The organism is Marinobacter sp. NFXS9 (genome assembly GCF_040148665.1).
Lineage (GTDB): Bacteria > Pseudomonadota > Gammaproteobacteria > Pseudomonadales > Oleiphilaceae > Marinobacter_A > Marinobacter_A mangrovi.
Genome location: NZ_JAGDDW010000003.1, coordinates 282,205 through 338,540, shown reverse-complemented (window position 1 = coordinate 338,540; position 56,336 = coordinate 282,205). Strand labels below are relative to the sequence as shown.

At 61.7% G+C, this 56,336-nt stretch carries 53 protein-coding genes (2 of these 53 only partly in view); 24 read left to right on the top strand and 29 right to left on the bottom strand.

The window, feature by feature from the left end; all coding sequences use genetic code 11:
• From J3364_RS07555 to J3364_RS07530, 6 genes are all read right to left on the bottom strand, one after another.
• Window positions 1–271, bottom strand: the beginning of a protein-coding gene (locus J3364_RS07555; protein WP_349557750.1) for a glycoside hydrolase family 15 protein. The gene continues 1,979 nt to the left of window position 1, outside the view; only the first 271 of its 2,250 coding nucleotides appear in the window; it begins with the start codon at window positions 269–271; its stop codon lies beyond the left edge, outside the window.
• Complete coding sequence (locus J3364_RS07550; RefSeq protein WP_349557748.1) at window positions 268–1,020, bottom strand: TVP38/TMEM64 family protein; 753 nt, start codon at window positions 1,018–1,020, stop codon at window positions 268–270. Before J3364_RS07550 ends, J3364_RS07555 begins: the two co-directional genes overlap by 4 nt.
• A gap of 46 nt (window positions 1,021–1,066) precedes the next feature.
• Entirely contained in the window at window positions 1,067–1,411 is a 345-nt protein-coding gene (locus J3364_RS07545; RefSeq protein WP_349557747.1) for an EF-hand domain-containing protein, read from the bottom strand.
• A 170-nt stretch (window positions 1,412–1,581) separates the two neighbouring features.
• Window positions 1,582–2,565, bottom strand: coding sequence for an L-histidine N(alpha)-methyltransferase (gene egtD / locus J3364_RS07540; RefSeq protein WP_349557746.1), 984 nt, complete (start codon window positions 2,563–2,565; stop codon window positions 1,582–1,584).
• A gap of 3 nt (window positions 2,566–2,568) precedes the next feature.
• Window positions 2,569–3,864: an ergothioneine biosynthesis protein EgtB gene (egtB, locus tag J3364_RS07535; protein WP_349557745.1), complete on the bottom strand. Its 1,296-nt coding sequence runs from the start codon at window positions 3,862–3,864 to the stop codon at window positions 2,569–2,571.
• A gap of 413 nt (window positions 3,865–4,277) precedes the next feature.
• Window positions 4,278–5,369, bottom strand: a complete 1,092-nt coding sequence (locus tag J3364_RS07530; RefSeq protein WP_349557744.1) for a DUF2156 domain-containing protein — start codon at window positions 5,367–5,369, stop codon at window positions 4,278–4,280.
• 300 nt (window positions 5,370–5,669) lie between these two features.
• On the opposite strand from J3364_RS07530, the gene J3364_RS07525 reads away from it, so the two are divergent.
• Entirely contained in the window at window positions 5,670–7,325 is a 1,656-nt protein-coding gene (locus J3364_RS07525) for a L,D-transpeptidase family protein (protein WP_349557743.1), read from the top strand.
• Between the two features lie 12 nt (window positions 7,326–7,337).
• Here the strand turns inward: J3364_RS07525 and J3364_RS07520 are convergent, their stop codons facing one another.
• Complete coding sequence (locus J3364_RS07520; RefSeq protein ID WP_349557742.1) at window positions 7,338–8,543, bottom strand: MFS transporter; 1,206 nt, start codon at window positions 8,541–8,543, stop codon at window positions 7,338–7,340.
• 263 nt (window positions 8,544–8,806) lie between these two features.
• Between J3364_RS07520 and ypfJ the strand changes: the two genes are divergently transcribed.
• Window positions 8,807–9,712 (top strand): KPN_02809 family neutral zinc metallopeptidase, encoded by a 906-nt coding sequence (gene ypfJ, locus J3364_RS07515; protein ID WP_349557740.1) that lies wholly within the window; start codon window positions 8,807–8,809, stop codon window positions 9,710–9,712.
• Between the two features lie 12 nt (window positions 9,713–9,724).
• Here ypfJ and J3364_RS07510 read toward each other — a convergent pair whose 3' ends face one another.
• Both J3364_RS07510 and J3364_RS07505 read right to left on the bottom strand, forming a co-directional pair.
• Window positions 9,725–12,583 carry a mechanosensitive ion channel domain-containing protein gene (locus tag J3364_RS07510; RefSeq protein WP_349557739.1) on the bottom strand — a complete coding sequence of 953 codons (2,859 nt, stop codon included), beginning with the start codon at window positions 12,581–12,583 and terminating at the stop codon, window positions 9,725–9,727.
• Between the two features lie 134 nt (window positions 12,584–12,717).
• Window positions 12,718–13,410 (bottom strand): pseudouridine synthase, encoded by a 693-nt coding sequence (locus J3364_RS07505; protein WP_349557838.1) that lies wholly within the window; start codon window positions 13,408–13,410, stop codon window positions 12,718–12,720.
• Between the two features lie 169 nt (window positions 13,411–13,579).
• Between J3364_RS07505 and J3364_RS07500 the strand changes: the two genes are divergently transcribed.
• Window positions 13,580–14,785, top strand: a complete 1,206-nt coding sequence (locus J3364_RS07500) for a M48 family metalloprotease (RefSeq protein ID WP_349557738.1) — start codon at window positions 13,580–13,582, stop codon at window positions 14,783–14,785.
• A 39-nt stretch (window positions 14,786–14,824) separates the two neighbouring features.
• Here J3364_RS07500 and J3364_RS07495 read toward each other — a convergent pair whose 3' ends face one another.
• Genes J3364_RS07495 through J3364_RS07485 form a run of 3 tightly spaced genes read right to left on the bottom strand, consistent with a single transcriptional unit; the run spans window position 14,825 to window position 16,688 of the window.
• Window positions 14,825–15,262, bottom strand: coding sequence for a RidA family protein (locus J3364_RS07495; protein ID WP_349557737.1), 438 nt, complete (start codon window positions 15,260–15,262; stop codon window positions 14,825–14,827).
• Entirely contained in the window at window positions 15,246–16,184 is a 939-nt protein-coding gene (locus J3364_RS07490; RefSeq protein WP_349557736.1) for a sigma-70 family RNA polymerase sigma factor, read from the bottom strand. Before J3364_RS07490 ends, J3364_RS07495 begins: the two co-directional genes overlap by 17 nt.
• Window positions 16,185–16,199: 15 nt before the next feature.
• Window positions 16,200–16,688 carry a carboxymuconolactone decarboxylase family protein gene (locus J3364_RS07485; protein ID WP_349557735.1) on the bottom strand — a complete coding sequence of 163 codons (489 nt, stop codon included), beginning with the start codon at window positions 16,686–16,688 and terminating at the stop codon, window positions 16,200–16,202.
• A gap of 160 nt (window positions 16,689–16,848) precedes the next feature.
• On the opposite strand from J3364_RS07485, the gene J3364_RS07480 reads away from it, so the two are divergent.
• Both J3364_RS07480 and J3364_RS07475 read left to right on the top strand, forming a co-directional pair.
• The gene (locus J3364_RS07480; RefSeq protein ID WP_349557734.1) at window positions 16,849–17,340 is read left to right on the top strand and encodes a GFA family protein; all 492 of its coding nucleotides are present in this window, start codon (window positions 16,849–16,851) and stop codon (window positions 17,338–17,340) included.
• A gap of 149 nt (window positions 17,341–17,489) precedes the next feature.
• A complete protein-coding gene (locus tag J3364_RS07475) occupies window positions 17,490–18,512 on the top strand; it encodes a class I fructose-bisphosphate aldolase (protein WP_349557733.1) in 1,023 nt (340 codons plus the stop codon).
• A gap of 9 nt (window positions 18,513–18,521) precedes the next feature.
• Here the strand turns inward: J3364_RS07475 and J3364_RS07470 are convergent, their stop codons facing one another.
• The 3 genes from J3364_RS07470 to J3364_RS07460 all read right to left on the bottom strand — a co-directional run bounded on the left by J3364_RS07470 (window position 18,522) and on the right by J3364_RS07460 (window position 22,432).
• Window positions 18,522–19,097: a GNAT family N-acetyltransferase gene (locus J3364_RS07470; RefSeq protein WP_349557732.1), complete on the bottom strand. Its 576-nt coding sequence runs from the start codon at window positions 19,095–19,097 to the stop codon at window positions 18,522–18,524.
• An 89-nt stretch (window positions 19,098–19,186) separates the two neighbouring features.
• Complete coding sequence (locus J3364_RS07465; RefSeq protein WP_349557731.1) at window positions 19,187–19,816, bottom strand: HPP family protein; 630 nt, start codon at window positions 19,814–19,816, stop codon at window positions 19,187–19,189.
• Window positions 19,817–19,996: 180 nt separating this feature from the next.
• Window positions 19,997–22,432 carry a putative bifunctional diguanylate cyclase/phosphodiesterase gene (locus J3364_RS07460; protein WP_349557730.1) on the bottom strand — a complete coding sequence of 812 codons (2,436 nt, stop codon included), beginning with the start codon at window positions 22,430–22,432 and terminating at the stop codon, window positions 19,997–19,999.
• Between the two features lie 177 nt (window positions 22,433–22,609).
• Here J3364_RS07460 and J3364_RS07455 point away from each other — a divergent pair, with 177 nt between their 5' ends.
• Entirely contained in the window at window positions 22,610–22,876 is a 267-nt protein-coding gene (locus tag J3364_RS07455) for a DksA/TraR family C4-type zinc finger protein (RefSeq protein WP_349557729.1), read from the top strand.
• Here J3364_RS07455 and J3364_RS07450 read toward each other — a convergent pair.
• Window positions 22,873–23,763 carry a patatin-like phospholipase family protein gene (locus J3364_RS07450; RefSeq protein ID WP_349557728.1) on the bottom strand — a complete coding sequence of 297 codons (891 nt, stop codon included), beginning with the start codon at window positions 23,761–23,763 and terminating at the stop codon, window positions 22,873–22,875. The two genes, J3364_RS07455 and J3364_RS07450, sit on opposite strands and share 4 nt — an antisense overlap.
• Before the next feature lie 290 nt (window positions 23,764–24,053).
• Here J3364_RS07450 and J3364_RS07445 point away from each other — a divergent pair, with 290 nt between their 5' ends.
• Window positions 24,054–24,335, top strand: a complete 282-nt coding sequence (locus J3364_RS07445) for a hypothetical protein (RefSeq protein WP_349557727.1) — start codon at window positions 24,054–24,056, stop codon at window positions 24,333–24,335.
• A 57-nt stretch (window positions 24,336–24,392) separates the two neighbouring features.
• Here J3364_RS07445 and J3364_RS07440 read toward each other — a convergent pair whose 3' ends face one another.
• Complete coding sequence (locus tag J3364_RS07440) at window positions 24,393–24,992, bottom strand: CBS domain-containing protein (RefSeq protein WP_349557726.1); 600 nt, start codon at window positions 24,990–24,992, stop codon at window positions 24,393–24,395.
• 85 nt (window positions 24,993–25,077) lie between these two features.
• Window positions 25,078–25,389, bottom strand: a complete 312-nt coding sequence (locus J3364_RS07435) for a hypothetical protein (protein WP_349557725.1) — start codon at window positions 25,387–25,389, stop codon at window positions 25,078–25,080.
• A 411-nt stretch (window positions 25,390–25,800) separates the two neighbouring features.
• Here J3364_RS07435 and codA point away from each other — a divergent pair, with 411 nt between their 5' ends.
• From codA to J3364_RS07410, 5 genes are all read left to right on the top strand, one after another.
• Window positions 25,801–27,060 carry a cytosine deaminase gene (codA, locus tag J3364_RS07430; protein WP_349557724.1) on the top strand — a complete coding sequence of 420 codons (1,260 nt, stop codon included), beginning with the start codon at window positions 25,801–25,803 and terminating at the stop codon, window positions 27,058–27,060.
• A gap of 240 nt (window positions 27,061–27,300) precedes the next feature.
• On the top strand, window positions 27,301–28,320 hold the full coding sequence (locus J3364_RS07425; protein WP_349557723.1) for an AraC family transcriptional regulator: 1,020 nt from the start codon (window positions 27,301–27,303) through the stop codon (window positions 28,318–28,320).
• Between the two features lie 329 nt (window positions 28,321–28,649).
• The gene (locus tag J3364_RS07420; RefSeq protein WP_349557722.1) at window positions 28,650–30,464 is read left to right on the top strand and encodes a choice-of-anchor D domain-containing protein; all 1,815 of its coding nucleotides are present in this window, start codon (window positions 28,650–28,652) and stop codon (window positions 30,462–30,464) included.
• 91 nt (window positions 30,465–30,555) lie between these two features.
• Window positions 30,556–31,362, top strand: coding sequence for a DUF6160 family protein (locus tag J3364_RS07415; protein ID WP_349557721.1), 807 nt, complete (start codon window positions 30,556–30,558; stop codon window positions 31,360–31,362).
• Window positions 31,363–31,654: 292 nt separating this feature from the next.
• Window positions 31,655–32,461, top strand: a complete 807-nt coding sequence (locus J3364_RS07410) for a substrate-binding periplasmic protein (RefSeq protein WP_349557720.1) — start codon at window positions 31,655–31,657, stop codon at window positions 32,459–32,461.
• 41 nt (window positions 32,462–32,502) lie between these two features.
• Here the strand turns inward: J3364_RS07410 and J3364_RS07405 are convergent, their stop codons facing one another.
• Window positions 32,503–32,931 carry an organic hydroperoxide resistance protein gene (locus J3364_RS07405; RefSeq protein WP_349557719.1) on the bottom strand — a complete coding sequence of 143 codons (429 nt, stop codon included), beginning with the start codon at window positions 32,929–32,931 and terminating at the stop codon, window positions 32,503–32,505.
• Between the two features lie 187 nt (window positions 32,932–33,118).
• Window positions 33,119–33,568, bottom strand: coding sequence for a MarR family winged helix-turn-helix transcriptional regulator (locus J3364_RS07400; RefSeq protein WP_349557718.1), 450 nt, complete (start codon window positions 33,566–33,568; stop codon window positions 33,119–33,121).
• 347 nt (window positions 33,569–33,915) lie between these two features.
• Between J3364_RS07400 and J3364_RS07395 the strand changes: the two genes are divergently transcribed.
• Window positions 33,916–34,785, top strand: coding sequence for an NAD-dependent protein deacetylase (locus J3364_RS07395; protein WP_349557717.1), 870 nt, complete (start codon window positions 33,916–33,918; stop codon window positions 34,783–34,785).
• Window positions 34,786–34,805: 20 nt separating this feature from the next.
• On the opposite strand, the gene J3364_RS07390 is transcribed toward J3364_RS07395, so the two are convergent.
• Both J3364_RS07390 and J3364_RS07385 read right to left on the bottom strand, forming a co-directional pair.
• Window positions 34,806–35,234, bottom strand: coding sequence for an ATP-binding protein (locus tag J3364_RS07390; RefSeq protein ID WP_349557716.1), 429 nt, complete (start codon window positions 35,232–35,234; stop codon window positions 34,806–34,808).
• A gap of 118 nt (window positions 35,235–35,352) precedes the next feature.
• Window positions 35,353–36,288 carry a succinyl-CoA synthetase subunit beta gene (locus J3364_RS07385; protein WP_349557715.1) on the bottom strand — a complete coding sequence of 312 codons (936 nt, stop codon included), beginning with the start codon at window positions 36,286–36,288 and terminating at the stop codon, window positions 35,353–35,355.
• Between the two features lie 380 nt (window positions 36,289–36,668).
• Between J3364_RS07385 and cfa the strand changes: the two genes are divergently transcribed.
• Window positions 36,669–37,817, top strand: a complete 1,149-nt coding sequence (cfa, locus tag J3364_RS07380) for a cyclopropane fatty acyl phospholipid synthase (RefSeq protein WP_349557837.1) — start codon at window positions 36,669–36,671, stop codon at window positions 37,815–37,817.
• Here the strand turns inward: cfa and J3364_RS07375 are convergent.
• Window positions 37,808–39,385, bottom strand: a complete 1,578-nt coding sequence (locus tag J3364_RS07375; RefSeq protein WP_349557714.1) for a L,D-transpeptidase family protein — start codon at window positions 39,383–39,385, stop codon at window positions 37,808–37,810. The genes cfa and J3364_RS07375 overlap by 10 nt on opposite strands.
• A 158-nt stretch (window positions 39,386–39,543) precedes the next feature.
• Between J3364_RS07375 and J3364_RS07370 the strand changes: the two genes are divergently transcribed.
• Window positions 39,544–40,275: a murein L,D-transpeptidase catalytic domain family protein gene (locus J3364_RS07370; RefSeq protein ID WP_349557713.1), complete on the top strand. Its 732-nt coding sequence runs from the start codon at window positions 39,544–39,546 to the stop codon at window positions 40,273–40,275.
• Window positions 40,276–40,499: 224 nt separating this feature from the next.
• The gene (locus J3364_RS07365) at window positions 40,500–40,973 is read left to right on the top strand and encodes a PaaI family thioesterase (protein ID WP_349557712.1); all 474 of its coding nucleotides are present in this window, start codon (window positions 40,500–40,502) and stop codon (window positions 40,971–40,973) included.
• A gap of 49 nt (window positions 40,974–41,022) precedes the next feature.
• On the opposite strand, the gene J3364_RS07360 is transcribed toward J3364_RS07365, so the two are convergent.
• Window positions 41,023–41,892: a sterol desaturase family protein gene (locus tag J3364_RS07360; protein WP_349557711.1), complete on the bottom strand. Its 870-nt coding sequence runs from the start codon at window positions 41,890–41,892 to the stop codon at window positions 41,023–41,025.
• Between the two features lie 87 nt (window positions 41,893–41,979).
• Here J3364_RS07360 and J3364_RS07355 point away from each other — a divergent pair, with 87 nt between their 5' ends.
• Window positions 41,980–42,885, top strand: coding sequence for a LysR family transcriptional regulator (locus J3364_RS07355; protein WP_349557710.1), 906 nt, complete (start codon window positions 41,980–41,982; stop codon window positions 42,883–42,885).
• A 99-nt stretch (window positions 42,886–42,984) separates the two neighbouring features.
• Window positions 42,985–43,761, top strand: coding sequence for a 3'(2'),5'-bisphosphate nucleotidase CysQ (gene cysQ, locus J3364_RS07350; RefSeq protein ID WP_349557709.1), 777 nt, complete (start codon window positions 42,985–42,987; stop codon window positions 43,759–43,761).
• A 46-nt stretch (window positions 43,762–43,807) separates the two neighbouring features.
• On the opposite strand, the gene J3364_RS07345 is transcribed toward cysQ, so the two are convergent.
• Window positions 43,808–45,157 carry an 8-oxoguanine deaminase gene (locus J3364_RS07345; RefSeq protein ID WP_349557708.1) on the bottom strand — a complete coding sequence of 450 codons (1,350 nt, stop codon included), beginning with the start codon at window positions 45,155–45,157 and terminating at the stop codon, window positions 43,808–43,810.
• A gap of 399 nt (window positions 45,158–45,556) precedes the next feature.
• Between J3364_RS07345 and J3364_RS07340 the strand changes: the two genes are divergently transcribed.
• The gene (locus J3364_RS07340) at window positions 45,557–46,948 is read left to right on the top strand and encodes a uracil-xanthine permease family protein (protein WP_349557707.1); all 1,392 of its coding nucleotides are present in this window, start codon (window positions 45,557–45,559) and stop codon (window positions 46,946–46,948) included.
• A 35-nt stretch (window positions 46,949–46,983) separates the two neighbouring features.
• On the opposite strand, the gene J3364_RS07335 is transcribed toward J3364_RS07340, so the two are convergent.
• Entirely contained in the window at window positions 46,984–47,211 is a 228-nt protein-coding gene (locus tag J3364_RS07335) for a hypothetical protein (protein WP_203141537.1), read from the bottom strand.
• 326 nt (window positions 47,212–47,537) lie between these two features.
• Here J3364_RS07335 and J3364_RS07330 point away from each other — a divergent pair, with 326 nt between their 5' ends.
• A complete protein-coding gene (locus tag J3364_RS07330; protein ID WP_349557706.1) occupies window positions 47,538–48,698 on the top strand; it encodes an AI-2E family transporter in 1,161 nt (386 codons plus the stop codon).
• Window positions 48,699–48,743: 45 nt separating this feature from the next.
• On the opposite strand, the gene J3364_RS07325 is transcribed toward J3364_RS07330, so the two are convergent.
• From J3364_RS07325 to J3364_RS07315, 3 genes are all read right to left on the bottom strand, one after another.
• A complete protein-coding gene (locus J3364_RS07325) occupies window positions 48,744–50,150 on the bottom strand; it encodes a sodium-dependent transporter (RefSeq protein WP_349557705.1) in 1,407 nt (468 codons plus the stop codon).
• A 307-nt stretch (window positions 50,151–50,457) separates the two neighbouring features.
• Window positions 50,458–51,558: a Glu/Leu/Phe/Val family dehydrogenase gene (locus J3364_RS07320; RefSeq protein WP_349557704.1), complete on the bottom strand. Its 1,101-nt coding sequence runs from the start codon at window positions 51,556–51,558 to the stop codon at window positions 50,458–50,460.
• A gap of 262 nt (window positions 51,559–51,820) precedes the next feature.
• The gene (locus J3364_RS07315) at window positions 51,821–52,015 is read right to left on the bottom strand and encodes a hypothetical protein (RefSeq protein WP_349557703.1); all 195 of its coding nucleotides are present in this window, start codon (window positions 52,013–52,015) and stop codon (window positions 51,821–51,823) included.
• A gap of 427 nt (window positions 52,016–52,442) precedes the next feature.
• Here J3364_RS07315 and J3364_RS07310 point away from each other — a divergent pair, with 427 nt between their 5' ends.
• From J3364_RS07310 to J3364_RS07295, 4 genes are all read left to right on the top strand, one after another.
• A complete protein-coding gene (locus J3364_RS07310; RefSeq protein ID WP_349557702.1) occupies window positions 52,443–53,216 on the top strand; it encodes a TSUP family transporter in 774 nt (257 codons plus the stop codon).
• Between the two features lie 366 nt (window positions 53,217–53,582).
• Window positions 53,583–54,455, top strand: a complete 873-nt coding sequence (locus J3364_RS07305; protein WP_349557701.1) for an MBL fold metallo-hydrolase — start codon at window positions 53,583–53,585, stop codon at window positions 54,453–54,455.
• 79 nt (window positions 54,456–54,534) lie between these two features.
• Entirely contained in the window at window positions 54,535–55,782 is a 1,248-nt protein-coding gene (locus J3364_RS07300) for an NAD(P)/FAD-dependent oxidoreductase (RefSeq protein WP_349557700.1), read from the top strand.
• A 4-nt stretch (window positions 55,783–55,786) separates the two neighbouring features.
• Window positions 55,787–56,336: the beginning of a SulP family inorganic anion transporter gene (locus tag J3364_RS07295; RefSeq protein ID WP_349557699.1), read on the top strand. 1,208 nt of this gene lie beyond the right edge of the window; only the first 550 of its 1,758 coding nucleotides appear in the window; it begins with the start codon at window positions 55,787–55,789; its stop codon lies off the right edge, out of view.

Sequence of the window (56,336 nt, the reverse complement as noted above, 5' to 3'; positions counted from 1 at the left end):
GTGGCACGAACGAGGCATCCAGCGGGTCGAATTGACGCTCGATCCAGTAAGGCCAGACCCAATCGAGGTTGTGTTGCACGACGCGGCTGTTGATCAGCCCCCGGGCGTGGAAGACCACGCCGGCGCGCAGCAGCTCGATCGGTTCGCCCACTTCGGAAGGTTGCGCGAATTTGTGCAGGCGCGCCAGCAGGCCAATCGGGTCCAGGAAACCATGCTTGCGGGCCACATAGCGCACCACGAAGCGCCAGGGAAGCCATTTAAGCCAACTCACGGGGTGTCCTCCACGATCTCTTCCTGTTCGGTATAGCGGGCCAGGGCGCGGCGGGCCAGCCGATTGAGGTAGATGACGGCGATCACCGTGCCGACGAAGCCGGCGCCGTAGATCGACCATTCCAGCGGGGTGCGCCCGGTCTCCCGGACGCCCAGCGTCGTCAGGTCAGCGGCCAGCGAGCCGAGATACACGTTATGCAGTGAGAAGGGGATGTAGCCCAGCAGGCAACCGAAGAAGAAACCGCGGAACGAGAAGTGGGTCAGCCCGAAAAAGAAGTTGGACAGCTTGCTGGGGAAGAACGGAATCAGCCGCGTCAGCAGGACGATCTTCCAGCCGTTGGGTGTCATTTCGTCGCTCATCACCCGCAGATGTGCCCGTGTCATGACAAATTGACGCGCCCGTTCACCAAACAGGTAGCGTGCGATCAGGAACGCCAGGCAGGCGCCCAGCACTGTGCCGGCGACCACATAGACCGTGCCCTTGAAAACGCCGAACACAAAACCGGCGCCGGTGGTGAACAGGACCCCGGGCAACAGCAGGACCATCACCGCGGTCATGATCAGGATGAACAACAGCGGTGCCCAGGCACCCTGGGCGTCGAACCATTGCAGCAGATCCACCATCCGTTCATGGATACCCAGGGCGTACAGGATCGCCAGCAGGATCGCGACAAACACGATGCTCGCCGCAATCCCCAGCAACGGGGACTTCTTCCAACCGGCCCGTCGTTCCAGTTCAGCCTGTTCCATGTGTGTGGGCACCTCCCGGCAAACTCTGCTCTAGGTCGCTCTGCGGTTAGTTGTCGCCATTGAACTCTTCGCGGGTGACCACCCCGTCGTCGTTGCTGTCGTGTTTCTCCAGCAGCGAGGAGGGGGCATCGTCGGCAGACGTCTGCGCTCCGCCGGCGGCGCTCTCGCCGTAAGGGGTCAGTTCGTCGCCGCTGAGCACGCCGTCGTTATTGGTATCCAGCTGTTCGAAGGTGGTCTGGTCCAGGGCGCCGCGATCCATGCCCAGTCCCCAGATATGGGAATTGCTTCGCTGCGCCGGCTCGCCGGTGGCGGCGTCACCAGCGCCCAGGGCCGGCATCGTCAGCAGGCTTGTTGTAAATGCCAGGGCAAGGGTCGTTAATGAGATCTTCATAAGCACCCCCTTCGTGAGATCGTCGAAGCAAGGACGCGACAACGTCCTCTGGAAAAAGACTCTCTGACTATCACTGTGGTGCAGGATCGGGCTTGTCTCAACCCGTCTTACGGAATGGCAATGGCCTACGCGGATCTCAGCCGGCATCCGCGTAGGTCATCCTGTCCTTCTCAGAGCGGCGTTGCCCGGCAGAAGTAGACCGAGAACAGGGACTGGGCATCGCTCCATTCGGACTCCACCTGGAATCCGGTGGATTGCGCCAGTCGGTCGAACTGGTCGTGGGTGTATTTGTAGGAGTTTTCCGAGTGAATGGTTTCCCCCTCGCGAAAGGCGATGGCCTCGCCGGCGCAATGGACCATCTGGTCGCACTCGCTGCGCAGATGCATCTCGATCCGTCGCGCGTCGGTGTTGTAGAACGCCCGGTGACTGAACCGGTTCGTGTCAAAGTCGGCGGGCAGGATGCGGTTCAGATGGGTCAGGGCGTTGAGGTTGAACGCCGCGGTGACGCCGGCCTGGTCGTTGTAGGCAGCATCCAGTATGCGGGTGTCCTTGTGCCGGTCCACCCCGATCAGCAGGCCGCCGTCGTCGCCCACCAGATGCCGCACGGCAGACAAAAAGCGTTGTGCCATGGCGGGACTGAAATTGCCCAGCGTCGATCCCGGGAAGAAGACCACCCGGCGACCTGAGCTGTCGGGCACAGGCAACTGGTCCAGCTGCGAAAAGTCGGCGCACACGGCCTGGATATCCAGATCCGGAAAGGCCTGGGCGACCGCGCCGGCCGAGTTCAGCAGGAAGTCGGCGGAAATATCCATGGCCAGGTAGTGGGCCGGTTGCAGGGCATCCAGTAACAGGCGGACTTTCTCGCAGCTGCCGCAGCCGGGCTCGATCAGGGTCGCATCCGGCCCCAGGTGATCGGCAATCTCTCCGGCCTTGTTGCGCAGCACCATGCGCTCGCTGCGGGTGGGGTAATACTCCGGCTGCTCCGTAATGGCCTCGAACAGCTGTGAGCCCTGCTCGTCGTAGAAGAACTTCGGGCTCAGGGTTTTCTGGGACTGGCTGAAGCCGCCCAGTACCTCGGCTACCAGATCGTGCCGGGGTGGGTGCATGTTGGTGTAGGTGATGCGCGGGTCGATAGCGGTGGCGGTATTGGGCACGGTTCAGCCTCCATTCCGGGCCAGACGCAAACCGCTGAACTGCCAGCGATCCGGTGGGTAGAAGAAGTTTCGATAGCTGGAGCGCACCTGGCGCCGATCGGTGACACAGGAGCCGCCGCGAAGCACCAGTTGGTTGCACATGAACTTGCCGTTGTACTCGCCGATGGCCCCGGGAGCCGGCTGGTAGCCGGGATAGGGACCGTAGGCGCTGCTGGTCCACTGCCAGATGCTCCCGAACAGGGTGTGATCGTCGGCCCGGCCCGGGTGATAGCGGCCCCGCTCGACGAAGTGGGCCGTGTCGCGGGCGGCGTCGGCTTCTTCCTGTGCCGCACACTCCCATTCGAACTCCGTGGGCAGGCGGGCCCCGAACCAGCGGGCAATCGCATCCGCCTCGTAACCGCTCAGGTGGCAGGCGATGCCGTCCGGGTCGAGCGGTTGCAGGCCATGCAGTGTGAATTCGAACCAGGCGTCGTCCTGGCGGACCCAGTAGAGCGGCTGCGTGGTGCCGGTGGTCTGGATGTGGGCCCAGCCGTCGGCCAGCCAGAGAGACGACTGGTGATAACCGCCGTCGCGCATAAAGGCCAGCACGTCGGCGTTGGTCACGGGTCGACTGGCCAGTTGGAAGGGCTCGAGGAAGACCCGGTGACGCGGCGTCTCATTGTCGAAGCAGAAGTCATCCTGTGGCGTGGTCCCAATCTGGCGAATACCGCCGGAATACGAATGCCAGGCGAGTTCCGCTGCCGGAGAGGCATCCTCAACGGCCGGCGCCTCGGTATACGTCGGAAACAGCGGATTACGGGCGAGGTTGTACTTGAGATCGGTGAAGAACAGCTCCTGATGCTGCATCTCATGTTGCAGGCCCAGTTCCGTGCGCGCTGCAATGGTTGCACTGTCCGGGAGGTCGCGGCTCAGGAGCTCGTGCATCGCGGTATCGACGGCATGCCGGTAGTCATAGACTTCCTTCACCGTGGGCCGCGACAGCAAGCCGCGCTGCGGTCGGGGAAACGGATCGCCCACGCCGTTGTAATAGGAGTTGAACAGATACTCGAAGCGCGGATGGAACGGCGTGTAGTTGGGGAGGAAGGGCTTTAGCAGGAAGGTTTCGAAGAACCAGGTGGTGTGGGCCAAGTGCCATTTAGCGGGGCTGGTTTCCGGCACGGCCTGCAGGCCGTAGTCTTCGATCTCGAGTGGCTTGCAGTAGGACTCGAAGCGACCGCGAACATCATCGTATTCGGCGTGCAAGGCATTCTGGAGCCGGGTGGAGATCTCCCGATCAGCAAACTCGCTGTGTGTCGGCATGGTGCACTCCTTTGCAGGGGCATCGTGGGGTAAATGAGGTTATGTCATTAACCATTGCCGACATGGCATACGCATGACAGGCCAGGCCGGCGAGTCTTCCCGACTGCCGTGTTGCAGGAAATAACTTGAGGACATCTACCCAGCATAGCCGGGCTGGCGGCGTTCAGCCGTTCCGACCAGTCTACTCATGTCCCCGGTTCTTTAAAGTTACGCAGCCGTCAGGTCATGGATCTTTTTCGGGATGGGACGGTTAGAGGCGGGGAGAGCCGGGATGCCCGGAGCGGCCGGGTGCGCGGCGATGCCGGGCTCAGCGACACCATGCGGGCCTGGTTTCTGCTGGCTACGTTTTCGAACATCGCACCGGCCCGGCCCGGCCCGGCCCGGCCCGGGGCGAGGCCCGGACCGGCTACCCGTCAGAGTCGCAGTGCGGTGTCGCTGGCCCATTGGGTGGACAGGGAAAGCACCCCGGTGCCCTGCAGAATCGACCAGGCGATACCCAGCACCGAGCTGCTGTCGGTCGCGATGTACCACTTGGATTCGCGAGCCCGGTAACGGCTCTTGTGGTAACCCAGTGCGCGGAAGGCGTAAAGCCGGTTGCCGCGGTTGTAGAGGAACTGGGCGACCCGGCGGATCATGGGGCGGTCTTGGCTCATTGCCTCGATGTTGTAGAGCGGGGCAATGCCCAGTGAGACTTCGTTGACGCCTTCCTCACGGAAACGCTCCATAGCCTGCAGGATGATGTAGTCGAGCAGGCCGGTCGGGGCCCGTTCCAGATCCTGGCGCAGAATGTTGGCGGTGTAGCCGGCCACACGGCCATCGCGGAAATAGGGGTCAAAGAACACATAGCCCGCCAGTTTACCGTCCAGGTAACCGTAGAACTTGCGGACCCCCCATTCCTCGCTCATCACCGGCGGGCGTGTCAGCAGGCTCAGTTCACGGGTACCGACGGCCTTGGTGCTGCGCCACTGGCTGGAAATGGTCGCAACCTGGTAGGCGTCCACCTCGTCCCAGGCCTGTTCCTGAACCGTCACCGGACTGCGCTTATGAAGATTGGCGGCATGGCGCAACTGCTTTTTGTGCTTGCCGGCCAGTGAGAATTCGGTCAGGTCGATGCTGAATTCGGTGCCGAACTCGTTGATGCGGAACCCCAGCGCGGCAAGATCCCGGCTGACCGCGGCATCGATCCCCACGAACAGGTGGCGGCCGGGCACCTGTTTCAGGAAACGGCCGAGCAGCCAGGAGCGTGCTTTGGGATCGCAGACCGGGTTGGCGAAAACGATATTGAACCGGAACCCGGGAATGCGCACGACCCGGTAGGCAATGAATCCGATGCTGCGTGCGCCGAAGCGCGGCGTGTCCTGTTGCAGTGTGAAATAGGCGCTGGACTGGCTGCCGTAGCGGGCCAGCAGGGCCTGACAGTCCGCCAGGGTCAGGTTGCCGTCGCAATCTTCGTTTGGCGAAAAGGCATCATGCAGTACCGTCGAAGAAGAAGGTAGCGAGGTCATGGACTTGAACTTCCTGTTTCGTGTTGGTCGTTTTTTGATCTTTTTCTTTGTTTTTTACACCGGCCTGTTTCAGGCGTATACCTCCAATCCGTTCCGATTGCCGGATTCATGACCAGCCGCACACTATTGGATCAAATCACTGAAATATTAAGATTATTGATTGTTGGACAATAGGATTTAATCGATTGGCGAGCTTTAAGGGTCCCGCTATGCTGTAACGCAATGGCAAGATCCGGGCGGATGCCCGGTCAGGGACGACAGACAACGGTAACCATGGGGGCCGGTAAACGGAGTTGTTGGATGTACAAAGGATTAACGGCAAGTGTTGTGGTGGTGCTGCTCATCGTGGGGCTGGTTCCCCCGGCCGGGGCAGACGAGATGTTACGGCAGCGGCTGGAAGCGATTCAGGCGGGCTATACGGTGGCCGCCGGTGGAGAGCCCCTGGTTGCGACCGCCGCACTGAGCGATTTCTACGAATCCCGCGGTTACACCCCTGCCTGGACCCGGCCCGAGCTGCGAGACGACTGGATGAGCGTGCTGGCCGGTATCGCCGGCGACGGTCTGATGCCCGACGACTACCACGCCAGCGCACTGGCCGAGCTGCAACAGGACAGCGAGACAGAATACTCGCAGGAGGCCCTGGCGGATCGGGATCTGTTGCTTTCCGACAGTTTCCTGTTGCTGGCGTCGCACCTGCTCGATGGCAAAGTCGATCCGGAAACGACCGACCCCGAATGGCAGGCCGAAAGGCATCAGCGCGAGCTCTACCAGATGCTGTCCCAGGCTTTGGATAGCGGCAACCTGGTGGCCACCGTCGACGCCTTGCGACCGACCCAGACGGGCTACCAGGCCTTACGCAGTGCCCACGGCCGGTTGGCGGCCATGGCCAACATGGAGTGGCCGCCGATTCCCGCCGGACCATCCATTGAGGTAGGGGATCGCGATGACCGTTTGCCCGTCATCCGGCAACGCCTGCGCCTGCTGGGGGATCTCAGGGGCGCGGAGGCGGGTGACCCGGTTGCGGATGTGTTTGACGACCGGCTTGAACCGGTGATCCGCGCCTTCCAGCGCCGACACGGCTTGACGGACGACGGCATCATCGGGCGCAAGACCCTGGCGATGATTAACCTGAGTCCTGCACAGCGGCTTGACCGGGTGGACCTTAACCTGGAGCGGTGGCGCTGGCTGCCAGACAGCCTGGGGCTGCGTTACGTCCTGGTGAACATCGCTGCGTTTGAGATGGAAGTGGTACAGGGCAATCAGGTCGTCATGGAAAAGCCGGTGATTGTCGGGCAGCCCTACCGGCGCACGCCGGTGTTCAGTGACCAGATCCGTTACCTGGTCCTGAACCCCACCTGGACCGTGCCCACCAAACTGATCCTGCAGGACAAGCTCCCGCAGATCCTGAAGGACCCGGGTTATCTGGAGCGTCTGGGTTTCGAAGTCTACGAAGGCTGGGGGACCGACCGGCGCCGTGTGGATGCGGCAACCGTGGACTGGAGCCGGGTGTCCGCCCGGAACCTGCCGTATCAATTGGTGCAGGCGCCGGGGCCACAGAATGCGTTGGGGCAGGTTAAGTTCATGTTCCCCAACAAATACGACGTTTACCTGCACGACACGCCGTCGCGGGACCTGTTCCAGAAAAGCGCGCGGACCTTCAGTTCCGGTTGCATCCGGCTCAAGGATCCGCTGGAACTGGCCGCCTACCTGCTGAAGGGAAAACCCGGCTGGGATGAGGATCGCCTCAATGCCGTGGTGGCGTCCCGGAAAACCACCACCGTCCTGCTGGATGATCCGATACCGATCCACCTGCAATACTGGACGGTTTGGGTCGACCGTACCGGAACGCTGCAGTTCCGGCCGGACATCTACGATCGCGACCCGGCGGTGCTGGCCGCGCTGCACGAGTCACCGTCGGCGGGCACGGCCGCCCAGGCCCGACTGACCAGAGACTGAGACGGAGACCGACTAGTCGGGCTCTGGGACCAGCTGCCCGCCGTTCTCATGGCGCCAGGCCATCATGAAGATGCCCAGCCCCGCAACGGCCATCACCGCACCGACGTATCCGGTGGACTGCCAGCCCAGGCCGGCAGTAATCGCCATGCCGCCGAGCCAGGGGCCAAGAGCGTTGGCCACGTTGAATGCGGCGTGGTGGGACGCGGCAGCCAGCGTCTGGGCCTCGTTTGCCACATCCATCAGGCGAGTTTGCAGCGCCGGCCCGAGGGCGGACATCTGGGCGACCAGGAAGCAGATCAGCAGCAGACTCCACACCGATCCCGTGGCGAGCGGGAACAGCATCAGCATGCCGATGGCCCAGATCAGCAGCAGGCCAACGCAGCGGAACTGCAGGCGGTCGAACAGCCAGCCGCCGAGGATGTTGCCGACAAAACCGCCCAAGCCAAACACCGCCAGGGCGATGGGGATCCAGAACGGCTCCACATTCGTCACGTTCAACAGGGTGGGCGCCAGGTAGCTGAACACGCAGAACATACCGGCAAAGCCGATCGCGCCGATGGCGAGGGCGTACCAGAGCTGAGCGCCGCGGAAGGCCCGGACTTCATGCAGCGGGCTGTTGCGCGGTTCGTCCCGGTTGAGGGGCAGGAAGAAAAACACCAGCACCGCGGTCAGGGCGGCGATGCCGCCGACAAACATGTAGGCGTAGCGCCAGTTCAGGGATTGGCCCAGCACCGTGGCCAGCGGGTTGCCGATCAACAACGCCAGCGTCAACCCCATCATCACCCGGCTGACCGCTTTGGCGCGCTGGTTGACCGGCACCAGCGAGGCCGCCACCAGCGCGGCCACCCCGAAATAGGCCCCGTGGGGCAGACCGGCAATAAAGCGGAAGACCATCAGGGAGTCATAACCTGGCGCCAGGGCGCTGGCGACGTTCCCCAGCGCGTAAAACGCCATCAGCAGGATCAGCAGGTGCCGCCGGAAAAGTCGTGCGCCCAGGATGGCGAGCAGCGGCGCGCCCACCACAACGCCCAGTGCATAGGCGCTGATCAGATGGCCGACTTCCGGTTCGCTGACGCCCAGGTCATTGGACAGGTTGGGCATCAGCCCCATGATGGCGAATTCACCGGTACCGATCCCGAAACCGCCCATGGCGAGCGCCAGTTCGATCAGCAATACCTTGAATTTTGAAAATTCATGCAATGGCGCCTGGGCCGACATGGTATCCCTATTGTGTCTGGAGACCCCGCAGTGATCGCGCGAGTGGGATCGGGGGCAAACATGGAAGTGATTAGGATACGTATTATCCGTGTGGGTGGGCGTGAAAGGTATAAGCGATTCCGCGAATGCAGGATGATCCGGTAGCGGTTGGTTTTTATACCCATTTGGTCGTTGGTGGGCGCCCGCGCTCGGCTATAGTCAAGAGACACCCGGTTTTGTGCCGTCGGGCGATCCTTTCGGATGTGACAGGGGAGGCGATGGCCATGCGCTGGCGGGGTCGACAGCAGAGCAGTCATGTAGAGGACCGGCGTGGCGACACCGCCGGGTACTCGGCGGCCGGCGCGGGCGGCATGATGCTATTGCGCTTCCTGCCGGCCCTGTTGCGCAGCAAGGTCGGGCGTACCGTGCTGATACTGGCGGTTGTCGTGGTTGTCGGCGCCCGCTTCATGGGCATCGATCTTCTGCCCATGCTGCTCGGCACCAGTGTGTCCACCACCCAGTCGCCCCGGGAACTGAGTGCCGCCGATCAGGAACTGGTGGCGTTTGTGTCCGTCGTCCTGGCGGATACCGAGCAAACATGGAACGAGCAGTTCGCCGCTCTGGGCGGGCGTTATCGTGAGCCGACACTGGTGCTGTTCTCGGGACGGGTCAATTCCGCCTGCGGTCTGGCCAGTGCGGCGGTCGGGCCGTTCTACTGCCCTGCCGACCAACAAGTATATCTGGATCTCTCCTTTTTCCACGATCTGAAAACGCGCTTTGCCGCGCCGGGTGATTTTGCCCAGGCCTACGTGATTGCCCACGAAGTCGGCCATCACGTGCAGACGCTGATGGGCATCAGCGACAAGGTGCGCCAGGCGGGGCAGGGACGCAGTCAGGCGACCGTGAACGCCTTGTCGGTTCGCCAGGAATTACAGGCCGACTGCTTTGCCGGCGTGTGGGGGCATGCCGCTCATACCGAGCGGCAGATGCTGGAAGCGGGTGACCTGGACGAGGCGCTGAACGCGGCCAGCGCCATTGGTGACGACCGCCTGCAACGCCAGGCCGGCGGGTCAGTCGTGCCGGACAGCTTCACTCATGGCACATCGGAGCAACGGGTGCGATGGTTCCGGCGCGGCTTCGACAGCGGCGAGATCCGCGCCTGCAATACCTTTGATGCGAATCCCCTTTGAAGCCCGGGCCGATCACTGGCTTTCCAAGTCCTGGCGGGCAGCGTTGTCCATGGGCGGCACCGGCGCGGCGGTGCGAATGTGAATATCCCGCTGCGGGAATGGAATGTTCACGCCGGCTTCGCGCAGGGCCCGGGTGATCGAGGAATGCAATTCGTGGGACAGGGGCATGAAGTCCATCAGGTCCCGGACGAACGCCCGAATCTCGAAATCGATGCTGCTGTCGCCCAACCCGACACAGAACACTGCCGGTGCCGGATCCTCCACCACCCGCTCGTTATCGAGGGTCACGCGGTAGAGGACGTCACGGACTTTATCGACGTCCGAACCATAGGCCACGCCCACCCGGATGATCACCCGGGTAATCGGATCGGACAGGGTCCAGTTGGTCAGATCCTGGGTGACGAAGGTCTTGTTGGGAATGATCTGTTCCTTGCGGTCCCAGTCCATCAGCGTCGTCGCGCGGATACGGATACGGGTCACGGTGCCGGTAATGCCGTCGATCGTGACCGTATCGCCGACCCGGATGGGGCGCTCGAACAAAAGGATGATGCCGGAGACGAAGTTGGCGACAATTTCCTGAAGACCAAAACCGAGCCCCACACCCAGGGCGGCCACCAGCCATTGCAGTTTGGACCATTGCAGCCCCAGCACGGCCAGGGAAATACTCGCTCCCAGGAAAACGATGACGTACTTGGCGAGCGTCGTGATGGCGTAGCCGGAACCCGGTTCCAGATTCAGCCGGCTGAGGATCATCACTTCCAGGGTACCCGGCAGGTTCCTGGCCGCGACCACGGTGCCGGCCACAAACAACAGGGCCACCAGCAGGTCCCCCAGGGTGATCGGCATCAGATCCTCTTTACCGCTGCCGGTGCTGATGTTCCAGAGCGTGACGCTGTCGAACAGCTGCAGGGCCGGTATGACATCCTTCCACATGAACCACAAACCGGTTACCGCGATGGCCAGTGCCAGGATTCTCAGCAGTGACGTACTCTGTTGGCTGATGTCCTTGAGGTTCATCTCCGGCATGTCGAGGGCCGGCGGCACGCCTTCACCCGTGGATTCGGCCGCCTCCCGTGCTTCGGCCATCTTGCGCTCATTGGCTCGCTGTTCCAGCAAGCGCTCCAGGGTCAAACGCCGCTCACGCACCGACAGGGCGCGCAGGCCAAGGAAGTAAAGGAGGATGACAAAGGCCAGCCAGCAGATGGAAATAAACAGACTGCCTTCCAATTGGACGGCCGTGTAGTGGTAGCCCATCAGGGACGCCAGGGCCAGCAGCATGGGGGTGGCGACGGCGAACCAATGCAGGATGCGCAGCGTCCGGTTGTTTTGCCGGCGGTGACGAACCGCCGCCATGGTGCGATGTGCAAAGGTGGCCAGGGCTGCTGACGCCACCAGGAACAGGATGCGCCCCAGGCTATCCCGATAGACTGCCCCGTCCGGGGTTTCCAGCGTCGGCATGACAATGGTGATGGGAATCAACACGGCCATCAGGATGGGGATTTCCCGACGGATGCCCTGGAGGGTCTTCGGATTCCACTTGAAGTGACGTTCCCCGAGGCCAGCCTGACGGGCCACCTTATGCACGAGGTTCAGCAGCAGCATGATGAAGGCGGCGGCGCCGAATCCTTTGGATATGGCGCTGAAGAATTCGTTGCCCTCCTTGACCAGCAGCGTTCCCAGTGACAGCAACAGCACCCCCGGAAGGGACAGCAGCAGGCTGTAAAGCAGGGCCATCAGTGTCATGGGGAAGGCATCGCGCCCCACGTTGCCGACGTATTCGCCGGTGTCGATCAGGGCCTTGCGGATCGTCCGGCGCTTGACCAACAGTGCCGCCAGTACCAGCACCAGCAAGGCCATGCGGAACCCCCGCTCGCTGATGGAGGCGCTGATCGCCGATTTCACTGCGGACCATTTGAACGAAGACGCGAACCAGGCCAGACCTTGGTAGAGCTGGTTAAAGGTGTCCTTGCTGACCACATCGGCGCTTGGCAGCCAGAACAGACGCTGTTGCAGCAGCTCTTGGTAGGCGTCGACCCGATCCCGCAGCTGGGTCACCGTGCTGTAGTACTCGTTGAGCACTTCGATGTGATCGGTTACGGCCTTGTGGAGCTGGCGCAGCAGGTCGGCCCGCTTCTGTCGCATTTGCCCCTGGGCGTTGTTGTCCGGATTCATGACGGCTTCGTATTCTTCCAGCCGCAGTTGTTCTTCCCGGGCAGCGGAAAGCTGGTCACGAATGCCTTCGGTGAGCCCTTCGGCAATGGTCTGGCGGCGCAGGCGGTCAAGCCGCTGGCGCAGCAGGCGGGCGTAGTCGTCCGTCAGGTTCAGGCCCGCTTTTTCCAACCGCAGCTCGAAGCTCTTGTATTCGTCATCCAGGCGCTTGAGCAGGCTATCGGCATAGGCCAGTCGCTCGCGGCTGTTCTCCAGCGCAACCAGGCGCTCATCCAGGGAGTTGCGCAGGGACTGGATCTGCTGACGGATATCCGCGGTATTGGCCGAGGGCAGCTGGCTCTGAAGCGGTTTGCCGACGTTGTCGTCGATCGCCGGCTGCACCGGGTTGGGAGACGGCTTCGGCGGTGGCTGCTTGTCCTTGTCCTGACGCTCTCCGGCCTTGTTCTCGCCGTCTTTGGCTTGGCCTGACTCGGACTGGCCGTTCTGTTTGTCAGCAGACTGTTTGTCAGTACCGCCGTCCTGCTGATCCTGGTTTTCTGCGGCCGCTTTCTTTTCCTGCCCGGGATGGGGCAGCAGATCCATCAGCGACGATTGTGCGTGGGCCGCCGTACCCCACAGGCACCCCATCAGGAGCAGACAACGCAGTACCCATACGGCTGGCGAAATCGGTCGGCGAGAGAGTCGGGGGTGTCTTAACGTCATGAATTGGAAGCGTCCTGTGCCCGGTTAGCCCCCATTAGTGTAACCACAAAGGCTGAGAGATGAGAGCCGTTCGTCATGAACAGGTTGTCAGGGATGATGTTCTCGCGGTCGGTGTGGCGAGTGCAGGGCCGGCGTTATCCGACGGATGCAATTTCATGATGGCGCAGCCGGCGGCATTCACCGGGAGCCAGGGACGGGTCCAGTTGTATCTCACCCATGCGTTCCCGGTGCAGGGCAACCACCCGGTTGCCGACCGCCACAAACATCCGCTTCACCTGATGGTAGCGCCCTTCATAGATCGTCAGGCGCGCTTCGCAACGGCCCAGCTGTTCGAGCTGGGCGGGCGAGGTGGTCAGGCCTTCGTAGGGGAAGTAGATGCCTTCGGCAAAACGGACCGCCGTCTCCGGCGTGATCGGCTGCAGCGTGCGCACGTGATAGACCTTGGGATGCTTTTCCCGGGGTTCCGTGAGCCGTCGTGACCAGCGACCGTCGTTGGTCAGGATCAGCAGGCCGGATGTGGCCCGATCGAGCCGGCCGCCGATATGCAGCTGTGGCCGCAGCGCCGGATCAACGAGGTCAAGTACCGTCGGGTGCGTTGGATCGCGGGTGGCGCTGAGGTAGCCGGCGGGCTTGTGCAGCATCAGGTAATGCGACTCACGGGACTGCAGTACCGATTCATCCAGCGTGACCGTATGGAAACGTCCGACGGTGACGGTCGGGTTGCGCTCCGCAGCGCCATCGATGTGGACGCGGCCACTGGCAATGGCCTGGCGTGCGGCTTTCTGGCTGCTGCGGGTGTGTTTGCTGATGAACCGGTCGAGTCTCATGGCGGCCATTATGCCACGGACCGGCGCCGGCCTCGCTGTCGTTGCATGAGTGATACATCTTTTCACAAAAACAAGGACTGTATTGGACTAGTATTCAACGCGATGCGCCGACCCAGAGTCCGCGCTGTGCTGGATTAAAAAGAAAACAAAGCATTCGAGGGATCGTTCAATGGATTTGGTTTACAAGCATGAAAAGCCGCTGTTCGTGATAGCGGCTGTCCTGTCCGGCCTGTTCTGGCTGGCGTTGGTCGTAGGCACGCTGGGCATCGCGCTGCTCTACCTGTTGCTGGGTTACCTGGTGTTCCTGTTCGCCCATTCGGCGTTTATTTCCCACCTCAAGGGTTCGGGCGTTCGCATCAGCGAGGAGCAGTACCCGGACCTGCACCGCAAGCTGGTGGCCAGCTGCGAGAAAGTCGGGCTCAAGAAGGTGCCCGAGGCCTATCTGCTGCGTGCGGATTTCTTCAACGCATTGGCAACGAAGTTCCTGGGACGGCACTTCGTGGTGCTGTTTACTGACGTGGTGGACGCGCTGGACAGTCAGCCCGGTGCCATCGACTTCTACATAGGCCACGAACTGGGCCATATCCATCGCAAGCACCTGTCCTGGCGTTCCTTCGTCATGCCGGCGTCGATCCTGCCGGTGCTGGGGCCAGCCCTGCGGCGTGCCGAGGAATACACCTGCGATCGCTACGGTGTGGCCTGCTGCGAATCCGAGGACGACATCAAGGCGGCGATTGCGGCCATAGCTGCCGGCGATACCCGATGGAAAACCCTGAATGTGGACGCCTACCTGAACCAGGTACAGGCCACCAACGGGTTCTGGATGTCCTTCAACGAGCTGACCGGCGATTATCCCTGGCTGAGCAAGCGTATGGCGGCCGCCATTGCCCTGCATCGTGGTGAAACCGTGCGTCAGCCGCGCCGCCATGGGTTTGCCTGGTTCCTGTCGCTGTTCGTGCCCCGGGTGGGCGGCGGTGCCGGCGGCTTTGCTTCACTGCTTATCACCGTGGCGATCGTTGGTGTGCTGGCGGCCGTGGCCATTCCCGCCTACCAGGACTACGTGGAACGGGCGCGGTACCAGGACGCCTACAGCCAGATGCAGCAGATCCAGGGGGACGTGAACCGCTACGTCCAGGCCAACAACCAGTGGCCGGCATCGCTGCAGGCGGTGGGCTACCCGAGTGCGATGGTCACCGGCAATCACTATGAAGTCGGTATCTACGACGACGGTATTCTCGCGGCCAACATGGGGACCGACAGCTTTGGCGAGCCCCAATACCTGGTGCTGGAACCCGCCTCCACCGACAGCGGCCTGCAATGGAGCTGCTATGGGCAGAACGCCGATGGCAAGTTCCTGCCACCGGCCTGCCGATAAGCCTTGACCGGCCGGGGCACCCGCGCGCCCCGGCTGTTTTTAAGAGGCGTACGCCTCGACCGGCAATACCGCCGTGGCTTCCACCTCGAACAGCATGCCGTCCAGGGCCAGGCGAGGAACCGGAATCAGGGTTTGAACCGGTGCCGGATCGGATCCCCAGGCTTGCCGGATTTCCTCCGCCAAAACGCGAAGCTTGTCCTCGTCATGATCGACCACCAGCGTCGTCAGCTTGGCGATATCCGACAGTTCCCCGCCGGCCGCATTGATCGCCACTTTAAGGTTGGACAGCGCCCAGCGCACCTGCAGGTGGAAATCGCCCGGAAGTTCGCCGTTGGCGTTCTCACCGCCCTGGCCGGCAATCAGGACCAGCCGGTTGCCCGGAGAGACCACAGCGAGATGTGAGTACCCGTTTTCCGTTGGATCGTAGAGCCCTTCCGGATTGGACAGTTGCATCGGTACGTCATTCTGGTGACTCATGCGGGAACCTCCCGTTATCGCTTTTCGAAGCGTTCATCAACGATTCTGGTACGAGATGCGTCAGGTGATCCAGTTTATTCGGATTGCGGATCACATAAATGTCGGTAATCCGACCGTCATGCAGGGCTACCGACGTGACTTGCAGCATGCCATCGGCCTCCAGTGTCAGGAAGCCCGGCAGGCCGTTGATGATGACCCGGCGGGACCAGCGGGGCGGTTGGACTTTCTTGCGTGCCAGACCGGCAAAGAAGCGGCTGATCCGGTCCGCTCCATGAATCAGTCGCAGGGCGGCTGAACGGATACCACCGCCATCGGCGTGGAGCACCACGTGCTCAGACAGAACGGTCAACAGGGTTTGGGTGTCGCCGGAACGTGACGCACTGAAAAAGGCCTCGGCCAGGCGTTCGCCCTGATCCGGGTCGGCCTCGAAACGGGGCCGGGCGGCCTGGACGTGGTGGCGAGCCCGCTTGGCCAGCTGGCGGCAGGCCGACTCGCTGCGGTCCAGGGTCGTGGCCACGTCCCGGAAGTCCATGTCAAAGACGTCGTGCAGCAGGAACGCCGCCCGCTCCAGTGGCGAGAGGCGTTCCAGGGCCAGCATCAGGGCAAAGGATACATCGTGGGCCAGGTCATGGATCGACTCCGGGCCGTTCGTCTCGAGCACGACAGGCTCCGGAAGCCACGGGCCAACGTAAGCCTCGCGCTGGTGCCGGGCTTCTTTCCAACGGTCCAGGCAGAGTCGGCTGACGATGGTCGAGAGGTAGGCCCCCGGGTTGTCGATGCCGCCGGTGTCCATGCCGTGCCAGCGCAGGTAGGCTTCCTGCACCACATCCTCGGCGTCCGAGACGGTGCCGAGCATGCGGTAGGCCAGTCCTTTCAGGGCCGGACGATGGGCTTCGAAGTCAGTCGCAGGTCCCTGGTTCATGAGGTGATTCCCTGTTTATGCCGTCGCCTTGGACCGAACCGGTCCCTTGGGTGTGCGTGCGCCCCCGGTGGCATGCACCCGGCGGAAACCGACGGCGATCCGGTTCCAGGTATTGATGGCGCCGATCAGCACCGTCAGCTTGACCAGTTCCGCTTCGCTGAACTGGGCGTTGGCCTGTTCGAAGTCCGCGTCCGGGGCGCCGGTGTCAGCGATTCGCGTCAGTGACTCCGTCCAGGCCAGGGCCGCCCGCTCACGATCGCTGAACAGCGGCGATTCACGCCAGGCGGTCAGCAGGTGGAGGCGTTCTTCCGTTTCGCCGGCATCCCGCGCATCCCGGGTGTGCATGTGCAGGCAATAGCCGCAGCCGTTGATCTGGGAGGTGCGAATCCGCACCAGTTCCACCAGAGAGTACTCCAGTCCGCAATCGTGGAGATAGCTTTCCAGGTGAACCATGGCCTGGATGGCTTCCGGTGCGGCGGTAAAAGGGTCGAGTCGGGATTGCATGGGTGTGGCTCCTGTAGGGTTGGATTCACCCATAAGACGAGACAGCCGGACGGAATGTGACATCGATAGACAAAAAACTTGATCGGGATGCCTTTTCTCCGGGTGGCAGGCGCGTTAGCGTTAAGCTTGATGTTCATTTTCTGCCAACCGGGAGAGGCCCATGAAACTCGATGGATCCTGTCATTGTGGTGCCGTTCGCTTTGCCGTGGAGTCCGCGCATCCGTACCCGTTCAACCTCTGTTACTGCACGATTTGCCGCAAGACCGGCGGAGGCGGTGGCTACGCCATCAACCTGGGGGCCGACTACAACACACTGCGGGTCTGGGGTGAGGACAACATTACGGTTTACCACGCCCGGATGGCGGACGCCGAGACAGGCACCATCGAGGAAAGCTCCGGCCAGCGCCACTTCTGTAAAGTCTGCGGCAGTGCCCTGTGGTTGTACGATCCGAACTGGCCGGACCTGGTGCATCCCATGGCATCAGCGATTGATACCGAGTTGCCGGAGGCGCCCGAGCGCACCCATCTGATGGTCGCCTTCAAACCGGAGTGGGTGCCGCTTAACCCCGGCCCACGGGACAAGGTTTTTGACGAATATCCGGAGGAATCCCTGGCCGAGTGGCACCAGCGACTCGGGCTTGAGGATCGCTGAATACCGGCAGCGCCGGCGCCAGGATGACGGGAGCATTACCGCTGTGTTGGATCCCTTGTCCCGCCGGTTGAAATGGGAAACGATCTGAGGAGTTTCGGGAGTCAATCACCGGTTCCCTGAAGACCCATGGACACAAGGAGGGTTTCACCATGTCGAGTAGCGCTGAGCTGCAGAAAACCATTGAAGACATGATCGACGCCGAGCGCGGTATTCTCGCCGCCGATGAAAGCACCGGCACCATGAGCAAGCGTCTAGCGGCCGTGGGCGTCGAATCCAACGAAGAGAACCGGCGCTGGTATCGCACCATGCTGCTGTCCACGCCCGATGTCGGAAAGTACATCAGCGGCGTCATTTTCTACGAGGAAACCCTGGGCCAGAAGGACGACAAAGGCACGCCACTCGCGGAACTGGCCGCCTCCCAGGGCATCGTGCCGGGCATCAAGGTTGATAAGGGCAAGGGCGATTTGCCCGGCGCCCCCGGTGACATGATCACCTACGGTCTGGACGGCCTTGCTGAGCGCCTGGACGGCTACAAGGCCCAGGGCGCACGCTTCGCCAAGTGGCGCGAGGTATATCCGATCACCGATCACAATCCCACGGCACTGGGGCTGACCGCCAACTCGGAAATGCTGGCGCGCTACGCCGCCGTCTGTCAGGCCGCCGGCATCGTCCCGATTGTCGAGCCGGAGGTGCTGATCGACGGCAATCACAGCATGGCGCGGGCTGCCGAGGTGAACGAGCAGGTCTGGCACGCGGTGTTTCATGCGCTGCACCAGCATGGCGTGGTCCTGGAACACATGATTCTCAAGCCCAGCATGGTCACGCCGGGCAAGGAGCAGGGGCCGGCCGCGCCGGAAGACGTGGCGGAGATGACGCTGCGTATCCTGCGGCGCACCGTGCCGGCGGCGGTACCCAGCATCAACTTCCTGTCCGGCGGGCAGACCCCGGAACAGGCCACCGCCAACCTGAACGCGCTCAACCAGCTGCGTGACAAGGCACCCTGGCAACTGAGTATGTCCTACGGACGGGCCTTACAGGAGCATGCGATGAAGGCGTGGGGTGGCGATCCGGCCAACCGCGAGAAGGCGCAGCAGGCGTTCTTCAAGCGGGCCCGACTGAACAGCCTGGCCCGGCAGGGGCAGTATCAGGCCCAGCAGGAACAGGCGGCCTGATCGCACCGATCAGACCGGTTTGGTCAGCAGAAACACCTTGCCCGTGTAGGGGTAGCACGGGTGAGGCACCACGTCCCGTGAATCCACAATCTGGTAGCCCAGGCGCTGATAGAGGCGCAAGGCGCCGGGGTTCTGTTCGAACACTTCCACGCTGGCCAGGTCGCAGCCGGCGGCGTGGGCCCATTCCGGCACGTTGTCCATGAGTGCCGTGCCAATGCCCTGACCGCGGAATGCGGGGTAGGTGGCCAGCATGTTGATGTAGTAGGACGCCGGCACCTGCTGCTCCAGCTCCACCAGAGGGCGGATGAAATCCGGCAGTGAACTCAGGTCTTCGGCTGCCCCGGCATCGGGGAGGCGATAGCCCAGCAGCATGCCGGTCACACGATCCTGGTCGACGGCCAGGTGGGCGTTTTTGAACGAGAAGTTCTGGTCCGCACTGGCCGCCCTCTCGGCCCCGTACTCGAGGCTGCTCTGGTCAGGACGCCGCGCCATCTCCCAGAAATAATCGGGAATGCCTTCACCGGCCATCAGAGCCAGTTCGGCAATGGCGAAACCGTGTTCGGGAGTTGCCTTGATAATGTCCATATCGGCCGATCCTGCGCCGTCCGCTTTCCCCTGTTATAGCGCGGCCCGGGCCGGCAGGCCAATCGACCGCGATTGTGTCCGTGCTGGTATCAGCGTGAGGTGTCCAGTGCGGCGTTTGGAGAGGCCTCGGGTGCGTTGCGCCACAGTGGATAGGGCAGGCCGGCCAGCCGGTTGAGGGTGAAAGCCTGCAGCAGGAGCATGGTGACGCCCGCCATCAGCACCGGCAGCTGATCCAGACCCGGCATCAGCCCCAGCGACACGATCAGGGCCGTGGCACCGGCCGGCGGATGGGGCACCCGCAACCACACCATGGCAAAACCGGTTGCGCCCAGCGACACGGCGGCCGCGCCCACGCGAGCCGGATCCACGCCGGCCGCCATGGCCGACGGCGCGTCGGCAATCCCGAACAGGTGCAGGCTGGCATAGCCCATCAGGGCGCCGATCAGGTGACCGCACAGGGTATTGCGGGGCGAGGCCGGGGCGGCCATCGGCACGTGGAAGAGAATGAAGGCGGTGGCACCGAGCGATGGGAAAATGAACGCCTGTTGGGTCAGCAGTGCGACAAACGCGATCAGGGCGATGCTGACGGTGCCGTTCAGAAAACTGAACGCCGCCATCACCGAGCGGTGACTGTAGCGTGCGGTCAGGCGCTCCAGGTGCAGGGCGCGGAGCACGCCGGACACCAGTTGCCAGCGCAGTCGTTCGTTTTTGATCCCCATTGATCAAGACCGGTTGGAAAAAGGTCGGCAACGATATGCCCTGGTTTGGTGCGAAATCAAGAGAGTGTCCGTGTGTCAGATGACAGACGTCATGTCAGGAAGCCTCTGATGAACGCCTGAGCAGGCAGAGACGATTCAGGCGTTCATCAGAGGCGCCTAAGGCGGCGGGCCGATGGGGGATCAGGGCCAGCGGACCTGCTCCGTCAGGGGCGGCTCGTCTGCTGCTTCCGGAGGGGTATGGGGGAAGAGCAGTTCCCGGAAGCGGCAGGGCCGGTGCAGGCCGAAACCCTGCAGGAAGTCGACACCCACGTCTTTCAGCAGGTCAGCGGCCGCGCCATCCTCGACGCACTCGGCCACTGTCACCTTGTCCAGGGTACGGCTGATGTCGTGGATCGCCTGGACCATGGCCAGGTCGTTTCGATCCCGCGTGATGTTGCGGACAAAGGAGCCGTCGATCTTGAGGCAGTCCACGGGCAACTGGCGCAAATAGCCGAAGGAAGACAGGCCGGTTCCGAAATCATCCAGCGCAAAGGTGCAGCCCAGTTTCTGCAGGCGTGTCATGAAGGCTTTCACGTCCAACAGGTTATGCACCGCCGCGGTTTCCGTGATTTCGAAACAGAGCTTGCTGCCCGGAATGTTATGGGCATTGAGTTCGCCGACAATGAAGTCCGCCAGATCCGGCTGGTCGAACGATCGCCCCGACAGGTTGATGTGGCAGGCGTCGAGGGTTTCCAGGTGCTGGCGGGCCCGGGCCAGTTGACTGACAACCTCGCTGATGACCCAGCGATCGATTTTGTGGACGATGCCAAACCGTTCGGCGGCCGGCAGGAATTCGGCGGGCGACACCCGTTCGCCCTGTTCGTTGGTCAGACGGACCAGGACTTCGTAGCGAAGGCCTTTCTTGTCATCCCGGGCCGGCAGGATGCGTTGGGCGTCCAGGTAGAAGCGGTTTTCCGCGAGCGCGGCCTGAATCCGGTTGAGCCAGGCCATCTCGCCGCGTTGCAGGTGCAGCTGACGGTCGTCGGGGGTCGACACGTAAACCCGGTTGCGTCCGCCGTCCTTGGCCATGTAGCAGGCGATATCCACCGAGCGCAGCAGGTCGCCGATATCCGGAGCCTCGGCGTATATCGGCACGACGCCGATACTGGCGCCGATGCTGTGGGATTGTTCCTCCCAGGTAAAGACAATGGATTCCAGCGCCTGACGGAGCTTTTCTGTCACGTTGGCCGCCGTATCCAGGTTGCAGTTCTGCAGGATCAGGCCGAATTCGTCCCCGCCCAGCCGGGCCAGCACATCGCCTTCGCGCAGACGCGATTCCGCCAGCCGCGCGATTTCCCGCAACAGCTGGTCGCCGGCGGCATGGCCGGAAGTGTCGTTGACGATCTTGAACTGGTCCAGATCGATAAAGCACAGGGCGTGTTCGGAGTGCTCGGACCGGGCCCGACCCAGCATCATCGCCAGGCGATGTTCAAACTCACGTCGGTTGAGCAGGCCGGTGAGGGCATCGTGAGTGGCCTGATAACTCAGCTCCGAGGCCAATCGACGGGACTCGGAGATGTCTTCAAGCATAACGACGAAATAAGCGGCCTGCCCGGAGCGCCGATGGACCATGGAGACCGTCAGTCGGGCCCACAGGTGATCGCCGCTGCCTTTTTGCAGGCGCTGTTCCAACGTGTAGCTGTCCATGCGGCCCCTCAGGAGGGCTTTATGGGGAGCGTTGCTCAGAGGCAGATCGTCCGGATGGATGCGGTCCATGACCGGAGAGTTGAGCAGGTGGTCGTCCGGGGTGTCGAGGATCTGGCAAGCGGCCTGGTTGGCATCGATCACAATGCCCCGGGTGTCCACCTGGATGATGCCCACTGCGCTTTGCTCGAAAATGGAGCGGAACTTCTGCTCACTGCTGCGCTGGATCTGCACCAGTCGGTTGCCCAGCCGCCAGGCCACCAGGGCCAGCAGGATCAGAAACACCGCGCTCACTACGGACAGGGCCGTCGAGGTCCAGCGCGCGGCTTCGCCCATGGCGGTGCGGAAACGCCGGGCGTACACCTGCAACTGCTGATTGACCGCGTCCAGTCGCGCCCGGACCATCTCGATCTGGGCCGGGTCCGGCCGGGATGTGGACCAGGCTTCGTTAAGTGACTGGGTGATGCGGTTCAGTTCAAGCAAGTAGGGGTCGGTGTCCCGCCAGGCCTCTACGGCTTTGCGGAATACACCCAGGTTGGAAAAGTAACGGTACAGCCAGATCATCCCGGCCAGGTCGTCCGGATGGTTGTCACCTCGCAGCATCCCCTGGCGAGCGGCCTCGTAGTCCATAGGACGTTGTTCCATGGCCAGCCGGGCGTCCATATCGCCGAGGGGGATGTCCAGCCACTGGCGGGCCAGGCGCAGATCCTCTGGATGCCCCTGGGCAGCGTAGTCGTCCAGGTGGGAAACAGCCGTCAGTTGCGCACGCGACCAGATGCCATTACCGCCGACGTAGCCGGTGATGGCCGACTGGATCTGGACCACCGACACGGTAAAAGCCACCGCTGCAATTAACAGAATGATCAGGCTGGTCACCAGTCCCGCGGTTTTCAGCCGATGGGGCCGTCTGCCGGGGACAGCCGTCGATGCCATTCAGGCCTCCTTGCATCAAGCGAGTGCTGCCACGTGTTGACCTGTCCATCCAGCGCAGCGCACCTATCAGTAAAACTGTAGTCGCTGATGGCAAGGTTTGCGGCGTTGTTGACACAAATTGACAGTTGGCCGAATGCGGTATGATAGAACATCAGTCAGTTAACCGGGAGGTCCATCATGGCCGGAGGATGGAGTCGGGATGGTGCCGTTCAGGACCAGATCGACAGCACTGTGGAAGATGCGCTGGAGCGGGCGCGCAGCCGGCTTCCCGCGGGTGAGAGCCTGACCCACTGCGAAGAGTGTGACGCGAAGATACCGAAGGCTCGACGAGAGGCACTGCCGGGTGTGCGGCTTTGCGTGAAGTGTCAGGAAGAACGGGACCGTGAAGAAGGCCCCGTTGCCGGCTACAACCGGCGTGGGAGCAAGGACAGTCAGCTGCGTTAACAGGCCTGGTTCAGCGGCTTCTCAAGGCCCGCCTCCGTCAGGTAGTCACTGCCAGTGCGCATGCCCTGGCGATAGCCCTTATCCAGTTTGTCCGCGTCCGTAGTCAGCCGTCCGACCGGGAAATCCTCGGGCGGTGCGATCACCCGGACCCGACAGTCGTCGGGAGGATTGTCGATAAAATCCAACGTGTCGTTATACCGGTCGGGCCGGGTCCTGACGGCCTCGTAAAGCGCGGGGTGCTTGCCGATCAAGGGGCGGATCAGTCCGGGAAAACGGCCGGGCTTCTTGCGGAAACCGTGGGGCTTGGACAGCACCACCGTGATATCCCGGGCTCCCTGTTCATAGGCCCAGCGGACGGGGATGGAGTCGGCAATACCTCCGTCGGTCATTGGCTCGCCTTCGATCTGGGGATAGTCGCGGAAGGCGATCGGGATCGAGCAGGACGCGGTAAACACATCGTGCAGGTTATTCCGGTCGATCTGGTAGTAGCGGGGCTCGCCACTGTTGATGGCGGTCGTCGCGACCCAAAGCGGGATCGCCTGCTGGTGAAAACGCTCGAGATTGAGCCAGACGTCGGCGTAGGACTGCTGCCACAGCCAGCGCACATCACAGAGATGGCCGCCGCGGAGGAACCGTCGCCAGTTGATGAATTCCGGCCGGCAGGCGTGATCGGTGATGACCCGGTAATTGCGCCCATAGTCCCCGGCCAGATAGCCAATCAGGTTGGTTGAGCCCGCCGAAACGCCGACAGTGAAATCCCAGGGCAGGTAATCGTTGGCCAGGAAGGCATCGAGCACGCCCGCCGCAAAAATGCCGCGCATGGCACCCCCTTCGACCACCAACGCCTGTTTCGACGTCGTTTCACCGGATACCGCGTTGTCAGCCATGAGCATCTCCTTGCCTGGGTCTCGATAGCTATCATGCTAACGATTCGAGGCGGCCCGTGAAAATCGGCATTCGCTATGGCTGTGATGGATTTTTCCCCGACAGATGACCGAGATCAACGGTTCCGGTCGTCAGAGAATGTCACTCGGGCGGGCGTCGATTCAGCAGAAGACGGCGGTGAATGGGCGGCGCTTTCAATTGATAAAACCTCGGGAGAGGCGCAATCTTTAATTATGAAGACCGTCAGGCGAGAGCGCCCGGTCAGTGACGAACCTCCGAGGAGGTGAGCATCATGAACCGATCCAAACACCCCACCTTAAAGACGACCCGGTCGACGACCCGACAGGTGCCGGAATTTTACATGCCGGCCATGCCACCGGTGGCTTTGACCGAAGGCATGGATCACTGGTATCGACTGTGGCGCAAGCGGCGCCAGTTACGGCACCTGCTGGTCCTGGACGATGCGGCTTTGGAAGCACTGGGACTCAAGCGGGATGACCTTGAGTGGGCGACGCACCGGCCATGGCGGGAAGATGCATTCGCGGCTCTGCGTGAGCGCCGGGAGCACGCCTGACAGCGCGCCCCGGCATGAAACGACCGGCTTCAGGGGTCGGGAAAGACCGCTAACGACTTACTCGAAGTGACCGTGAACGGCGTTCACGATGTCCGAGAAGGATCGTGCCCGGGCGCTGCTATCAAGGGCGATATGCAGCCGGCGGGCGACCAGGCTGGCGGAGATCAGGCCGCACAGGCAGGTGTTGCCGGGGTTTTCGGCGTCGTCCTCGAACACCAGGAAGTGGTCGGAGTTGGTCCGGTTGAAGGTCTCCACCACATCGCCGATCCGCATGTCGTGCAGGTTGCGGATATGGATGCTCGGGAATTCGTTGGCCGGATGCATGATGTCACGCACCTGGACTTCTTCCACGCCGACACCCATGCCGTGGGCCTTGGACATGGCCTTCTTGCCCAGGATGTCTTTCAGGGAAATGATCCCGATAAACTCGCCCACACGATTGACGACCAGCTTCAGGGGCACATCCGCCGTTTTCATCAGCACGCGCGCTTCAGGAATATGAAGATCGGCACTGATGGTGGCCGGACGCTTCTTGCGGAAATCCCGCATCACGGACGTCGCCGGGTCGTCCGGTGTCAGTTCCGGAGACAGGTTGGGTTCCACAATGCGCTGGCTGCCAATGACTTCACTGGTGGGTAATGCACGGTAATTCATCATAAAAACAATCACTCTCAATTCGATGTCGTTGGAGTCCGGCAGACGCCATCGGGACGTCACGGAACCGGAACGGGCATTCACGGAATCAGAATTGAGAGGGTGGGCCTTGGGGCTGGACCGGGGAATAGACTTCTTTGGCGCGTTTGGCGGGCTGTGGCGTGCTGCCCACCAGTTGCTGCAAGCCAACCAGTGCGATGACACCGGTGGTCAGGAAGAAAATGAAAAAGTCGCCCGGCGACGGGCCGTCGTCGGCAAGGTCGCCGTTCATGTCCATGCTGTACCCGCTCACTACAGCCTGATCCACCGCCAGATTGGACGGATGGGACAGCGTACTGCCGACGACGAAAAGCGAAATCGCCAGTACGATCAGGATGCGACTGAGCGCGGTGTTCTGCATGGCGTCTCCCTGGATGGGTTGACTGCGACGGTGACCTGATAAAAGGGCAACTTTTTTCAGGGTCTACTTTAAGTATAGGGGCGAACCCACGGTTTTAAACAACGTAGATTCACTTATCTTTTGATAGCTCATGTCTATTAAAGCAATTCAATGATGCCGCTGGGTGCAGAGGTGCCCAAAACGCACTGTGAATGTGCCTCCGGATTGGTCATTCCGGACGATTTCAGCTTTATATTGTTCAGGTTGCACAATCAATGCCGGTGCCGTAAAGCCCGATGCCGACAACCGGGTGGGTCTGGCACAACCATTGCCATACAGCGCTGACAGGACGCACAAACGGGAATAAACCGGTAAGGCACCGATCTTTTCCTGATTGCCGCGCGCTCGCACACACGTCTCAGGAGACACGACATGACTCCACAAGCAAGTGCCATCACCAACGCCCGGTTGCCGGGGCAGACCGGTCTGTTCCGGCTGCCGATCCGCGATGGCCGGTTTGGTGCGCCACAAGCACTGGAGGATTTCGCCCCGGTGGCCGACGGGGAGCAGGATGCCGGCGGCAATCTGGTGACGCCGCCGTTTGTCGAGCCCCACATCCACCTGGATGCGGCCCTCACGGCCGGAGAGCCCCGCTGGAATCGCAGCGGCACGTTGTTCGAAGGCATCGAGTGCTGGTCCGAGCGTAAGCCGATGCTGTCCCGGGAGGATGTGATCCAGCGTGCCGAAGACACCCTGCAGCTGTTTGCCGCCCACGGTATCCAGTATGTGCGCACTCATGTGGATGTTACCGACCCATCGCTGGTCGCACTGGAAGCCATGGTGGAGGTCCGCGAGCGGGTCAGCGACTTCGTCGATCTGCAGATTGTGGCGTTTCCGCAGGAGGGCATCCTGTCGTTTCCCGGTGGGCGCGACCTGATGGGCAAAGCCCTGGAGATCGGTGCGGACGTGGTGGGCGGTATTCCGCATTTCGAACATACCCGGGACTATGGTGCCGAGTCGGTGCGTTTCCTGATGGACCTGGCGGAGCGCCACGATCGATTGGTGGATGTCCATTGCGACGAAATCGACGATCCGGCCTCGCGCTTCCTGGAAGTTCTCGCTGCCGAGACCCTGGCCCGGGATTACGGCCGCCGGGTGAGTGCCAGCCACACCTGCGCCATGCACTCCTATGACGACGCTTATTGCAGCCGCCTGTTCCGCCTGCTGACCAAAGCCGACCTCCGCTTTGTTGCCCTGCCGACGGAAAACCTCCACTTGCAGGGACGGTTTGACGGCTATCCCAAGCGCCGGGGCATAACCCGCGTGCCGGAACTGCTGGACGCCGGGCTCAAGGTGGCGATGGGGCAGGACTCGATCCGCGACCCCTGGTACCCGATGGGCAACGGCAACCTGCTGCGCACGCTGGATGTCGGGCTGCACGCTTGCCACATGTTGGGCATGGACCGTATCGAAACGGCGCTGGAGCTGATCACCGACAATGGCGCCGCCGTCCTCAACCTGTCGGAATACGGCATCGGGGCCGACCTGCCGGCGCGCTGTGTCGTACTGAACGGCGCCACACCCTACGATGTCCTGCGCAACCAGTCGCCGGTGCTGGCTTCGGTCCGGGATGGACGCGTCCTGGTGGAGCGGGCCCCGACACCGCTGGCGGTCAACGGCTGGCCCGCCTGACGCCTCTCGCAAAGTGAGCCGGTCGGGTTGTCATATCCGGCCATTGTGAACAAAGCGTGACCGGTTGGCAGAAAACCACCGCGTCACGCTTCCTATACTCCGCTCATCTCCTCGCGGTCTGTTCCGGCCGAAAGAATGCCGGTGCAGTGGAGACGTTCTTCTGGGCGACACGGACATCGCCGGCAGTCAGAGGCTCAATAACAACAATCCTCTACATTACTGACTCATGGATGACACGCGATGCAATCGTCCAACCGCATGGCTTACAACGTGCCCATCGTTTCGATGCGCTATGCGCGCCGTTTCGTGCGCTTTATGGAAGGCAAGGGCATCGGGCGCCGGGCGCTCCTGAAGGAATCCGGTGTCGAGGTGGATCAGTTGGCCAACCCCGAGGCCTTCCTGTCGATGAATCAGGTCATCGGCATCATCCACCAGGCCGAGTGGCTGATACAGGATGAGCGAACGCCCTTCGAGTTCGGCCAGCAACTGGATTTTCCCGCCCACGGGCTGCTCGGTTACGCACTGCTGGGTCAGCAGGAGCAGGATCGGCGCAAGCTGGTCAGCATGATCGTCCAGTACCTGCGAGTGTGTCTGCCGGTCATGGACATGGAATTGAGCTCGACCGGCTCCAGCGTCAGCATCCGCTTGCGCGACAACTGGGATCTGGGTGAGCTGCGCGCCTTCATGGCCAAGATCTACATGGGGAGCATCCACGCGCTGGCGTCGCAGGTCTGCAGTCATTTTCGCTTCGAGTTCGACTTCCCGAGTAGCGTGGATCCCCGGCACTGGGAGAAGCTGGCCCGGGGTTCGGAAATGCACTTTGGCTGTCCTTTCAATCAGGTCACCATGCCGCTGACCGGCGGGCCGACAAAGGATTCCGAGCAGGCTCTGGCTTATTCCCTGGCGCGCGCCCGCTCGCGGGAGGAAATGAAGCCGGAATCCGTCCGCGAGATCGTCACCCGGGTGCGCGAGCGTTTGATGAATCACCCGGGGCGGGGCGGCGATCTGGACACCGTCGCCGCCGACCTGGATATGAGCCCCCGGTCATTGCGTCATCACCTGGCGCAAGCGAACACCTCGTTCCGCGACATCCGCAACGACATCCGGCGCACCTTCGCCACGCGCTACCTGACCGAGACGGACCTGCCGCTGGACGTGATCGCCGACAGGATGGGATTCAGCGACCAGGCCAGCTTCACCCGGGCCTTCCGCAGCTGGACCGGTCAGACACCGGGCGAAGTGCGTCGTCAGGGCCGCTGATCCTTGATGGCTGATCGGGCCGGAATGCGAGACATTCCAGAAATTTGACCCGTTTCACGATTCCCGCGAATAGCCGCTCCGCTTTCCGTTTTTGTCAAAACCCTTGCCGCTTCTGGCAATGACCGTCTTGCCTCTCAACCCGCTTAATAACAGTGACGCACTGTGCCCGAGCCGGCCGGTGCGAACGGCCCTGCCTGCTTTCACAGGGCCCTGGCAGTTATCTGTCATGACGAATGCAGATGACAAGGAGACGCCGCAAGATCGGACCTCATCGATGCAGTCTGCGAGCCCTACAAAAACAGTAAACACGCTCACTTAGAGGACGAATCATGAATTCGACGACTGTACGCAGGACAACGCGCCTGTTGCCGTCCGCCATTGGCGCCGCGGCCCTCATGGCGGCCAGTGGCGCTGCGACCGCCGAACCTGTATCCCTGACCCTTCAATACACCTGTCCGTTCCCGCTGATCGGGGAACAACCCATCGTGGCCGAGATCTCATCGGACATTCCGTCTGAGGCGACGGTGGGTGAAGCCGTTGGTCCGTTCCAGATCGAAGCAATCACGACCGTCAACGAGACCTCGCGCACCGGCCTGAAGCTGGTGGGCTCGGCGACGATCGAGGGCACCGCCACATCCACTAACATCATCAGTACGGTCACCGGTGACCAGGACATCGTGGTGCCGCTGACCATCCCGCAATCGGACATCCCCGATACCAGTGGTTCGTTCACCATTCCGGCCTCCGGTGAGGCGGCCGCCCAGACCTTCACCGCCGCCCAGGTGGGCGAGGGCACCATCAATGTGGGCGGACTGGTACTGGAAATGACCGCACGCACCGCCGACGGCAGCATTGCGCCGGACCCCATCGGTCAGTTCACGGCGGATTGTACCCAGTTGGCGGATCAGGACACGGTCCTGCAGACCTTCCAGATCGTGGGCGGCGAGCCGGACCCCGAGCCGGCCATCGCTGTTGCGCCTGAGGAAGTGGACTTCGGTGACGTGCAGTCCGGTCTGACCGGCGAGCAGTCGGTCACGGTCTCCAACGAAGGTGGTGCGGCCCTGGGGGTCAACGGTATTACGCTGGGTGGCGCCAATGCCGACACCTTCATGCAGACCAACAACTGTACGACGGTGGCACCGGGTGAAAGCTGCAGCGTCGACCTGACGTACTACGCCACCGGCGAGGGCGATCAGACCGCGACGCTGACCATCCAGTCCGGCGATCCAGAGAACCCGACCGTTGAGGTTCCGCTCACCGGCACCAGCTACATGCAGGCCCTGCCGGAAATCAGTGTCGACCCGGCCAGTGTCGACTTCGGCACCATCCAGGTGGGTACCAGCAGCGAGAAGACGGTGACCGTCAACAACACCGGTGCCGCGGCGCTGAACGTGACGGCCATCTCCCTGAGTGGCGCCAATGCCGGCGACTTTATGCAGACCAGTGACTGCGCCACGGTGGCCGCAAGCGAGAGCTGCACGATCACAGTGACCTACACCGCCAACGCGGCGGCTGCGAGCTCCGCCACCCTGTCCATCGAGTCGGACGACGCCGAGAACCCGGCGGTGGATGTGGCCCTGACCGGTGAAGGCGACGATGGCAGCTCCGGCACCGTGGACTTCCTGCTGGACCTGGAAGGCAACACCCACATCAAGGCCTCCGATTCCAGCCTGCCGCTCAACGGCACCATCGATGCGGTGCTGAACCTGGCCACCGGCATGTACACCGCCGACCTGAACATCGAGCCTACCCAGGGTTCCTTCCGCATCCTCAAGCTGTTCAAGCGCCTGAAAGCCACGGCCAACGTCGAGTTCGAACCGGTTGACGACACCACCGGTACCCTGATCGACGGCACCCTGACGGCCAAGTCCACGCTGTATGTGAACGTGCCCAAGGTCACGGTCAACCTGTTCGGCTTCAAGCTGCCGATCGGTGGCGGTGACGAATGCCGCACGGTCGAACCGGTCACCATAAACATGCAGACACCGGACAGCGAAACCTTCGCACCGCTGGAAGGTGGCAACCTGACCGGCACCTACGCGCTGCCGCCGCTGGAACACTGTGGGGGGCTGACCGACATCCTGAACCTGTTCCTCGCCGGTGACGGCAACACCATTGATCTGGCACTGACGCCCAACCTGTAAGGCATGGCCGGGCGCCCCCTGGGGGCGTCCGGATGCTCGCAGTAGGGGCCAAGGCGGCCCCGATAACAACAAGCAACAAGGGAACATCACTATGAAAAGCCTGAAACTCACAGCCCTGGCGCTGGCTGTATCCGGACTGCCCCTGGCGGCGCAGGCCGAACTGAAGGCGCTCGACGACTCCGCGATGGGCGGCATTACCGGTCAGGCCGGTGTCACCATCGAACTGGAAACCCAGGTCAACATCGGCGAGGTCCGCTACACCGACGAGGGCACGCTGGCGGTCAGCGACGTCTTTATCGGCGGTGCCAACCGGGATGACATGTTCTCGGAGCTGGGCTTTGCCATCCCCAATGAGGCCACCGACCTGATCGATAACATCAAGATCAACATCGACGTGTTGGAGGACGGTGATGCGGCGATTGACGTCTTCCCGCTCTACGGCTCGCCGATCGACTTCGCGGTGCGCACCGGCGCCTGGGAACTGCGTGGCGACACCGACAGTACGGTGATCATGGACAACCTGTCGATCGAAGGTCTCGCCACCGAGATGAAAATCCGCGTGGACACGGCCACCGACAAGCTGAACCTGAAGACCCGCTTTGCCATCGACGACATGGACGTAGACGTGCCGTTCATGGCCGTGGGCATTCGTGACCTGGAGCTGACCGGTGCCGGCTACGACGACTCGCCGAACATCGTGACCCTGGGTGCGATTGCCGACATCGACGTCTACAAGGCACCCAACGGCGCGGGGAACGACAGCCTGGCGGTGGACCTCAACACCTTCGATGCGGACATGAACATCGGCGGCGTCCTGGTAGGGGGCACTTCCATCGGTTCCGTTGCGTTTGACGATCTGTCCATACAGAACACGCAGATGCGCATCTACGGCCACTGAGCCGCTGCAGGCCTTTTACCCCCGACGCCTGGCGTTGGGGGCACTTTTCTCCTGGTCGGACATCACCGCTTTGCCGACGGCCACCGTCGATCTTGCCCCGTACGCGACCTCCCAACAGCGCAACCCCGATGATGTGGTTGGGCACGCACGCATGAGCAAATGTCGCTGGCATATTACTGCCGGGTTCGAAATAATGAACTATCGTTAATATAAGAGCGGATGCAGGGACGTCTTATCTATTTTCGGCAAGTGGTTCGACGGGAGGTCCGGCCGCTGTCCCAGGCAAGAGCACATGGGTTTGACGGCGATTCGATTTCGCATTCTGCTGTGGGTGCTGTTATTGCAGTCCGGTTGGTGCTGGTCAGACGAGGCCGCTTCGACCGACACTGACGAGCCGGGTCGGGTACTGGTTGCCGCCCTGGCAGAAGTGGATTATCCCCCCTTTTACTACACCGAGGCGGGGCATCTGACCGGCATTTCCGTCGATGTCCTCAACTACCTGGCTGATCAGCTCAAACTCCGTATCACTTATAAACGCTTATCCTGGCCGCGGGTCCTGCAATCCCTGGAGCGTGGCCGCGTGGATATCGTAACGACCTATTCCTACACGCCGGAGCGCGCCCGGGATGTGATCTATGTCCACGAGCCGCACGCCACGGAAATCAATGTGTTCTTCACCCGGACCGACTCGGATGTGTCATTTGACGGCGATCTCCATGCGCTGTCGGGCCAGATGATCGGCATGATCCGCGGGTACAGCTATGGGCTGGCGTTCGACGACGCGGATTTTGTACACAAGGACAGCGTGCTGGATGAGAGAACCCTGGTGCGGATGGTGGCCGGCAAGCGCTTTAATGTCGCGATCGGCAATCCTTTTGCGATTCGGTTGGAGGCCAGTCGACAAGGGGTGGAGGACGAGATCCGGTTTCTCAGCCCGCCGGTGGATATGATTCCGATCTACATGGCGATCAGCCGTCAGTATCCGGATGCGGAAGGGTTGGCCGATGCCTTTGGCGATGCCATACGCCATCTCAAGGCATCGCCACTCTACGAAGACTGGCTTGAGCGCTACGGCATGAACGAATTCTCGGATGAATGATCCTGGCGCCGGCACCCATCGGGAGCCGGCGTCATAATGCACTAATCGACGCGGGTCAGTGTGACGTCGATGTTGTTGCGGGTGGCGTTGGAGTAAGGGCAGACCTGGTGGGCCCGGTCGATCAGGGTCTGGGCCTGGTCATCGTCCATACCCGGCAGGCTGATGCGCAGTTCCACCTCAATGCCGAATCCGTTGTTGAGCGGTCCAATCCCGACCACACCTTCAATCGATGCATCCTTGGGCATGGACAGCTTGTCCCGACCAGCGACGAATTGCATGGCGCCGATGAAGCAGGCCGAATAACCCGCCGCGAACAACTGCTCCGGGTTGGTGCCTTCGCCGCCGGCGCCGCCCATTTCCTTGGGTACGGTCAGGGAAACGTCCAGGACGCCATCGGAGGAAACTGCACGGCCGTCACGGCCACCGGTGGCTTCTGCGTAGGCGCGATAGGCAACACTTTCAAGAGACATAGAATCACTCCTCAATTATCCAGGCCCTGATGGGCTTTAGCGGGTTGCCGGAATTAACCTCGTTCCGGCGGACGCAGAGGCACGCTGTCACGTCATGGCCTCGCTGTGATTATTAAGTTAGCGCACAAATATATTGCGAGCAAGTTAAATGGGAGAAAAAACAGCCACGCCTTCGGGCAAGGCGCCGTCAGAGCGCGTCCTGCAGGCTCTTGCGCAGTTTCAGAAGATCCTCTTTCAGGGCGACGAGGCTGTCGACGTCCCGGTCGCTGGCCTTCACGATGCACGCAGGAATATCACTGGCGCGGTCGCGCATGGCCTGGCCGGTTTCGGTCAGGTGCAGTTCTACCACCCGTTCGTCGGCCTGGCGGCGTACGCGCTTGAGCAGGCCGTCGGCTTCCAGGCGCTTGAGCAGCGGGGTGAGTGATCCGGAATCGGTCAACAGGCGCTTACTCATTTCGCCGACGGTGATGCCATCCGACTCCCACAGCACCAGCATTGCCAGGTATTGCGGGTAAGTCAGGCCCAATGCCTTGAGGAACGGCTTGTAAACCTTGGTCATCAGCAGCGATGTGGAATGCAGGGCGAAACACAGCTGGTTTTCCAGCAGCAGTTCGCGACAGTGGTCCTGTTCGGCCATGGGGGACTCCTTGGGTATCTGCGGGTAATTTAACGCGCCAGATAATGGTCTGCCAAATAGTGGCGCCACGAAATCTCAACCCTTGGCGACGTTGGCCTGTGTCTCTAAAGTAGAAGCATCGAAGGAGAGTGTTGTAAACGTTCGAGAGGTGTAGGTTGGGCTGACGCAGGAAGCCCAACATTAGGAGGGCACCGGGCGTTCCCGTTATCGCGGATAGTCTTGGATCATGAGTTCCCAAAAACCGGCTGGTTGGGGGAGATTGGCCGCAAATTCTGCTTGTTGGGCTTCCTGCGTTAGCCCAACCTACGGGCCGCTCCCAACGCTCTCGAATGCATTGGAGTTCGTCTATGACCACCGACCTTGTCCCCGACATCAATGAACTCTCCCGGCAGGCGGGCGAGCGGTTGTCGGCTTTTATCCAGCATCATCCCAACCTTCTGGTCCTGACCGGGGCCGGCGTCAGCACTGATTCGGGCATTCCTGATTACCGTGACGGAAAGGGCGCCTGGAAACGCAAGCAGCCGGTGCAGCATCAATCCTTCATGGCCGAGGACAAGGTGCGTCGACGCTATTGGGGGCGCAGCCTGATCGGCTGGCCGGTCATCCGCAATGCCCAGCCCAACCCTGCCCATTTCCTGGTGGCTGAACTGGAACGGCGGGCCCATACCCGCCTTGTGGTAACCCAGAACGTCGATCGTTTGCATCAGCGGGCCGGCAGTCAGTCGGTACTCGACCTGCACGGCCGGGCCGACGAGGTGATCTGCATGGATTGCGGGTATCGCTGCAACCGGGACGAAGTGCACGAACGCTGCAGCGACATGAACCCGGATTTCCGGCACTTCAGCGCCGCTACGGCGCCGGACGGGGACGCGGACCTGGACGTGGATTTCAGCGATTTCCAGGTTGCCGACTGCCCCCATTGTGGTGGCATCCTGAAACCGGATGTGGTGTTTTTCGGGGATTTCGTGCCCAAGCCGCGCGTGACGCGGGCTTTGGATGTCCTGCGGGAAAGTGACGGTCTGCTGGTGATCGGCTCGTCGCTGATGGTGTACTCCGGCTTCCGCTTCTGCCGCTATGCCCGGGAGTGGGGCAAACCCATGGCGACGCTGAACCTGGGGCGCACCCGGGCCGACGAAATCTCCACCCTAAAGCTCGATGCCCGCATCGGCGAAACGCTTCAGGCCACACTGGAGCATCTGCCTGATCCCACCTCCTGAGCAGGCTCTCCCGTCGCCCATTACGGACCCGGCAGTGGGTCGAAGTAGCGGATCAGTTCCAGGACATTGTGCTCCTGCGTACGTCGGTAATGTTGCTCATCGGTGAGCTGGCGGACCAGCGGCGATCCTGTGCGGACCAGCGTGTTGCTCCGCTTGGCGCCGTGTTCCGGGTAAGCCTCCGACAAGGGATCGAAAGGGCGGCCGTCATCAGTAAACCGGAGCCTTACGCGACCCGGATCGAGTTCCAGCTCAAGGTACAGGTGGACCGTCTGATGTCTGACCTTCCCGGCGTGGAAGATATCCACCGCCACGCACCCCAGTACTTCCTTCAGATCCGCCGCTGCGGCTTCCGGTGCGCCCGCTTCAGCGAAGTGACCGCCCAGCCAGCGGAGGGCATGAGGCAGGTCGGCGGCGTCCATCAGTTGCAGGCTGAGGGTTGTGGTGGTCATGAGTTGCTGCCTATCCGTGCCGTGAGCCGGAGATCCAAGTCTTCCTTTGTAGGCCATGTGACAGATGTCTGTTACCCCTCAGTGTAGAGGATGTCCGCCAAACGGGCATGCTGCCAGGCTAATCCAGGGCAAGGCGGACGATATAGATGCTGCGGGGTTGCTTGAGATGGGTGGTGAAGATCACCAGCCGGCGGATTTCGTCCATGTCCATGGTGCGTGTCTTGGGCGCATTCCGGATGTCCGACATGGGAATGTGGAAGCGGTTGAGGCCGGGTTTGACGTGCAGGCGCTTGTTGAATCGGTCGCTGTAAACCCCGTGGCCACGGTCGTGGACGATGTCGTTGACGCGAATGGTCATGTCCAGCGGCGTGTTGTCCGGGTTATACAGCACCACGTCCAGCGCCTCATAACCGCGCCAGTCCTCCGGCAGGTTGTCCAGCGAGGCGCCGGAGTAGAGATTGATGCCCAGCAGGTCCATGCGCAGGCTGTGGTGGAAGCCATCGACATCACTGGCGTTGTCCTTCGTTCGATGAACGCGACCGCGCCAGTAGTGCAGGGGATGGGGATCATCGAAGTTATACAGGGTCGGGAGCTGGTTGGCGATCCGGTACTGTTGCTCTGCCACCGCCGCTACCGTCTGGAGCTCCATCATCAGCAGCACGACGGCCGTGAGACGCAGCACCCAGTTGAGGGCCCGGCGCCAGGTAATGGCCGGTGGGCGATAGCCCCAGGCCAGCACCAGCCAGGTGCCGATCAGGTTGCGGAAGATGTCATGCCAGTCGCTGTCCCGCCCGACGTTGCCCTGGATCAGTTCAATGATGACGCCGACGCCGGTCACGAACGCCGTACAGGCCAGCCACAGCCAGACGCCACTGAGCCAGCGGCGCGGGCGCACGGCCAGAGTGAACAGGGTGAAGAAAATGATATGCCCGAGGTTCCAGGCCGCCTTGAACAGCGGACCGGAAGACCAGTCGGGGCCTCCCACGAAAAAGAACGGCAGGAGGATGAGTGCGGCGATGGACGCCGGCCAGTGGTAATTGGAGCGGGTTAACATGGAATGCGATCGTACTGTAAAGCGGGGCCCGCTGTCCCGTACCTGTCTAAACTTTAAAATGCCCGATAAGCGGGCGCGGGGTGTTGTCCGACCACGCCAGCGCCTGGCTGGTTTCGTTGGCCCGGGTTACGCCATGATGGCGCCGACAGGGCTTGATCCGGATCAACTAACAGCCTTTTACAGGGCCGTTTCATCACGTCCGGGGCCACTCAAGGGCCCGGTGAACATGATATGTTGATCCATAGAGCCACAAACTGGCTGAGTGATAAAAACGATCTAATTCATAATCCCGATAGCGGGACGTTATTTTTAAGGGGGCATTCCGACGATTCGTCCAGCATCAATCCGGACACCAGCAGTAGGAGTCATGCGTTATGGATATGGCTACCGGGTCAAAGTCGCCGTACCTGTCTGAGAACAAGTCCGTTCATCGCCTGATGGTGGATCTGATGGCGCAGGCGGGCATCGAGATCGGCGGCGAGCAGCCCTGGGACATGCAGCTCAATGCAGAAGGTGTCCCTGAGCGGGTATTTGCCCGAGGCAGCCTCGGTCTCGGCGAAAGCTACATGGATGGCGAGTGGGACGTCGAACAGCTCGACGAATTCTTCCACCGGGTGGTGCGAGCACACCTTGAAGAGAAAGTCCGTCCTTCCACTGCTATCTGGCAGGCCCTCAAGAGCCGGCTGGTCAATCGCCAGACGCGGCGCCGGGCGCGCCAGGTGGGCGAACAGCACTACGACCTGGGTAACGACTTCTACGAGGCGATGCTGGATCGTCGTATGACGTATACCTGTGGCTATTGGAGAGACGCCAAGACCCTGGATGACGCCCAGGAAGCCAAGCTCGACCTGATCTGCCGCAAACTCCAGCTGGATCCCGGCATGCGCGTGCTGGACATCGGCTGCGGTTGGGGCAGCTTCATGGCCTATGCCGCTGAACACTACGGGGTGGAATGCGTCGGCCTTACCATCTCTGAGGAGCAAGTGCGCTGGGCCAAGCAACACTACACCGACTTGCCGCTGGAATTCCGGTTGCAGGATTACCGCGAGGTCGACGAAACGTTTGACCGCGTAGTAAGTGTCGGCATGTTCGAGCACGTTGGCGACAAGAACTACCGCACCTTCATGAAAGTGGCGCACCGCTGCCTGAAAGAGGGCGGTCTGTTCCTGCTGCACACCATTGGCAAGAATGAACGCAAACCCTACTCGGATCCCTGGATCGACCGCTATATTTTCCCCAACGGCGAGCTGCCGTCCGTTGGCCAGATCGGCGATGCGGCGGACAACCTGTTCGTGGTGGAGGATCTGCACAACTTTGGGCCCGACTACGATCGCACCCTGATGGCCTGGTACGCCAATTTCGAGGCCGCCTGGCCACGTTTCGCCGACAAGCTGGGAGAGCGGTTCTACCGAATGTGGCGCTACTACCTGATGTCCTGTGCCGGCATTTTCCGGGCCCGGGATATCCAGCTCTGGCAGTGGGTGTTGTCCAAAGGCGGCACCGCCGACGTCTTCCCGCGCTACAGCTGACGCCGCTCCGTGCCCAGCAGCGCCAACAGCGGGCGATCACTGCCGTACACATCCGGTCGGTAGGTAATCTGCCCGTTGGCGTCCGCCTCGGCTGTCCAGTAGGCCATCAGGATATACACGCCGTGGGGCAGGTGGATGTTGTGCGATTCACCGGAGGCCAACGCGGCGTTGAATTTTTCCCTGAGCATGGGGCTGGCATTCCGGAACAGCAGGTGAGTCAGCGTCATCGCGCCCTGGACCCGCACGCAGCCGGAACTGTAGAAACGGTTCGATGAATTGAACAGGCCGGCGGCCGGCGTATCGTGCAGGTACACCGCATACGGGTTGGAGAAGCGAATCACCACCCGGCCCAGCGCGTTTCCCGGCCCCGGATCCTGGCGGAAGGTCAGGTATCGCGGGTCGCTCCAGTCCACCTCATCCTGCTGCCATTCCTGACCCGAGCGGTCGAAAATGCGGATGTGGCGATCGCTGAGATAGGACGGATCGCGCCGGATGGCGGGCAGGGCATCCTTCAGGAAAATGCTGCGGGGCATGGTCCAGTGCGGATTGACGGTGACATGGGTGATCACGGATTTCAGTTCCGGCGTGGCCCGCTTCGGGCGCCCGACCTGGGCCTTGCCGGACCAGACCCGCTCGCCGTCCTGGTAGAAATCGATCCGGGCGGCGGCGATGTCCACCAGTAGCAGGGTCTTTTCCATATCCCGCGCCAGCCAGCGCAAACGCTCCAGGTTGGCCCGGATCTGCTCCAGCCGCTCCTGCGGGCTGACGTTCAGCTGCTGCAGCGTCCGCGGACCGATTTTGCCATCCACGGCCAGGCTGTGACGGGCCTGGAAGTGTTCCACCGCCAGCGTCAGTTCGTCGTCGAAGACCCGGCTCATGACGTCCGGCCGCGGTGGTAAAGGCAGGTAGCCCTGGGTCAGCAGCCGTTGACGCACCAGCGCAACGCGCTCGTCGTAGTCGCCGGGCTCCAGGGTTGGCCCCTCCGGAAGCTGGATCCAGTGATCCGGCAGTGTTTTGCGGGCCTGGGCATAGCCCTTGCGCAGGTTGCGATAGCGTTCGGTATGGGGGCGGGCGTTGGCAAAGGCGCCGCCCATATCGTGCAGGCCTGATACCGCCTGATCCACCAGGGCAGCCGGGTCGTCATTCCGGGCGACATTGGGGGAATACCAGATCGGCGGCGGTTGCTTCTGGAAAGCCTTGCCGTAGCGCAGATCCGACAGGGCGCGCAGGTAGGCGTCCGTCGCCAGGCGCCTGTCGCAGTCCGGCAACTCACCCCAGGTGGTCAGGTGATCCAGCGCCTTCTGCAGCTCCGGTGCCCAATAGTCCGCCGGAACCAGACCGTCGTCCGAGAGCGTGTTCAGTTGAGCCAGGAGACTGCGTAGCTGGGCCGGATCGGTCCAGAGCGTGTGGTGATCGGTTTGTGCCGCAAAGCGGGCCATGGCTTCCAGATGGAAGTCCGACGTGTCCGGAAGGGGCTCGCACTGGTCGGGATTAAGGCGATGTAATGCCAGGGCCTGGGTGGCAAAAAGGCAGAGGCAAAAGGCAGTTACAACGTATCGCGTCTGCATCCGTACGTTCCGGAATGTATGATTTTCGTACAGCTGGATTTGCATCGCAGAAAACCTTGATAGAATGCCTCATCCTTTCGGGGCATCGCATGATTTTGGCTCCGGAAGCCGCCACTGGCGCAGCCCATGCGGATTCGAATGCACCCGAGGGGGAAACTATGATCGACAGACGCTTACAACGCGTTCTGGCAGTCGTTCTGGGCGTACTGATTTCAAACTGTCTGGCTTTACAAAGCCACGCAGCGGCCTTTGACAAGGCCCTGTACAACAAACTTAGCAAGGCCGCTCCCAACCTGAGTCACAAAGTCCTGCAGCGGGCACTTCAGGCTTCCGAATGCGCGGTCAGCCACGGCATTCACGCGCCCAGGCGACTGGCTGTGATCGACTTTTCCCTGCCGTCCTCCACCAAGCGCCTCTGGTTGTTGGACCTGGAAACCGGGTCGCTGGTTCTCCGTGGACTGGTCGCCCACGGCAAAAATTCCGGAATGACCGACGCCACCACCTTCTCCAACGTCGAGGGCAGCTACCAGTCCAGCATCGGTCTGTTTCAGGCCGGTGAAACCTACCGCGGCCGCCACGGCTACGCACTACGCCTGGATGGTCTGGAAAAAGGCGTCAACGACCTGGCGCGGCAACGGGCCATCGTGATTCACGGCGCAGACTACGTGGCCCAGTCCTGGGTTCAGCGCTATGGCCGAATCGGCCGCAGCCATGGCTGCCCCGCGGTGAGCAACAAGGTGATCCGCGAGGTGGTGGACAACCTCAAGGGCGGTCAGTTGGTGTTCACCTACTATCCCGACCAGCAATGGCTGCAATCGTCCAGTTACCTGCACTGTGGTGCCACCCGGATGGCCGGTGCCGACAGCCAGGGCGACGACGGCAACATCTGATGCGTGAAGGCGGGCTGCTCCGGCAACCCGCACGAGCCTGCGACCGTCTGCCTATTCCCTTCGCCGCGAATTCCTGAAATCCTCCTGTCTGAACGCCCGGACGGCCGTTTGCGGCCTCTCTCTTTACCATAGTCAATACGGTCGGCCACTGGCCACGGTTGCAGTGCATAATGCACATTAAATCTGCCCCGAATGGGCTGGCCGACCCGATGAGCAGGATGACCATGAACCCATCGACAACCGCTTTTCAGGACCAGATCCCGGACAACCACTGCTACGGCTGCGGCCCCCTCAATGACCAGGGCCTGCAGATCAAGAGCTACTGGACCGGCCCGGATACGGCCGAATGCCGCTTTACGCCTGCACCGCATCACTGTGCCGGGCCAACGCACTTCCTGAACGGCGGCATCATTTCTACCATTATTGATTGCCACTGTATTTGCACCGCGATGGCCAAGGCGTATCAGGTGGCTGGCCGCCCGATCGGGGAAGGCGAGCGCCTGTGGTTTGCCACCGGCGACCTGCAGGTGCGCTTCAAGCGCCCGGTGCCGATGGGGGAGGAGATTCTGCTGGGAGCGACGGTGGAAGACGTCAGCGAGAAAAAGATTCGGGTCAGTTGCACGCTGACGGCCGGTGGCAAGGTGTGCGTCGAGAGCGATGTATTGGCCGTGCGGGTGCCGGCGGGCTGGTTCGAGTAAAACGATCACCGGCGGGAAGGTGCTTCCCGCCGGGATGGATCCGGGCCGGTCAGGTTTTCAGGTAGCGTGACAGGTCCAGGTTGAAGTAGCGGTAAAGAATGCTTTTCTGCTCTTTCTCGGACTGGCGCCAGCCGTAGATCTCCGGCCGCTGGGTCTCGATGGCCAGGGTATCGAACACCAACCAGTCGTACAGAGCGAGTGAGCCACAGACGTTCTTGGCGGAATTGCGGCCGCGCGCATGGTGGTGATGGTGTTGGGTGGGGAAGGTGATCACATGGGCCAGCGCCCACATGGTTTTCCGTACCCAGGCCCACTTGTGGTTGTGGAAATAGAGGTCGTAGTTCCACGCGGTGTGGGTGTGCGCCGCCCAAAGCCCCTTGATCGCGGTGCCCCAGAGGAAGACTTCCGTCAGCCCCAGGTACAGGCACAGCAGGCTGAGCCAGTAGTTGGGCATGATCAGCCACCAGAGGAAGCCGTTGGTGAACGTCTGGGTGGCGGTCAGTTTGCCGCGATCGTCGTCGCCGCTGAAATGGTGGGGGCGATGGGAGTGCTTGTACACCGCTTGCACCTTCTGGGCCCAGCGCCAGCGTGGTCGACGGCAATGAGCAAAGTAGTGGCCGGCGCCGTGGATAAACTCTTCCAGACAGAAATACACCACCAGGGTTATCCAGAAATGTTCGTGCTCCAGCCAGGCCAGTGAGCCCGCACTGCCGGGCAGGGCCAGGGTCATCAGGTAGCCGATCAGGAACAGCACCAGTGGACGCTGGATACCCACCATCATCGCGGTCGTCAGACCGGCAATCTTCCAGTCCCGGGCCGTGCGGGCGCCGTTGGCGCTGCGGCCGCTCAGGCGCTCAAACAGGGCAGACATCAGGACCAGGATGAGGACGGACAGTCCGATGAGATTATTTTCGTTCATTGTTGTTCTCCGATAATTCACCTCAAGCCTCATCGTCGCCCGTTCCACTCTTTTTTGGCCAATCAATATCCTGTATATGTAATATCCATGAAGCTGAATTTTAGGTCTGTCGATCTGAACCTGCTGCCGGTCTTTGCTGCGGTGGTGGAGGAAGGGCAGTTATCACGCGCCGCTGATCGCCTGGGCATGAGCCAGCCGGCGGTAAGCGCGGCCCTCCAGCGCCTGCGCCTGACGGTGGGGGATCCGCTGTTTACCCGCAGTCGCAGCGGCCTGAACCCGACGCCGCGGGCGCGGGAGCTGTACGAGCAGGTCAGTAACGGGCTGGGGGCGCTGGCGGACGCGCTGGAACCCGGGCAGGCGTTCGATCCCTCCCGGTCGGGCCGGACCTTCCGCATTGTCGCCATCGATTACTTCGAGTCCCTGGTGCTGGGGCCGGTGATCAGCGCATTGCGCGAACACAGTGCCGGCATGGGCATCCAGATTCTGCCGCAGCTGGAGAACTGGTCGGCGCTACTGACCAGTGCCGAAGCGGATCTGGCATTCGACACCCGGCGTCCCGCCGACGAGCGCCTGACCGCTGAGCAGGTAGCGGAGGAGTCGCTGGTGGTAGTGGCCCGCCGGGATCACCCGTATATCCGGGGTGAGCTCACGCTGGACGATTACCTGTCCGCCGAGCATGTGGTGTTGCCCGAACGTGAACAGCGGACCCTGCCGCTGGACCTGATCCTGGGGCGGCCCGGATGGCAGCGGCGCATCGGGGCACGAGTGGTCCAGTACAGCAATCCGCTCTGGGTGGCGGCGTCCAGCGATCTGATTGCAACGGTGCCGTTGCGTCTGGCCGAGCGCCTGGCGGATACCCTGCAATTGCAGATTCTGCCGTTCCCCACGGAAACGCCGACGGTTCCCATCTTTCTCATCTGGCCTGTGGCGTTGGATAAGGACCGGGCGCACCAGTGGTTTCGCGGGTTTCTCAAAGACAATCTGCCGTTCTGAAGAATGACAGCGACAGCGGGTCTGCGTCGCAGTCGCTATCCCGTTCCGTTAAACTCGGGCCTGATCCCAATGACATTTGCCAGCCAGGAACCTCTATACATGGCTTCGAACTCTTCACTGCTTCCCGAAGTAGTCCGCATTGCCGAAGCGGCCAGCGCCAAGGTGCTCGATATCTATAAGACGGACTTTTCCGTCGATCACAAGGCGGACAAATCGCCGATCACCGAGGCGGACATCGCTTCCCACCACGTGATTGTCGAGGGGCTACAGTCGCTGACTCCGGAGATTCCTATCCTGTCGGAAGAGTCTGCCAACGCGCCCTGGGACGAGCGCAAAAACTGGACGCGTTTCTGGCTGGTCGATCCGATCGACGGCACCAAGGATTTCGTCAATCGCAGCGGCGAGTTCACCGTCAATATTGCGCTGATTGAGAACGGCGAGCCGGTGATGGGCGTGGTGACCGCACCCGCCTTAGACGAGGTTTACTGGGGGCTGAAAGGCGAGGGCGCCTGGAAGCGCAATGGCGCCGGTGAGACACGCCAGCTCAGCGTGGTCGAGCCGCCGCAAAGCAAGCGGGTCGTCGCCAGCAAGAACCACCTGAACGACGACACCCGGGCCTTCATTGAGGCGCTGGGGGACCACTGCCTGGTCCAGGCCGGCAGCTCGCTGAAATTCTGCCGGATCGCCGAGGGCGAAGCGGACATCTACCCACGTCTGGGGCCGACCTGCGAATGGGACACCGGCGCGGCTCAGGCGGTGCTCGAAGCCGCCGGCGGCAAGGTGCGCAAGCTGGACGGCTCGCCCATGGAATACGGCAAGGAAGACGTGCTCAACCCGTTCTTTGTGGCGTCCGGCAGTTGGTACAGCCACGACTGATTGATCGAAAAGCCGGAGCCCGGTCCGGGCTCCGTCGTTCAACCGATCAGCCGTTAAAAAGTCGTCGCGCGGCCTCCCGGTGCCTGGCCATCAGTGCCTGGGTGTCGCCACCGAGCCACTGTCGATCCCGCACCTTCCATTCCCCGCCAATCATGACCGCATCGGCCTGACTGGCGCCGCACAGCATCAGGGCGGCCAGTGGATCATGGGCGCCGCTGAAGCGTAGTTCGTCCAGTTTGAACAGGGCCAGATCGGCCCGTTTGCCCACCGCCAGTTCGCCAATATCATCACGACGCAAGACGTCAGCCGACCCCTTCGTGGCCAGTGACAGGGCGTCGGTGTGCGTAAACTCGTCCGCCTCATAACGCAGCCGCTGGATCAGCAGCGCCTGCCGGATTTCCTGCATCAGGTTGCTGTGGTCGTTGGAGGCGCTGCCGTCTACGCCCAACCCGACCGGCGTGCCAGCCGCTTTGAGCTCGTTGATGCGGCAGATGCCCGAAGCCAGCACCATGTTGGAGGACGGGCAGTGGCAGATGCCGGTACCTGCCTCGCCGAGCCGGGCAATCTCCTCGTCGTTGAAGTGAATGCCGTGGGCCAGCCAGGTCCGGTTGTGCAGCCAGCCGACGCTGTCCAGGTAGTCCAGCGGCCGCTGGCCAAAGGTTTTCAGGCAGAAGTCGTTTTCGTCCCGGGTCTCCGCCAGGTGCGTGTGCAGGCTGACGCTATGTTGGGCAGCCAGCTCGGCACTCGCCCGCATGAGGTCCGGCGTCACGGAAAAGGGCGAGCAGGGTGCCAGGGCCACTTCCAGCAGGCCATTGGCGTCCTGCTTGTGGTACTGGCGGATCAGGCGTTCGCTGTCTTCAAGAATGGTCGCCTCATCCTGCACCACACGAGGTGGTGGCAGGCCACCGTCATCGGTGCTCAGGCTCATGGAGCCGCGCGTCAGCGTGGCCCGCATGCCCAGCCGGGTTGCGGTTTCCGCCTGGATGTCGATGGCGTTTTCCAGACCGTTCGGGAACAGGTAGTGGTGATCGGCCACAGTGGTGCAGCCGGACAAAAGCAACTCGACCATCGCCAGTTCGGTGGCTGCAGCCAGGGCATCGGGCGTCAGACCGGCCCAGATCGGGTAGAGGGTTTGCAGCCAGGGAAACAGCTTCTTGTTGAGCGCCGGCGGACAGGCCCGGGTCAGCGTCTGGTAGAAATGATGGTGGGTGTTGACCAGGCCGGGCAGGAGAACGTGCTCGCTGGCGTCCCAGTTGAGATCGACCGGTTGGCTCGGATAGGTCCCGGACGCGACAAGCTCGGTGATCACGCCGTTCTCGACGACGATGCCGTTACCGGCGTCCTGGTCGTTGGCAGTCCAGGCGGCCATCGGGTGGCGTATCCAAAGTGCACTCATTGCAATGCTCCGTATGCCGTGAGCATGGCTTCACGCAGATACCATGCACACTGAGGGTCAGGTACATGGCAGTGACTTGGGGAGCTTCTGATGATCTCCGGCGTGTTAATCTGCCAACCGCGTCGATGGTACCACGTTCCCCCCTGCTGAAAAGACCCATCCAGACCGCTGGGGGCGAATGTGCATAAACGGTGCGATGTGCTACCCAAAGGCACTGTTCTGGTACGTATTTTCACGTATCGGCACGTTTGTTGTTAATTTGTTGTCCAGGCGATTATTTTTAATGGCATGAAATTAAAGGATTAAAAATAAAAACTAACCGATTGGTCAGGTTGTTGCTTGCAGTTTGCACGACAAATGCAGACGACTTTTGCTGAACCATCAACCGGAGACCCATTCATGGCCTCAAACGCCGACACGCCACCGGAACTACTCTACGGACTGAACGACCGTCCGCCGCTGCCTGCCACCCTGCTGGCCGCGGTCCAGCACATGCTGGCGAGTTTTATCGGCATCATCACGCCGACGTTAATCATTGGGGGTGTGCTCGGGCTGGGCAGCGAGGTGCCCTATCTGATCAGTATGGCGTTGATCGTCTCCGGTGTAGGGACCTTTATCCAGGCGCGGCGCGTCGGCCCGATCGGTTCGGGATTGGTGGCGCTTCAGGGCACCAGCTTTGCGTTCCTGAGTTCGATTCTGGCGGCCGGCTTTATTGCCAAGGCTAAGGGTGGCGGACCGGATGAGATTCTCAGCCTGATCTTTGGGGTGTGTTTCTTTGGCGCCTTCATCGAGATCGTGCTGAGTCAGTTCCTGCACAAGCTGAAGACGTTCATCAACCCCCTGGTGACCGGCATTGTCATCACCACCATCGGGCTGTCGCTGATCAAGGTGGGCATCACCGACCTGGCCGGCGGCTTCAACGCCCCGGATTTCGGCAGTCTGACCAATCTGGCGCTGGGCGGCGGCGTGCTGCTGCTGATCATCATCATGAACCAGAGTCGTAATCTTTATCTGCGTTCCGGCGCGATTTTCTTTGGACTGGTGATTGGGTTTGTCGTGGCGATGGGGCTCGGCAAGGTGGATTTCTCCGGGCTGTCCAAACTGGATTGGTTCGTCCTGCCGATGCCGTTCAAATACGGCATTTCCTTCGATTTCGGGGCGTTCCTGCCGGTCGCCCTGATCTATCTGATTACCGCCATCGAGTCTTCCGGCGACCTCACCGCCACGTCGATGATCTCCAAGGAACCCATCCGCGGCGATGTCTATCGCAAGCGCATCCGGGCCGGGGTTCTGGGTGATGGTGTCAATTCGATGCTGGCGGCCATCTTCAACACGTTTCCCAACACGACGTTCAGCCAGAATAACGGTGTGATCCAACTGACCGGCATTGCCAGTCGCTACGTGGCGTATTGGGTGGCGGGCATCCTGGTGTTGCTGGGTCTGTTCCCGGTGATCGGCGGGGTATTCCAGCAGCTGCCCAAGCCGGTTCTGGGCGGTGCCACGCTGGTGATGTTCGGCACGGTGGCCGCGGCGGGTATTCGCATCCTCGCGACGGTGAATCTCGATCGGCGCAGCATGCTGATTATGGCCGTCTCATTCGGTCTTGGTCTGGGTGTGGCGGCCGTGCCGGACCTGTTCCAGCACTTTCCCAAGATGGCCCAGAATGTTCTGGGATCAGCCGTGACCATGGGTGGCCTGACGGCGATCATCCTGAACACCGTACTGCCAGGCCGGGCTGTGGAGGATGCCGAGCCGGAAGCCGACAGGGCCTCGCTTGCGACATCGGTCTGATGCCGGAACCAGGCGGACCGCCGGGTCCGCCGTCGTCACTCCTTTCGCAGTTGGCGCTCCCTCCTGCCGATGATGTAGAACATCAGGGCGCCAACCCCGATCAGGATCAGGAGCCAGCCGACGTTTTCGGCCATATCGGTGTGTCCTGATCCCGGTGACAGCAACGCCACGATGCCAATCACGATGCTGAACACCGCCCCGAGAAAGAGAACAATCAGACTCTTCCTGGGTTCCCCGGTCACGACTTTCCTGGGACTGTCCATAATGACCTCCATCCGCTGTTGGCCGAATTGCGACCTCCAGCGATACTGAGAGCGACAGATGGCAATCGACTGCCGGCTCGATCCCTGACCCCTCTGCCATCGGCGGCTCCTGCTACTCACTGTTGTATCGACGGCGGGTTATTCAAGGGTTCATGCGGCACCGCCTGGAGCTACCATACCGCGGTGCCGGGCCCTTGAGGGCAGGGATGACGTAACCGAAATGTTGTTACCGGTCGTTAAACAGTACCGTGTGTCGTTATATCTGACGGAAAGATAAGCAGTTAGCCGGAAGCCCAAACCGGTCGCTGCCAATCGAGGGTGGATAAATGGACACGAAAGCCGAAACACGCCGTGCGGAGGAGGCTGGGGCGGGGGGTAAAGAAGCGCCTGCCCTGATGGATGCGATCAACATCCGCAGCACGGCTTTACTGATCCTGACCAGTATTGCTGCCCTGTACTTCATTGACTGGGCCCAGCCCATTTTACTGCCGCTGGTGGTCAGTGTGCTGATCAGCTATGCGCTGGATCCACTGGTGTCCCTGCTGGACGCGATTCGCGTCCCGCGGCCGGTCGGTGCCGCGGTGGTGCTGGTGGCGATGATCGGGGTACTCGCCGGCGCCAGCGTGCCGTTGCAGCAGGAAGCCACCGCCATCCTCGACAAGGTGCCTGCGGCCGTCCAGAAGCTGCGCCACGACGGCAATGCCCGCGACAGCGAAGAGGGCATGATGGAAAAGGCCCAGAAGGCCGCCAAGCAGATCGAGGAAACCGCCAGCCAACAGTCCGCCCGGACAGCCAACGTGCCCGCCGGGGTGACGCCGGTGCAGATCATCAACAAACCCCTGGATATCCAGGCGTACCTGCTGCAGGGCTCGCCAGCTGCGCTGGTCCTGATCACCCAGTGTTTCTCGGTGCTGTTGCTGGTGTATTTCCTGCTGGCAGTGGGCTCGCTCTACAAACGCAAGGTGGTGCGGATTTCCGGGCCGTCCTTCGGCCGGATGCGCAAGGCGACTCGCATCATGAACGAGTTTCATCACCAGGTGCGCCGGTTCCTGTTCGTGATGCTGCTGGGCGCGATCTTTGTCGGCGTGTTGACCTGGTTGGCGTTCCTGATGATCGGCATGGAACAGGCGGCTTTCTGGGGCGTGTTGGCGGGGGTTGCCAGTGCGATTCCCTACCTGGGGCCGTTCCTGGTTCTGATTGGTTGCAGCATCGCGGCGTTCATCCAGTTCGGCGGGATGGACATGGCGGTCATTGTCGGCGGTACGTCGTTGATCATCACCAGCATTCAGGGTTATCTGTTGACGCCCTGGCTCACCAGTCAGGTGTCCAGCCTGAATGCGGTGGCGATCTTCATCGGGCTGTTGGTGTGGGGCTGGCTGTGGGGGCCGGTGGGGCTGATTATCGCCACGCCGCTGCTGATGATCGTGAAGACGCTGTGCGACCACGTCATCAATCTCAGGCCCTTTGGCGAACTGCTGGGAAAATAGGGAAGGGGAAAGACCGGGACCCGGACGGGTCCCGGTGAAACCGGCTTACACCAGGTTGTAGATAAAGACGATGGCAACGGCCACCGGCGTGAGGAACCGGATGGTGTTGTACCACAGGTTGAAGCCGGAAGCCGGCAGGTTCAGCTCGTTTTCCAGTGCCTGACGTGACATGAACCAGCCGGTGAAGACCGCCACCAGCAGGCCACCCAGAGGCAGCAGGATGTTGGCTGTCAGGAAGTCCAATAGATCGAAGATGGTCTTGCCTTCGAACATGGTGAACATGCCCAGTGGATGCACGTCGGACCACAGGTTCAGGGACAGGATGGAGGCAATGCCCAGCGCCCAGCAGGCGATGCCGGCACCCAGGGTGCTGACGGTGCGGTTCATGCCTTTCTGCTCTTCCAGCCACTCCACCAGCGGCTCCAGCAGGGAGATGCCGGAAGTCCAGGCGGCGAAGATCAGCAGGATGAAGAACAGCGTGCCGAAGAAGCTGCCCATCGGCATCTGGCCGAAGGCGAACGGCAGGGTCTGGAAAATCAGGCCCGGACCGGCGCCCGGTTCGAGGCCGTTGGCGAAGACCACCGGGAAGATGGCCAGACCGGCCAGCAGCGCCACGACGGTATCAATGATGGACACCGTAATGGACGTCTTGGCAATGGAAATGCCCTTCGGCAGATAGGAGCCGTAGGCCATCATGACCGCCATCCCCAGGCTCAGGGTGAAGAATGCGTGGCCGAGGGCAATCAGGACGCCCTTGGTGGTCAGTTTGGAAAAGTCAGGCTCGAACAGGAACGCCACCGCATCGCCGAAATGACCGGACGTCATCGCGTAGCCAACGGTGATCAGCAGGAGCACGAACAGGGCCGGCATCAGGATGCTGACGGCCTTCTCCAGGCCGGCGCTGACGCCGCGGGCCACAACCACCATGACCAGCGCCATGAACACCGTGTGCCACAGCAACAGGGTGCCGGGATCGCTCACCAGGCCTGAGAAGATGGCGCCGATGGCGTCCGCATCCTTGCCCGCCAGTTGGCCCGTGGCCGCGGTGCCCACGTAGGACACGGCCCAGCCGCCGATGACGGAGTAGAACGACAGGATCAGGAAGGCCGCGAGTACGCCGACCGCACCGACAATCGGCCAGGCTTTGGACAGGCTGTCACGCTCGGCAATCGCGCGCAGACTGTTGACCGGGCTGTGCCCACCGCGGCGACCGATCATGACTTCCGCCATCATGATGGGGATGCCGATAGCGGCGATACAGACCAGATACACCATAACGAAGGCGCCGCCCCCGTTCTCACCGGTGATGTAGGGGAACTTCCAGATATTCCCGAGACCGACCGCGGACCCCGTAGCGGCCAGGATAAAGGCAAGACGTGACGACCAGTGGCCGCGTTTCTCTGCGTTGGCTTCCATGACGCCCTCTGCGTTGCCGGAAGAAGTGGTAGACATAAGCATAGTCTCCTGCGAATGCATTGTTGTTGTAGGTCATCCCCGGAAGTTGCGGGCAAACGCTGGGCAAAACCGCCCGGTCAGTGGCACGACAACTTCCTGCTCTGTGCGCTCCTGCTGCGAGGGAAGCACCCTGGAGGGCTTCCGGGTCCAGTGTCTGTCAGGGATTCCCAGGGGACTCAGCGTTCCGTCCGGTTAACCCGTTGCCCGACTGCGAGTGGCGAACGCCCAGTCGGTCAACGGGTTGGTCTTGAGGAACACCAAGCCGGGTGTAGCCCCGGCCTCATCAACGGCTAACTCAATGATTTCAGCTCACTTTGGACAAGGTCCCCTTGGTGTGCCGAGGTTGAGCGGGGGTGTGGCGGAAGCGCTCCTCCGCCAGAAGGTTCGCGATGGTACCCGTTGGCAGGCCCTCGCGGCTAGAGCGCCGGAAAATTTCGTCCAGGGTGTCGCCAATGGATTCCACGTGGGCACGGACCTGGTTGTGGTCATGGTCGGTGCGTTCGTGGAAAACATCGATGATACCGCCGGCGTTGATAACGAAATCCGGCGCGTACAGGATGCCACGCTTGAGCAGCGCCGCATCGTGTTCTGGGTGTTCGAGCTGGTTGTTGGCGGCACCGGCCACCACCTTGGCCTGCAGCTTCGGAATGCTGCGGTCGTTCAGGACGGCGCCCATCGCACAGGGTGCCACCACGTCCACCGGCAGGGTCAGGATCTCTTCGGCAGAGACCGGCGTCGCGCCCAGTTCATCGACCGCGCGCTGCATCTGGTCCTGGTGAATGTCATAGACCCACAGTTTGGCGCCGGCGTCCTTGAGATGGCGCGCCAGACGGAAGCCCACGTTGCCGATGCCCTGGACCGCAACTTTCAGGCCTTCCAGGTCGCTGCGGCCCAAGCCGTGCTGCACGGCCATGCGCAGCCCCACGTAGGTGCCGTAGGCGGTGGCCGGCGACGGATCGCCGTTACTGGGTAGGCCGTCAAAGCCGATGTGTTCCTTGATGCCGGCCACGTGGTTTGTGTGACGGCCCATGACTTTCAGATCGGGTACGCTGGTGCCGGAGTCCTCGGCGGCGATGTACTGGCCGCCCAGTTGTTCGAGAAACTTACCCATGGACTCGAGCAGGGCTTCGCTCTTGTGCTTGCGTGGATCGCCGATGATGACGGACTTGCCGCCGCCCAGGTCCAGGTTGGCCAGCGCGGACTTGTAGGTCATGCCGCGGGACAGGCGCAGCACGTCACGCAGCGCCTCTTCGTCGCTGGCGTAGGGGAACATCCGGCAACCGCCCAGGGCCGGGCCGCGGGAGGTGTTGTGGATGGCGACGATGGCCTTGAGGCCGGTTTCCGGATCGCAGAAAAAGGACAGGTGTTCGTGGTTGTCGAACTCGGGATGGCTGAATACGTTCATGGCGTTTCACCTTACTTCCGGGGCCATCTGTACCCTTGTGGGGCTGACAGGAGGCTGGTGGTTTAACGAGCGACAGTGGGATTGCCATCTGCCGCCTGCTTTTAAGTTTAGTCCGCGTGAGCTGCTTGGGGTTCAGGCGGCCGCGCTGGCTTTGTGACGATGTCGCTGGCTATTCGGGGCAGCCAATGCAGAACAGCGGTAGCGACAGGCGCGGAGACACGACCGGTCGTTGCCGGGTGTGACAATACAAAAATCGGGCGCATCAACTGCTGGAGGTGATGTCTGCGCGTTGATCCGGTGTCATTCGCGATGAGGCGATCAGCGATAGAGCAGCGTTCAGGGGTAATCGGCGAGCGATCAGGGGCATACGGGGTGCGGTAGAGAGCGCGGTAGAGCGTGCTGTGGAAAGCGCCTTGGCCAGGCACAGTCCCATCAGGGGTGCGGTCAATTGACTCATTGTTGAAATCCTTTCCACGTCGCCGGATCTCGGCTGCCGTGGTCGTGTTGTTTTTGTAGACCCGCTCGTGGCCGGGTTTTCGATTTCAGGGGCCAGCTTGATGCCCTTGTGGGGCAGCGGCCAGCCAACAACCTAGAGGGTTCGGCAGTCGTCGTCAATGCCCAAAAACTGACCAGTCTGTAACGCATCGTGACGGTGTCGCCGGGTTCATGGGAATAGTTTCAGTGAATACAGATGGTTAGAAAAATGAACGACCCGTCGGTGTTTTTCCGGGCTGCACCAGATTGGACCAATGGCGAATAGGGCCGCGGCAGGTCGGCAGGCATCGGGCAAGCGGTTTCGGGATAGTTGCCGATGTGAATATCAATCATCGGCAACCGCCGATAGACTGCACTGTTTTCATTGGGGTTGTCGGCGCCGGGGTGTTATGTCTGATCTTACCGCAGTCCAGTATGTCCTGATTGGTCTGATCTTTGTCTGGAGTGGTTTCGTGCGCTCCGGGCTGGGATTCGGCGGGGCGGTCCTCTCGTTGCCGTTCCTGCTGCTGGTCCATGACAATCCGCTGGCTTTCCTGCCGATCATCGCCATCCAGCTGCTGGTGTTTTCCGGCCTGACCATCGTCATGAACAACCGCAAGAGTCAGGCGGCCAGGCAGCCGGAAGGCGGGACGGTCGACTGGCGTTATCTGGGGCGCATCCTGGCCATCATGATCGTCCCCAAACTGATCGGCGTGTTCGGGCTGGTGACGCTTCCGCCGACCGTCATGAGCACGATCATCTTCGGCATCGTGACCGTGTATTCGATTTCCTACCTGCTGGACCGCCCCTTCCGCAGCAAGAACAAGGTGGTGGACGTCGTCTTCCTGATGCTCGGCGGCTACGTCAGCGGCACGTCACTTATCGGGGCGCCCCTGGTGATTGCCGTGGTGGCCCAGCACCTGCCCAAGGAAAAGCTGCGGGATACCCTGTTTGCCCTCTGGTTCATCCTGGTCACCATCAAGATGGCGGCGTTTATCGCGGTGGGGGTCGATCTTGAATTGAAACAACAACTCTGGCTCTTGCCCTGTGCCGCGGTCGGCCATGTGATCGGCCTGCGGTTCCACGACTACATGCTCAAAGCTGAGACGCCGGTCTTCTTCCGGGTGCTGGGCGGTGTTTTACTGGTAGTCAGCTGCATTGGTCTGTGGAAAGGGCTGGGCTGACCCGTCCTCTGTACGAATGCCGTTTTCGGGTCATCCGGATCCGTCGGCGATTCGGGGTCCTTTTTCAGGACCCTGAAGCGGGTCTTCCTGTCTAAAATTCAGTCAGGCGCTCTACCACTCCTGATCGGATAACCTGCTTTCAGGGCGCTCTATTATTGATATTTAAATCAATGAGTTGTGATGTTTCGGGTCGGCCTTCATTCAGATGGAATCTGTCCCTGAATCTTTATATTCATTTTGGGAATATAGTAATTCTAAAAAATGATTTGACACATTGAAAAATGCAATTTTACGTGTTATTCATAATTCATCTAAGCTTATAACATCGAAGCGAAACGTTGGCCCAGGCCAGCAAGGTGAATAGCCATGACGACACAGAAACCTCAAGTAAAGATGTTCTTCGACGAGCCAACGAACACGTTCAGCTACGTCGTACGCGATCCCGACAGCCGCGCCTGCGCCATTGTCGATTCGGTCCTGGATTTCGATTACGCCGCGGGCCGAACGGACGTGCAGTCGGCGGATGCCATCATCGACTACATTCGCACCAACGACCTCTCCGTTGAATGGATCCTCGAGACTCACGTGCATGCGGATCACCTGTCCGCCTCGCCCTACCTGCATGAAAAGCTGGGGGGGCAGACCGGCATTGGGGCTCACATCATCGAGGTCCAGGACATTTTCGGAAAAGCCTTCAACGCCGGCACCGAGTTCGCCCGGGACGGCAGTCAGTTCGACCACCTGTTCCGCGAGGGCGATACGTTCCGAATCGGTGGCCTGGAAGGTCGGGTCCTGCACACGCCCGGTCACACACCGGCCTGCCTGACCTACGTGATCGGTGACGCGGCGTTCGTGGGCGATACGCTGTTCATGCCCGATTACGGCACTGCGCGCTGCGATTTCCCGGGAGGGGATGCGCGCACGCTGTACCACTCGATCCAGAAAGTGCTGTCCCTGCCGCCGGAAACCCGGCTGTTCCTCTGTCACGACTACAAGGCACCCGGTCGGGAAGAGTATGTCTGCGAGACCACCGTCGCTGAGCAGAAAGCCAACAATGTCCATGTGCACGATGGCATTTCCGAAGACGATTTTGTGAGCATGCGTCGGGAGCGCGACGCCACCCTGGGGATGCCGCGCCTGATCCTGCCGTCAGTCCAGGTCAACATGCGGGCCGGTCACATGCCCCCCGCCGAAGACAATGGGCAGGTGTACCTGAAGGTGCCGCTCAACCTGTTCTGAACCAGCCCCGTTCCCATCGACCTGAAGCGGGCCCGGTCAGCGATCGGGCCCGACCTCACAACAACAAGGAACCCTCATCATGAACACAGCACAGCGGCAACACGACGTTGTCATCATCGGCGGTGGATCGGCGGGCATCTCCATGGCCGCGAGCCTTCATCGCCGGCGTCACAGTCTCGATATCGCCATTATCGAGCCCTCCGAGCGCCACTGCTATCAACCGGGTTGGACGATGGTCGGCGGCGGGATATTCAGCCTCGCTGAAACCATCAAACCGATGAAGTCAGTGATGCCGGAGCATGTTACCTGGTACCGCGCCGAGGCCCGGGCCTTCCAGCCGGACGAGGACCGGGTGGAGCTGTCGGATGGCACGATACTGGGGTATCAGCGGCTGGTTGTCGCCCCGGGCCTGGAGCTCAACTGGGACGCCGTTGAAGGGCTGTCGGAAACCCTGGGAACCAACGGGGTGACTTCCAACTACCACCCGGACACCGCGCCCTACACCTGGCAGCTGATCCAGAACCTGAAGTCCGGGACAGCGCTGTTCAGCCAGCCGCCGATGCCCATCAAATGCGCCGGAGCGCCGCAAAAAGCCATGTACCTGGCCTGTGATTACTGGATGCGTCAGGGGGTGCTGGGCAGCATGGACGTGCATTTCAAGAACGCCGGCGGTGTGATGTTCGGGGTACCGGACTACGTTCCCGCCCTGGAGCGTTATGTCGAGCGCTACCATATTCACAAGGACTTCCAGCAAAACCTGGTAGCGGTCAACGGGCCGGCGAAAAAGGCGACCTTCCGCGACCTGTCGGTGGAAGGCGAGGAGCGTTTTATTGAGTGCCGCTTCGATATGCTGCACGCGGTACCGCCCCAGCGGGCGCCGGAGTTTGTGAGGGAATCCGTTCTGGCCAATGAGGCCGGCTGGCTCGATCTGGACAGCGAAACGCTCCAGCATCCCCGTTACCCGAGGATTTTTGGGCTGGGGGATGTGAGCGGCACCGCTAACGCAAAGACCGCGGCAGCCGTGCGCAAGCAGGTGCCGGTGGTGGCGGATAATCTGTTGGCCAGTCTGGATAACCAGCCCCTGACGGCAGCGTATTACGGTTACGGATCCTGTCCGCTGACCGTCGAGCGTGGACGCATCGTGCTGGCCGAATTCGGCTACGGTGGTCAGCTCCAGCCGACGTTCCCGAAGTGGGTTAATGACGGCACTCAGCCCACCAGGCTGGCCTGGATGCTGAAGGCGAAATACCTGCCCTACATATACTGGCACGGCATGCTCAAGGGTCACGAATGGCTGGTGAAGCCCGGCCGGCGCAACGCCGCGTAATGCCATGAAAGCGGCGCGCTATCTTCCGCTCCTGCAGTGGCTGCCTGAATACAACCGCTCGGTGTGCGTCAGCGATGCGCTGGCGGCGGTGATCGTCACCATCATGCTGATTCCGCAGTCGCTGGCTTACGCGCTGCTGGCTGGCTTGCCACCGCAGGTCGGGCTGTATGCCTCGATCCTGCCGCTGATCCTGTACGCCATCTTCGGCACCAGCCGCACGCTGTCGGTGGGGCCGGTGGCTGTGATTGCGCTGATGACGGCGGCGGCCCTGGACGGTATCGCCGTACCGGGGAGCCCGGAGTACCTGGTCGGCGCGATTCTGCTGGCGGTGCTGTCGGGGCTGATTCTGGTGGTGATGGGCTTGCTTCGCTTGGGCTTCCTGGCCAATTTCCTCAGCCACCCGGTGATCTCCGGGTTCATCACGGCGTCGGGCATTGTCATCGCGGCCAGCCAGCTCAAGCACCTCCTCGGGGTCGACGCGGACGGTCATAACCTGATCGAGCTTGGTCGCGGCCTGTTTGGCCAACTCCATGCCATCCACTGGCCCACCGTGC

Coding starts and splice junctions, on each gene's coding strand:
- J3364_RS07550 (WP_349557748.1), bottom strand. CDS start 1,020: ATGGAACAGGCTGAACTGGAACGACGGGCCGGTTGGAAGAAGTCCCCG.
- J3364_RS07545 (WP_349557747.1), bottom strand. CDS start 1,411: ATGAAGATCTCATTAACGACCCTTGCCCTGGCATTTACAACAAGCCTG.
- egtB (WP_349557745.1), bottom strand. CDS start 3,864: ATGCCGACACACAGCGAGTTTGCTGATCGGGAGATCTCCACCCGGCTC.
- J3364_RS07530 (WP_349557744.1), bottom strand. CDS start 5,369: ATGACCTCGCTACCTTCTTCTTCGACGGTACTGCATGATGCCTTTTCG.
- J3364_RS07525 (WP_349557743.1), top strand. CDS start 5,670: ATGTACAAAGGATTAACGGCAAGTGTTGTGGTGGTGCTGCTCATCGTG.
- J3364_RS07520 (WP_349557742.1), bottom strand. CDS start 8,543: ATGTCGGCCCAGGCGCCATTGCATGAATTTTCAAAATTCAAGGTATTG.
- ypfJ (WP_349557740.1), top strand. CDS start 8,807: ATGCGCTGGCGGGGTCGACAGCAGAGCAGTCATGTAGAGGACCGGCGT.
- J3364_RS07510 (WP_349557739.1), bottom strand. CDS start 12,583: ATGACGTTAAGACACCCCCGACTCTCTCGCCGACCGATTTCGCCAGCC.
- J3364_RS07505 (WP_349557838.1), bottom strand. CDS start 13,410: ATGAGACTCGACCGGTTCATCAGCAAACACACCCGCAGCAGCCAGAAA.
- J3364_RS07500 (WP_349557738.1), top strand. CDS start 13,580: ATGGATTTGGTTTACAAGCATGAAAAGCCGCTGTTCGTGATAGCGGCT.
- J3364_RS07495 (WP_349557737.1), bottom strand. CDS start 15,262: ATGAGTCACCAGAATGACGTACCGATGCAACTGTCCAATCCGGAAGGG.
- J3364_RS07490 (WP_349557736.1), bottom strand. CDS start 16,184: ATGAACCAGGGACCTGCGACTGACTTCGAAGCCCATCGTCCGGCCCTG.
- J3364_RS07485 (WP_349557735.1), bottom strand. CDS start 16,688: ATGCAATCCCGACTCGACCCTTTTACCGCCGCACCGGAAGCCATCCAG.
- J3364_RS07480 (WP_349557734.1), top strand. CDS start 16,849: ATGAAACTCGATGGATCCTGTCATTGTGGTGCCGTTCGCTTTGCCGTG.
- J3364_RS07475 (WP_349557733.1), top strand. CDS start 17,490: ATGTCGAGTAGCGCTGAGCTGCAGAAAACCATTGAAGACATGATCGAC.
- J3364_RS07470 (WP_349557732.1), bottom strand. CDS start 19,097: ATGGACATTATCAAGGCAACTCCCGAACACGGTTTCGCCATTGCCGAA.
- J3364_RS07465 (WP_349557731.1), bottom strand. CDS start 19,816: ATGGGGATCAAAAACGAACGACTGCGCTGGCAACTGGTGTCCGGCGTG.
- J3364_RS07460 (WP_349557730.1), bottom strand. CDS start 22,432: ATGGCATCGACGGCTGTCCCCGGCAGACGGCCCCATCGGCTGAAAACC.
- J3364_RS07455 (WP_349557729.1), top strand. CDS start 22,610: ATGGCCGGAGGATGGAGTCGGGATGGTGCCGTTCAGGACCAGATCGAC.
- J3364_RS07450 (WP_349557728.1), bottom strand. CDS start 23,763: ATGGCTGACAACGCGGTATCCGGTGAAACGACGTCGAAACAGGCGTTG.
- J3364_RS07445 (WP_349557727.1), top strand. CDS start 24,054: ATGAACCGATCCAAACACCCCACCTTAAAGACGACCCGGTCGACGACC.
- J3364_RS07440 (WP_349557726.1), bottom strand. CDS start 24,992: ATGATGAATTACCGTGCATTACCCACCAGTGAAGTCATTGGCAGCCAG.
- J3364_RS07435 (WP_349557725.1), bottom strand. CDS start 25,389: ATGCAGAACACCGCGCTCAGTCGCATCCTGATCGTACTGGCGATTTCG.
- codA (WP_349557724.1), top strand. CDS start 25,801: ATGACTCCACAAGCAAGTGCCATCACCAACGCCCGGTTGCCGGGGCAG.
- J3364_RS07425 (WP_349557723.1), top strand. CDS start 27,301: ATGCAATCGTCCAACCGCATGGCTTACAACGTGCCCATCGTTTCGATG.
- J3364_RS07420 (WP_349557722.1), top strand. CDS start 28,650: ATGAATTCGACGACTGTACGCAGGACAACGCGCCTGTTGCCGTCCGCC.
- J3364_RS07415 (WP_349557721.1), top strand. CDS start 30,556: ATGAAAAGCCTGAAACTCACAGCCCTGGCGCTGGCTGTATCCGGACTG.
- J3364_RS07410 (WP_349557720.1), top strand. CDS start 31,655: ATGGGTTTGACGGCGATTCGATTTCGCATTCTGCTGTGGGTGCTGTTA.
- J3364_RS07405 (WP_349557719.1), bottom strand. CDS start 32,931: ATGTCTCTTGAAAGTGTTGCCTATCGCGCCTACGCAGAAGCCACCGGT.
- J3364_RS07400 (WP_349557718.1), bottom strand. CDS start 33,568: ATGGCCGAACAGGACCACTGTCGCGAACTGCTGCTGGAAAACCAGCTG.
- J3364_RS07395 (WP_349557717.1), top strand. CDS start 33,916: ATGACCACCGACCTTGTCCCCGACATCAATGAACTCTCCCGGCAGGCG.
- J3364_RS07390 (WP_349557716.1), bottom strand. CDS start 35,234: ATGACCACCACAACCCTCAGCCTGCAACTGATGGACGCCGCCGACCTG.
- J3364_RS07385 (WP_349557715.1), bottom strand. CDS start 36,288: ATGTTAACCCGCTCCAATTACCACTGGCCGGCGTCCATCGCCGCACTC.
- cfa (WP_349557837.1), top strand. CDS start 36,669: ATGGCTACCGGGTCAAAGTCGCCGTACCTGTCTGAGAACAAGTCCGTT.
- J3364_RS07375 (WP_349557714.1), bottom strand. CDS start 39,385: ATGCAGACGCGATACGTTGTAACTGCCTTTTGCCTCTGCCTTTTTGCC.
- J3364_RS07370 (WP_349557713.1), top strand. CDS start 39,544: ATGATCGACAGACGCTTACAACGCGTTCTGGCAGTCGTTCTGGGCGTA.
- J3364_RS07365 (WP_349557712.1), top strand. CDS start 40,500: ATGAACCCATCGACAACCGCTTTTCAGGACCAGATCCCGGACAACCAC.
- J3364_RS07360 (WP_349557711.1), bottom strand. CDS start 41,892: ATGAACGAAAATAATCTCATCGGACTGTCCGTCCTCATCCTGGTCCTG.
- J3364_RS07355 (WP_349557710.1), top strand. CDS start 41,980: ATGAAGCTGAATTTTAGGTCTGTCGATCTGAACCTGCTGCCGGTCTTT.
- cysQ (WP_349557709.1), top strand. CDS start 42,985: ATGGCTTCGAACTCTTCACTGCTTCCCGAAGTAGTCCGCATTGCCGAA.
- J3364_RS07345 (WP_349557708.1), bottom strand. CDS start 45,157: ATGAGTGCACTTTGGATACGCCACCCGATGGCCGCCTGGACTGCCAAC.
- J3364_RS07340 (WP_349557707.1), top strand. CDS start 45,557: ATGGCCTCAAACGCCGACACGCCACCGGAACTACTCTACGGACTGAAC.
- J3364_RS07335 (WP_203141537.1), bottom strand. CDS start 47,211: ATGGACAGTCCCAGGAAAGTCGTGACCGGGGAACCCAGGAAGAGTCTG.
- J3364_RS07330 (WP_349557706.1), top strand. CDS start 47,538: ATGGACACGAAAGCCGAAACACGCCGTGCGGAGGAGGCTGGGGCGGGG.
- J3364_RS07325 (WP_349557705.1), bottom strand. CDS start 50,150: ATGTCTACCACTTCTTCCGGCAACGCAGAGGGCGTCATGGAAGCCAAC.
- J3364_RS07320 (WP_349557704.1), bottom strand. CDS start 51,558: ATGAACGTATTCAGCCATCCCGAGTTCGACAACCACGAACACCTGTCC.
- J3364_RS07315 (WP_349557703.1), bottom strand. CDS start 52,015: ATGAGTCAATTGACCGCACCCCTGATGGGACTGTGCCTGGCCAAGGCG.
- J3364_RS07310 (WP_349557702.1), top strand. CDS start 52,443: ATGTCTGATCTTACCGCAGTCCAGTATGTCCTGATTGGTCTGATCTTT.
- J3364_RS07305 (WP_349557701.1), top strand. CDS start 53,583: ATGACGACACAGAAACCTCAAGTAAAGATGTTCTTCGACGAGCCAACG.
- J3364_RS07300 (WP_349557700.1), top strand. CDS start 54,535: ATGAACACAGCACAGCGGCAACACGACGTTGTCATCATCGGCGGTGGA.